Annotated in this window: 24 protein-coding genes and 1 tRNA gene (1 of these 25 only partly in view); 15 read left to right on the top strand and 10 right to left on the bottom strand. The window is 65.8% G+C overall.

What is annotated here, in order from left to right; translation table 11 throughout:
- Window positions 1–15: 15 nt before the first annotated feature.
- Window positions 16–186: a hypothetical protein gene (locus VL15_RS41760; RefSeq protein WP_164992002.1), complete on the bottom strand. Its 171-nt coding sequence runs from the start codon at window positions 184–186 to the stop codon at window positions 16–18.
- Between the two features lie 136 nt (window positions 187–322).
- Between VL15_RS41760 and VL15_RS42635 the strand changes: the two genes are divergently transcribed.
- Window positions 323–499 (top strand): hypothetical protein, encoded by a 177-nt coding sequence (locus VL15_RS42635; protein ID WP_164992003.1) that lies wholly within the window; start codon window positions 323–325, stop codon window positions 497–499.
- A 19-nt stretch (window positions 500–518) separates the two neighbouring features.
- Here the strand turns inward: VL15_RS42635 and VL15_RS07190 are convergent, their stop codons facing one another.
- The 5 genes from VL15_RS07190 to VL15_RS07170 all read right to left on the bottom strand — a co-directional run bounded on the left by VL15_RS07190 (window position 519) and on the right by VL15_RS07170 (window position 6062).
- Window positions 519–1907 (bottom strand): MATE family efflux transporter, encoded by a 1389-nt coding sequence (locus VL15_RS07190; RefSeq protein WP_048244346.1) that lies wholly within the window; start codon window positions 1905–1907, stop codon window positions 519–521.
- A 10-nt stretch (window positions 1908–1917) separates the two neighbouring features.
- Entirely contained in the window at window positions 1918–2241 is a 324-nt protein-coding gene (locus tag VL15_RS07185) for a DUF2288 domain-containing protein (RefSeq protein WP_048244345.1), read from the bottom strand.
- A 73-nt stretch (window positions 2242–2314) separates the two neighbouring features.
- Window positions 2315–3934, bottom strand: coding sequence for an acyl-CoA synthetase (locus tag VL15_RS07180; protein WP_048244342.1), 1620 nt, complete (start codon window positions 3932–3934; stop codon window positions 2315–2317).
- Window positions 3935–4316: 382 nt separating this feature from the next.
- Complete coding sequence (locus VL15_RS07175) at window positions 4317–5018, bottom strand: peptidoglycan DD-metalloendopeptidase family protein (RefSeq protein ID WP_048244340.1); 702 nt, start codon at window positions 5016–5018, stop codon at window positions 4317–4319.
- A gap of 132 nt (window positions 5019–5150) precedes the next feature.
- Window positions 5151–6062, bottom strand: coding sequence for an aldose epimerase (locus VL15_RS07170; protein ID WP_048244338.1), 912 nt, complete (start codon window positions 6060–6062; stop codon window positions 5151–5153).
- Window positions 6063–6541: 479 nt separating this feature from the next.
- On the opposite strand from VL15_RS07170, the gene VL15_RS07165 reads away from it, so the two are divergent.
- On the top strand, window positions 6542–7372 hold the full coding sequence (locus tag VL15_RS07165; protein WP_048244336.1) for an undecaprenyl-diphosphate phosphatase: 831 nt from the start codon (window positions 6542–6544) through the stop codon (window positions 7370–7372).
- Between the two features lie 172 nt (window positions 7373–7544).
- Window positions 7545–7621 (top strand) — tRNA-Arg (locus VL15_RS07160).
- 358 nt (window positions 7622–7979) lie between these two features.
- Here the strand turns inward: VL15_RS07160 and VL15_RS39690 are convergent.
- Window positions 7980–9098, bottom strand: a complete 1119-nt coding sequence (locus VL15_RS39690; protein WP_230684362.1) for an HNH endonuclease — start codon at window positions 9096–9098, stop codon at window positions 7980–7982.
- Between the two features lie 555 nt (window positions 9099–9653).
- Window positions 9654–9950 carry a hypothetical protein gene (locus tag VL15_RS41755; protein ID WP_155420134.1) on the bottom strand — a complete coding sequence of 99 codons (297 nt, stop codon included), beginning with the start codon at window positions 9948–9950 and terminating at the stop codon, window positions 9654–9656.
- Between the two features lie 247 nt (window positions 9951–10197).
- Between VL15_RS41755 and VL15_RS07155 the strand changes: the two genes are divergently transcribed.
- Entirely contained in the window at window positions 10198–16128 is a 5931-nt protein-coding gene (locus tag VL15_RS07155; protein ID WP_196319549.1) for a DUF3320 domain-containing protein, read from the top strand.
- 319 nt (window positions 16129–16447) lie between these two features.
- Here VL15_RS07155 and glmS read toward each other — a convergent pair whose 3' ends face one another.
- Entirely contained in the window at window positions 16448–18265 is a 1818-nt protein-coding gene (gene glmS / locus VL15_RS07150) for a glutamine--fructose-6-phosphate transaminase (isomerizing) (RefSeq protein WP_048244333.1), read from the bottom strand.
- Between the two features lie 48 nt (window positions 18266–18313).
- Complete coding sequence (locus VL15_RS07145) at window positions 18314–19402, bottom strand: hypothetical protein (RefSeq protein ID WP_048244331.1); 1089 nt, start codon at window positions 19400–19402, stop codon at window positions 18314–18316.
- 1327 nt (window positions 19403–20729) lie between these two features.
- Between VL15_RS07145 and wecB the strand changes: the two genes are divergently transcribed.
- The 11 genes from wecB to VL15_RS07090 all read left to right on the top strand — a co-directional run.
- Window positions 20730–21947: a non-hydrolyzing UDP-N-acetylglucosamine 2-epimerase gene (gene wecB / locus VL15_RS07140; RefSeq protein WP_048244329.1), complete on the top strand. Its 1218-nt coding sequence runs from the start codon at window positions 20730–20732 to the stop codon at window positions 21945–21947.
- Between the two features lie 584 nt (window positions 21948–22531).
- Complete coding sequence (locus VL15_RS07135; RefSeq protein ID WP_048244327.1) at window positions 22532–22993, top strand: (2Fe-2S)-binding protein; 462 nt, start codon at window positions 22532–22534, stop codon at window positions 22991–22993.
- On the top strand, window positions 22990–25314 hold the full coding sequence (locus tag VL15_RS07130) for a xanthine dehydrogenase family protein molybdopterin-binding subunit (protein WP_048244325.1): 2325 nt from the start codon (window positions 22990–22992) through the stop codon (window positions 25312–25314). The genes VL15_RS07135 and VL15_RS07130 overlap by 4 nt, the downstream gene beginning before the upstream one ends.
- An 810-nt stretch (window positions 25315–26124) precedes the next feature.
- A complete protein-coding gene (locus VL15_RS07125) occupies window positions 26125–26367 on the top strand; it encodes a hypothetical protein (RefSeq protein ID WP_048244323.1) in 243 nt (80 codons plus the stop codon).
- Between the two features lie 164 nt (window positions 26368–26531).
- The gene (locus VL15_RS07120) at window positions 26532–27803 is read left to right on the top strand and encodes an HlyD family secretion protein (protein ID WP_048244321.1); all 1272 of its coding nucleotides are present in this window, start codon (window positions 26532–26534) and stop codon (window positions 27801–27803) included.
- An 11-nt stretch (window positions 27804–27814) separates the two neighbouring features.
- Window positions 27815–30049: a peptidase domain-containing ABC transporter gene (locus VL15_RS07115; protein ID WP_048244318.1), complete on the top strand. Its 2235-nt coding sequence runs from the start codon at window positions 27815–27817 to the stop codon at window positions 30047–30049.
- Window positions 30050–30052: 3 nt separating this feature from the next.
- Window positions 30053–31480 (top strand): TolC family protein, encoded by a 1428-nt coding sequence (locus VL15_RS07110; RefSeq protein ID WP_048244317.1) that lies wholly within the window; start codon window positions 30053–30055, stop codon window positions 31478–31480.
- Window positions 31462–33063 carry an acyltransferase domain-containing protein gene (locus tag VL15_RS07105; RefSeq protein WP_080970744.1) on the top strand — a complete coding sequence of 534 codons (1602 nt, stop codon included), beginning with the start codon at window positions 31462–31464 and terminating at the stop codon, window positions 33061–33063. The genes VL15_RS07110 and VL15_RS07105 overlap by 19 nt, the downstream gene beginning before the upstream one ends.
- A 76-nt stretch (window positions 33064–33139) precedes the next feature.
- Window positions 33140–39151: an SDR family oxidoreductase gene (locus VL15_RS07100; RefSeq protein WP_048244314.1), complete on the top strand. Its 6012-nt coding sequence runs from the start codon at window positions 33140–33142 to the stop codon at window positions 39149–39151.
- Window positions 39148–43122 (top strand): cytochrome P450, encoded by a 3975-nt coding sequence (locus VL15_RS07095; RefSeq protein ID WP_048244312.1) that lies wholly within the window; start codon window positions 39148–39150, stop codon window positions 43120–43122. Before VL15_RS07100 ends, VL15_RS07095 begins: the two co-directional genes overlap by 4 nt.
- Before the next feature lie 20 nt (window positions 43123–43142).
- Window positions 43143–44411 carry the 5' portion of a flavin-containing monooxygenase gene (locus VL15_RS07090; protein ID WP_048244309.1) on the top strand. Its footprint extends 123 nt past the window's final position, so only the first 1269 of its 1392 coding nucleotides appear in the window; the start codon lies at window positions 43143–43145; the stop codon falls past the right edge of the window.

The following is a 44411-nucleotide window of genomic DNA, read 5'->3' as shown; positions in this document are numbered from 1 at the left end:
TCGGAAGACGGTTACTCAGTGCTTGCGCCGCCAGTCGAGCAGGTGGTGTTCCGCCATCCAGTGGTGGATCATCCCTTCGCCGTCATGGCTGCGCTTATATTCGCGCGACTCGAAGAACGACAGCGCGACGAGCACCATCAGACCGATGAACAGGCCGATCAGGCCCGCAATTTCTTCAGACGTCATGGCAGCCTCCTTTCCTCGGCACAGCGCCATGCGTACATAGTAGGACATGCGCAGCGCGACCTCGAAACAGGATTTCCGCTAGACTCGGCGCGGTCCCTGCGCGCAATGGGCGCGCCGTTTTCCGGAGCCATACCCGATGACCCGTTTCACGCTGGCCGTGCTGGCCGCATTCATCCTCGCCGGCTGTTCCAGCGATCCCCACCAGGCCCGCCGCGGCCACCCGCCGGAAGATCCGGCCGACTATCACGGCGTGCCGACCGACATGACGCCACCGACGATGCTCGACGCGCCGCCGCCGAAGCCCACGGAGTAACGGCCGGCCTGGCCCGCGGTCAGGCGCGGGCGGCGGGTGCAGTGGGTGCGGCGTGCGCGTCGGCGCCGATGCGCCGCAGCAGCCCCGGCAGGTAGCGCGCGAGCGTCGCGCCGCGCGCGGCCATGAACAGCAGCAGCGCGAACCAGAGCCCGTGATTGCCGAACGTGCCGACGGCGGCGAGCGTGGCCACGATGAAGATCGAGAACGACGCGACCATCGCGCGCATCAGCGATTGCGTTTGCGTGGCGCCGATGAAGACGCCGTCGAGCAGGAAGCCCCACACCGACACGATCGGCGAGATCGCGGCCCACGGCAGGTAGCGCAGCGCGACCGCGCTGATCTCGGGCTGGTCGGTCAGGCGCGCGACGATCCAGCCGCCGGCAGCCCAGTAAACGAGCGCGAACAGCAGTGCGCCGAGCGCCGACCAGAGCAGCGTGACGCGCACGGCCTGCCGGAATGCGTGGCGGTCGCGCGCGCCGGCCGCCGCACCGACGAGCGCCTCGGCCGCATGCGCGAAGCCGTCGAGGCCATACGCCATGAAGGTCTGGAAATTCAGCAGCAGCGCGTTCGCCGCGAGCGTCGCGTCACCCTGTTTCGCACCGAGGTGCGCGAACCAGCCGAATGCGCCGAGCAGGCACAGCGTGCGCAGGAAGATGTCGCGATTGAGTACGATCAGCCGCTTGAGCGCCACGCGGTCGGCGAGTGCGCGCGCGACGATCGGCGCGAGGCCGCGCGGCCGCAGCCGCCACAGCATCCACGCGCCGAGCGCGAAGCCGCATGCGTCCGCCGTGGCGGTCGCGGCGCCGATGCCGGCGATGCCCCAGCCGAAGCCGTACACGTAGAGCAAGACGGCGCCGATGTTGACCGCATTGATGAACACCTGCGCGACCAGCGCGAGCCGGACGCGCTGCACGCCGAGCAGGTAGCCGAGCACGACGTAGTTCGCGAGTGCGAACGGTGCGCTCCAGATCCGCGCGTGGCTGTACGCGAGCGCCGTCGCGCGGACGGCATCGCTGCCGCCGAGCGCGGACAGCGCGAACGACAGTAGCGGCACCTGCAGCGCAAGCACCGCGGCGCCGAGTGCGAACGCGACGATCAGCGCGCGCAGCAGGTTCAGCCGAATGCCGATGGCGTCGCCGGCGCCATGCGCCTGTGCGACGAGGCCGGTCGTTCCCATCCGCAGGAAGCCGAAGCCCCAGAACACGAAATTGAAGAACAGCCCGCCGAGCGCGACGCCGCCGAGATACTGCGCGCCGTCGAGGTGGCCGGCGACGGCCGTGTCGACGGCACCGAGGATCGGCTGGGTCAGGTTCGCGAGGACGATCGGGAAGGCGAGCGCGAGGACACGCCGGTGCGTGACGGTGGCCGAGCCGGAACCGGCCCCGTGCGGTAACGCGGATTCGGACATGGCGGACGCGTCAGGCGCGTTCCTGCACGCAGACCCACGGCGAGACGACAACCGCCCACAGCTCTGGGTTGCGCGCCGCGTAGTCGGCGGCGGTCTCGGCCTGCATGCGCGCGACGAGGCCGGCCGACAGCCAGCGCGTGACCTGCTCGGCATCGTCGCCGGCGACCGCTTCCGCGACGCTGACGAGATCGAGGTCGCGCGCGACGGACAACAGCTTGCCCTGCGCGAAGAAGCGTTCGAGATCGCACCAGTCGATCTTGGCGGTTTCGCCGAGGAGTTTGGCGTAGAGCGGGCTGTGCGACGCGCCCGCGGCGGATGGGTGTTCAGAGGACATCGGTTTCTTGGAAAGACTGCGTGGCGCCACTATAAACCATCCGGCCGGGCGGGCGGCGAGGGTGGCGAGCGACTTACGCGTCGCGCAGCGCGCGGCGCACGATCTTGCCGGTCGCGGTCATCGGCAGGCTGTCGACGAACGCGATCGCGCGCGGATACTCGTGCGCGGCGAGCCGCGTGCGCACATGTTCCTGCAGCGCGCGGACGAGCGTTTCGTCGCCGACGTGGCCGGGGTTCAGTACGACGAACGCCTTGACGATCTCGGTGCGCGTCGCGTCGGGTACGCCGACGACGGCCGCCATCCGCACCGCCGGATGCGTGAGCAGGCAGTCCTCGATCGGGCCCGGGCCGATCCGGTAGCCGGCGCTGGTGATGACGTCGTCGTCGCGGCCGACGAAGCGCACGAAGCCGTCGGCGTCGATGACGCCCGAATCGCCGGTGAGCAGGTAGTCACCCGCGAACTTGTCGCGCGTCGCGCCGGGGTTGCGCCAGTATTCGAGGAACATGACCGGGTCGGGGCGGCGCACCGCGATGCGTCCTTCGACGCCGGGCGGCAGCGGCGTGCCGTCCGCGTCGACGATCGCGACCGCATGACCGGGCACCGCCTTGCCGATCGCGCCGGGCTGCGCATCGAACAGCGCCGCGCACGACGACAGCACCATGTTGCACTCGGTTTGCCCGTAGAACTCGTTGATCGTCACGCCGAGCGCGTCGCGTCCCCAGGCCGTCAGCTCGGTGCCGAGCGATTCCCCGCCGCTCGCGACTGATTTCAGCGACAGCGCGTAGCGTTCGCGCGGTGCCGGGACGGCGCGCATCAGCTTCAGCGCGGTGGGCGGCAGGAACGCGTGGGTGACGCCGTGCCGTGCCATCAGCGCGAATGCCGCGTCGCCGTCGAACTTCTCGAAGCGGCGGGCGAGCACCGGCACGCCGTGATGCCATGACGGCAGCAGCACGTCGAGCAGGCCGCCGATCCATGCCCAGTCGGCGGGCGTCCAGAACAGGCGCGCGTCGCGCGGGAAGCACTGCTGCGACATCTCGACGCCCGGCAGGTGGCCGAGCAGCACGCGATGGGCGTGCAGCGCGCCTTTCGGTTTGCCCGTCGTGCCGGACGTATAGATGATCACCGCAGGATCGTCGGCGGCCGTATCGGCCGGCACGAAATCGGGCGTTTCGGCGGCGAGTGCCGCGTCGTAGCGCAGCACGCCCGGTGCATCGGGCGCATCGTCGCCGATGCAGTAGACGGTCTGCAGTGCCGGCAGTTGCGCGCGCAGCGGCGCGATTTTCGCGTAGCCGGCCGCGTCCGTCACGAGCGCGGCCGCTTCGCTGTTCGCGAGCCGGTATTCGAGCGCATCGACGCCGAACAGCGTGAAGAGCGGCACTGCGATCGCGCCGAGCTTGTACGCGGCGAGGTGCGCAACGGCCGTTTCGGGGCCCTGCGCGAGAAAGATGCCGATCCGGTCGCCGCGTCGCAGGCCGGCGCGCGCAAAGCTGTTCGCGAGCCGGTTAGAAGCATTCCTCAGGTCGTCGAACGAGATGCGAAAAACGTCGCCTTGCGCCGTTTCGTGAATCAGCGCGAGGCGCCCGCTGCCGTCGGCCCATTTGTCGCAGACGTCCACGCCGATGTTGTAGCGCGCCGGAACGCCCCATGCGAAGCGGGAGAGCAGGTCGTCGTAGCGGTTTGCGGCGGGCAGCATCGCGTGTCTCCTGGGTGTCGGACGTGGCGTCGAGCGAACGGATTACATCAGGGTTTCACGCAGACGAATCCACAATGTTGTCTGCTGATAGAGAATGTTCGGACTCGTCCAATCGCCACGGCTCAGTGCACGATTCCACAATGACGCATAAGATCACAACAAAACAGTGATGTGACCATGGATTTGCTTCTGATAGCTGCGGGGTTCAGCCTGATCGGAATCGGTGTGCTGGTAGCGTTCGCTCGTCACGTCGATCCGTTGTCCGGCCGTTTCACCGGACGTCTGCGCAAGCGCTGACTCGACCTTTCCCGTTTTTCGCCGCGACGGCACGCGATGCGCGCCGGCATCGCGTGTCGCTTGTCGCTTGTCGATTGCCGTGCGCTCAGCGCGCCGGCAGGTAGCGCGACGGATCGATCGACCGGCCGCCGTAACGCAACTCGAAATGCAGCGCGACGCGATCGCTGTCGCTGTTGCCCATCTCCGCGATCGACTGCCCCTGCGTAACCGACTGTCCTTCCTTCACCAGCAGCGCGCGGTTATGTGCGTAGGCGGTCAGGTAGTCGGCGTTGTGCTTGAGGATGATCAGGTTGCCGTAGCCGCGCAGCCCGTTGCCCGCATAGACCACGACGCCCGGCGCGGCCGCAACCACCGGCGTGCCCGGCGAGTTCGCGATGTCGATCCCCTTCGATTTCGAGCCGTCGAACGTGCGGACCACATTGCCGGCCGCCGGCCAGATCAGCGCGATGCTCGTGGCCGGCTTGACGGCCGATTCGACCGGCGCGGAAGGTGCGGGGCGGGCGCGGCCGGCGCTACCGGTGCCGGTGGTCGACGGCGTCGATGCGGTCGACGTGCCGGGCGGCGGCGCGACGCGCAACACCTGGCCGACTTCGATCGCATCGGGGTTCGCCATCTGGTTCCAGCGCACGACGTTCTGCACCGACGTGCGGTTGTCGCGCGCGATCTTGTAGAGCGTGTCGCCGCGCTCGACGCGATAGAACCCGGGGCCGACGGGCGCGGAGCCGCACGCGACGAGCAGAGCGGCGCAGGCGGCTGCGAAGAGTCGCTTCGTTGTTGTTCCGAACATTGAACCTCGCAAAACCCTGCCGCTCATAACGCGGCAGGCAACACAAAACGTCCGATTTTAACGGGTTCGACCCGCACACCGCAGTTTGGGCCGTTGCCGACGCCGTCGCGCGCCGGTTCGGCGCGCTGCGTATCAGCCGGCGAGCGGGAGGACGCGAATCCGCAACGTGGCCGTTTCGGTCGCGCCCGGCGCGAGCATGCGCAGCCCGAGACCGTTGTGGATCGCATCCGGCAGGCCGAGCCAAGGCTCGACGCAGTAGAAGTCCGAATCCGGTTTTTCGGTCCAGGTCGTGACCGCGTACCACGGGATCGAGCCCGGCACGTCGAGCGCGATCTCGATCGTGCGGCGGCGGCCCGGCATCACGATGCGCACCGGCGCGGACGGTTCGCCGTCGAGGCAGTGGAAGCGGTCGAGGATGTCCGGATCGTCGAGGCGGTAACGGGCTTCGCCCGGCTCGGGCGTGCTGATCGAACCGTCCGCGCGCTGCGCGCGGCGGCGCGTGGGCGGCAGCTCGAGCGTGGTTTCGGCGCGTTCGCCGTGCGGCAACGCGAAATAGAAATGGTGGCCGGCGTAGTAGGGCAGCGGCGTATCGCCGCGATTGGTCGTCGTGAGCGCGACGTCGAGCGTGTGCGCGTCGGCCAGCCGGTAGGTCGTCTCGAACCGGAAATCGAACGGATAGCTCGCGCGCAGCGCGTCGTTCGCGTCGAGCGTCATCGACAACGCGGCGCCGTCGGCCGACGGTTGCGCGGCGAACGGCAGGTCGCGCGCGAAGCCGTGCATCGGCAGGTCGCGGACCACGCCGGCGGCGTCGCGCCAGCGGCCGATTTCGCCGTCGACGCGGTGGCGGCCGAGGAACGGGAACAGCAGCGGATTGCCGCCGCGCACGCGCGCGAGGTTGCTCCAGTCGGCCGTTTCCGGCCAGAAGATGACCGGTTCGCCGTCGATGTCCCATGACAGCAGGCGGCCGCCGAATTGCGGGGCGACCCGGACGAGCGACGGGCCGGCGTGAAGTTCGTGAATGTCGTGTTGCTGGAAGATCGGCATGGCGAATCGGGTTGGGCGGGTGGACGGGGCATGGCGCGCTCCATTATCGGGCCGCGGCCGGTTGGGGAAAACCCTTCTCGGGAAATTGCGAGTTTTTGACATTGTCAACGGTCCGGATAATGCATCTAAACCGGTGAAGTTGCCGGGTCATGACACTTCGAGGAGGCGCCATGGATCTGGCAATGGCAATGGGACTCGCACTGTTCGGCATGTTCACCGGCAGCACGGTATTATTTTTCTACCAGCTCGGCCGCTGACGGCAATTCCTGCCGAAGTCGAAAGGCCCGCCATGCAAATGGCGGGCTTTTTGCTTTCTGTGCGCTTACAAATTGCAAGCGTTTGTGTGCATTGCCGCAATATCCGGCCAAATGCCTTGGCGCAGTAATCCTGGCTCGGCATAATCGGGGCGCGTTTTTTTCGGACGCGCATCGCGTCGTCCGTCATTCTTCCCGCTTAATCTTCACTAAAAGGACCGACGCGTGAGCCTCTGGTTTTTGGTATTCCTGAGCGTCCTGCAGGGCGTCACCGAACTCTTCCCCGTCAGCAGCCTTGGCCATACGCTGCTCGTGCCGGCGCTGTTCGGCATGCACATCGACAAGCACGCGCCGCAACTGCTGCCGTTCCTCGTGGCGCTGCACCTCGGCACCGCGCTGGCGCTGCTGTGGTACTTCCGCGCGCGCTGGATCGCGCTGATCGGCGGCTTCTTCGCGCAGCTCGGCGGGCGCAAGAACGACGACGGACACCTGATGTGGGCGCTGATCATCGGCACGATCCCGACCGGCATCGTCGGGCTGCTCCTCGAGAAGCGCATCGAGCGCGTGTTTCACGACCTGCGGATCGTCGCGATCGCGCTGATCGTGAACGGCGTGCTGCTGTGGCTCGGCGATCGCATCCAGCGCAGCCGCGCGCATCAGCCGCCCGAGAAGATGACGTTCAAGCAGGCGTTCTTCGTGGGCCTCGCGCAGATCGGCGCGCTGATTCCGGGTTTCTCGCGTAGCGGGCTGACGATGATCGCCGGCAATGCCGCCGGGCTGACGGCGGAGAAGGCGGCGGAATTCTCGTTCCTGCTCGGCACGCCGATCATCTTCGCGGCGGGCGTGCTCGAACTGCCGAAGCTGTTCCATGCGCGCGACCAGCTCGCCGATGCGCTGCTCGGCGGCGTGCTGACGGCGATCGCCGCGTACCTGAGCGTGCGGTTCCTGATGCGCTATTTCGAAGGGCGCGGCCGGCTCGCGTCGTTCGGCGTGTATTGCGTGATTGCCGGCGTGTTCTGTCTCGGCTGGTTCATGCTGTATCCGCAGCCGGTTTGATGCCGCGATGGCCGGTCTCGCGTGATGTGGCGCGACGATCGGGTATAATTTCGGGCTCGGCTTCATGCCGGGCCCGTTTTGTTTCGGGGCTTTGAGTTTGGTGGTGCTGTGGCTGCTGCTCAAAGTTCCGTGCCAAATGCGGTCCGCGTCAGGCCGTGTCTTTTCTCCTCGACCGCCCTTAGCTCAGTTGGATAGAGCAACGGCCTTCTAAGCCGTAGGTCACACGTTCGAATCGTGTAGGGCGGGCCAGCTTGATCAGGGGTTTGTGGCTGTTTGCGATGCCTCTTGGTTTTCTTTTCATGCCCCGTGTAGCTGGTATGTAACCCGATGGGGCACTGCGAATCCATTCGGATGCCCTTGACTCATACGCCGAAATAGTACCCTCCAGCAATTCCTGCGCGTAGTGCACCTTACGTACCCAGACTGTGAGTTTGCAGACTACGTAGAAAGGGCCGTACTTGCAGCGTGAACCTAGTCACTGTTTCTGGTGAGGGGGGCAGTAGACCTACGATAGCGGCTGAGTGCGCCGCTACAGTGGCATCGCGGGGGTAGCGTTAAATGGTCGGCGCGAACGGCTGACCCGGCAAGCTTAACTCGGCATGCTCAGTTATTCCTGCTCGCGCCTGCTTTGAATCCCTTCTTCGCGTTCAACAACGATATTTCTCAGTTTGTCGTTCCAGATTTGTCCATCTTCACCGCAATGGATTCGACGGTGGCAGGTTGGGCAGATCGCTCCAACGTACAGAGGATGATCTAGGCCACCATCCGAGAGCCGATTGATGTGGTGTGGCTCAAGATAGGGTGTCCCGTCGCTCTTTCGGTTGAATGGCGCGGGTTCTGCGCATAGTTCACACTTTCCCTGAGCTCTCGCAAGAACATACCGCTTGACCTTGATACTGCGTTGGTAAGTTACACGGACTGCCTCTTTGGGATCTGCAATTGCTTGTTGAGTCTGACATGCGTCAATTGCAGTCGTACGCAGCGCGAGAAGATCCCCAATCGATGATGCCGCGCTGATCGCAGGCATAGCATCCTCGATCACCGTTTCCTCGCCGAGCTCGGCAAGAAGCGTGTTTGATACGGGGAAGAGGCGAAAGACAATGACGTTCCGGTCATCGCCATTCTTGTCAGGCACACGTTCAATGAAGTGCGAGCTGTAGCCGAATTCGCCTAGGTAGATGCAGGGCTTTCCTTTGCCGGTGGTCTTGAAAACATGGAGGGCGCGACCGTCATGCGCGTGCCGTGTAATCGCTAAGTTACCTCGCGTCATGGTCATATCGCCGACCTGACCTTCTCCGGTATAGAGAAAACAGTTCGATTCGTCGAAGCGATCCACGTAGCCGTACTGCTCGCCCGAGTCACCAGTAAATAGAAACACGGCCTTAGACTGGTTTGACGGAGCGATGCCGCTTTGTCCGCTACCGCCGTACTTGCCGGTGACATCCTCACTTCGACGATACTTTTGGCCGACAATAAAAGCCGGAACCTCGCCGACTTGCGGCTCAGTACCCCGGAGCCGGATTACACGGAAGCTGAGTTTTCCGAGATACGAGTTTGTCTGACGCCCGCCGGTAAGTTGTGCAACCGGAACGCCGGTCGCCATCGAAACAATCTGCCTGGGTGGATAGAGTTGCCCAAGCGCCTCGATAGCAAATTTTTGACTGGCCTTGTCTTCCCAGCCTAACCATTCGGGTTGATTTCGGAGGTGTGAGTCGAACTGTGCCATCGCATGTTCAATGGCGGATTTTTCTACGAGTGGTAGCACCTGGTCCCCTGCGCCGGATGTTCTTTGTGTGCTTATTTTAAGATAAGCAGCGGCGTCAGTGCTGGACCAAAGTTCGTCCAAAGCCCCTGAAAGTTGGCCGAAATGATATGGAAGCGCAACCGATTGTCGGGCGACTGTTACTGCAAGCAATTGATTTGATCGCGCTTCCGTTCCTGCCTATTTACAGATTGCTCGCCTTCTAAGCCGTCGATCACATTTTCGAATTGCGTAGGGCGGGCCAGTCTGATCTCTTGAAGACCTTCACAGGTCCTGTTCGTCAAAAATGAAAGCGTCCCTCGGGACGCTTCCTGTACAGCGGAATTCTTGCTGGGCGCGGCTTCGCGCCGCGTGAGGCGGAAACTACTCGACCCGGTTGCCCTAGGCAAGCCGCGAATTCGCTAGAAATCGATGTCGAGTTCTTGCTCGTCGTCCACGAAAGTCGCTTGCTCAGCGTGTACCTGTCCAGCCGGACGACATGCTCCTCATGAGGAGCGCTGTCAGGTCCAGTCGGTTCATTCAGCGGTCGACGACGTTGAGGATATAGACGACAACGTGCACTGCGAGGCGCGCGGGCATCACCAGCCAGTCGCGCATCCGCTGTTGTGCTTCCGCATCACCAATACCGCGCTGGCCGTCGAGCAGGATGAGGTGACAAGACTGCGAAGAGTAGTTCATTCTCAAAACTGAGCGCCAGCGTTGCGCCGACGTTGGTTTCCAGCAGTCAACAAGAAAAAGCTTTTCAAGTTGAGCCTGCCCACTGCCACCCTTTTCTTGACACATGTTTGCATTCGTGCCGAGCAGGCGGCCATGCACGATTGTTGCCGCTGGTGTTGACGAAGTCTGGCCCCGAGAACAGCCCATTCGGCGGGATGTTTCGCTGGAACATGGGGAATACACGAATAAGAGCCTTCGACACAACTAGCATGTGTGAAGAGAGAATAAAATCCTTGCGAAAGAATCAGAGGTAATCGCGCAATCAATATCGTGGTTCAACCTGGATGGCGTCGCCCGCAGCGATGGCGATTGGCTGAACCCAGTACGAATAATGGGGAACGGGGTGATGACGCAGGAATGGGCGGATGACGCTGAGGATTTGACGACCGACACCGACGTGGCACTGCCGAGTGTTCAGGTTATGGCAGACCAGACGATAGGGTACGCGGCGATTCAAAACAACGTCCCGGCCATCCGTGAAATTCTTGTCACAAATGATGGTGAGACGACACTTTCCGATGTCGAACTGCTCGTCAACTGTGTGCCGGCTTTTGCCAAAAGTGCCCGTTTCCGTTTCGAGGCATTGGCGCCGGGCGAGAGCCGTCGCCTCGCACCTGTCGACCTACATCCTGACCATCGGTACTTCAGCCAGCTCGATGAATCTGAACGGGCCGTCATCACAGCGACGCTGCGTGCTGCGGAAACTGAACTGGTAACGGCAACGCGCAACATTGACGTGCTCGCCTACGACCAGTGGGCCGGCACGCGGTCATTGCCCGAATTGCTAGCCGCGTTTTGCATGCCGAACTCGCGTGTCGTGGATAAGCTCCTCGCACGAGCCTCCGGGTTGTTACGCCAGACGTCGGCTGACCTGTCCATGGACGGATACCAGTCCAAGAATCGCGAGAAGGTCTGGAAACAGGTGTCGGCTATCTACAGCACGATAGTTGCCGAGGACATCCAATATTCCAACCCGCCAGCGTCGTTCGGAAATGACGGTCAAAAAATCCGGACGCCGGAACGCATTTTAGACGGCAAGCTTGCGACCTGTCTGGACCTCGCCATGCTGTTTGCCTCCTGTCTGGAGCAGGCAGGTTTGCATCCCGTTGTGCTCTTCAAGGAAGGTCACGCCTGGGTCGGTGTCTGGCTGATAGACACCAGTTTCCCGACCGCATTGGTGGACGATGTCCAGGCGGTTCGCAAGCGAGTGAAATCTGGCGAGTTCATGGTCTTCGAAACCACTGGCGTAGCAGGCGGACTGAAACCGTCCCTTCGCTGGGCCTGCACCCGAGGCGAGGAACACCTGAATGACGAAGCCGAGTTCGCGTATGCCGTCGACGTCAGGCGCGCACGCGAAGTTCAAATTCGCCCGCTCCCATCCCGTTCATCGCAGGTAGATGAGCAGAATGTCCCGATTGCCGAGGCCGAAACGCCCATCATCGAGGACGTACCGCAGTTGCCGCCACTGGACCCGGTCGTCATACCGCTGCGTGACGATGTCACTCCGGAAACCCCAGAAGGCCGCCTGGCGAAATGGAAGAGCAAGCTGCTCGACCTGACGCTCCGCAACAAGCTTCTGAATTTCAAGTCGACGAAATCTTCGCTGCGAGTCATCTGCCCTGACCCGAGTGCCCTGGAAGACCGGCTTGCGGACGGAAAAGAATTCCGCGTTCGCGCAAAGCCGAAAATGATGTCCGGTTCGGACGGCCGCGACGCCAATGTGTATGCCGGCCGGAACGGCACGACCGCAATGGATGACCTCGCAACCGACGCACTCGGGCGGAACGAAATCGTCACGGATGTCGAGGAAGAGGCGCTGGAAGGTCGGCTTCTCGAGATATTCCGGACTGCCACCACAGGGATGGAGGAGGGCGGTGCCAACACACTGTTTCTGGCTTTCGGGATGCTGGAATGGCAGGAAAGCAAAGATGCCGAAACCAGTCACTTGGCTCCGATTCTGCTAATCCCCGTCACGTTGACCCGCCAGTCTGTCCGAAGCGGTTTCCGCTTGGCCCGTCACGATGACGATGCGCTCGTGAACCCGACATTGCTGCAAAAGCTACAACATGACTTCAGCCTGAAGCTGCCGTCGTTTGACGTCTTGCCGGCCGATGACCATGGCATCGACGTCAACGCGATTCTGCAGACCTTCCGTTTGCATGTAGCTGAATTGAAGGGATGGGAGGTCAAGGAACAGGTCCATCTGGGCATTTTCGCATTCACGAAGTACCTGATGTGGAAGGACCTTCAGGACCGCCAGAAGCAGCTCCAGGAAAACACCGTTGTCGCCCATCTGATTAACAGCCCGGGCAAGGCATTCGCCGATAGCACGATGGGCTTCGAGCCCAGCACCTTGGATGAGAAATTCCGGCCTCAGGATTTGTTCACCCCGTTGCTGTCGGACTCGTCGCAGTTGCGTGCCGTTTGCGTCGCCGCCGAAGGCAAGAACCTTGTTATCGAAGGCCCGCCGGGTACGGGTAAGAGCCAAACCATTTCGAACCTGATTGCACACCTCTTGGCCACAGGGAAGACCGTACTGTTTGTCTCCGAGAAGATGGCCGCACTGGAGGTGGTACATCGTCGCCTCAGTAATCTCGGTCTGGGGCCATTTTGTCTGGAGCTGCATTCGTCCAAGGCAAAGAAAGCAGATGTTCTGAAGCAGCTCGGCGTCGCGCTTGACGCTGCCGGCAAACGCACGGTGAAGGACTGGGAGCGGGAATCGGAACGGCTCTTGGCGCTTCGTGCAGACCTCAATGGGGTCGCGCGTGCACTGCATCGCGTTCATCCGAACGACCTGACCATTTATGAGGCCATCGGAACCGGCTTGCAGTATGCGGAAATGCGTCCCGGCGCGATGCCGTGGGCAGATGCGGACGTACACGACCGTGCCCAGCTCGAGACGCTGCGCGAGACCTGTCGCCAGATGGGAGCATTGGCCAGTCAGTTGACCAGCTTGCAGAACCACCCGCTGACTGTCATTCACAAAACTGAGTGGACGCCGTCTTGGCAGCAGGACTTCCTCGATGTGATTTCGGTGTTCGAGGCCCAAATCAAGAAGGTGGATGAGGCCGCGTCAAACCTGCTAAATCAGCTGTGTCTTCCCAAGATTGCGTTCTCCCTGAATGGACTGGGCAAGTTCGATGTACTGGCCGATGTGCTTTCCGCCGCTCCCACTATTCCGGTCGATGTTGCCCGGTCGGCGCACGATGAGTCCGCTCGCAATAGACTGGCCAACTTGCGACAGCATGGCCTGGCGCGCAATCAGGCATGGGAGCCGCTGAGCAAACACTACGTTGACGACGTTACCAGCCTCAACGCATCCGAGCTGAAGCTGCAATGGGCTGCGGCAACCAATACCTGGTGGCCGAAGAGCATGTTCGCCCAGCGTGCGGTTACAGGACGACTGCGCTTGTATCGGCAAGACCAGCGTCGCCCGCAATGTGGGGATGTGCCTGCTGTCATTACGGCACTGATAGCCGTCAACGCAGAAGACAAGGTCATCGACGCCATGTCGCACGATGCGACACAGCTATTGCATGAAACGTTCGCAGCCTCGAAGACTGACTGGACTACCGTTGAGTCGGCTGAGCGGTGGGCAACATCCTTTGCGGACGCGGTAACCGCCATTGCCGGCAATGACATCGAACTGGCCCAAACGCTTCGTACGAAGCTGCAGCCATTTGTTTCCGACAACCGAAGCATGCTGAAGGCAGACATGCCTCTTGGCGCAAGTTTGTTGTCGTACCGCGATTGCTACCGCGATGCCATGACTCAATTTCGCCGTGTCGTTGAGCTTGGAAGCTGCCAGGCTGACCTTGGCTTGGTCCCGACTGCAACTGGTGTGATTCCTCGGCTGTTGAGCCTGCTCCAAGGATGGCAATCGGCCGCGCGGCAATTGCAACCGTGGTGCCTGTGGCGGAAATCTCGCACGAATGCAATCAGTAGCGGGTTGCAGGGCATTGTGGATGCTCTGGAGGCTGGCGATGCGCCGTTGTCTAACGTGGCCGAGTTCTTCGAATGCAGCTACCAGGGCTGGTGGCTGCGGAAAGCAATTGACCGGGAACCGGTGCTCTGCAATTTCGCAAGTGCCGAGCATGAACGCAAGATTGCCGAATTCAAGGAGGCCGACGAGCGTTTCCAGAAGCTGACCCAGCAATATATTGCGGCAAAACTGGCGGGACAGATTCCGGCGAGCGTCGAAGTTGCGCCCGGCGCCGATTCGGAGCTGGGAAAATTGCGACGCGAACTGCAGAAGCAACGCAGGCATATGCCGATTCGGCAGTTGGTACAGAACCTTCCTAGTCTGATGACCCGGCTGAAGCCATGTTTGCTGATGTCGCCTTTGTCGGTCGCACAGTATCTGGACGCGTCGCATGCCCAGTTCGACGTGGTCATCTTTGACGAGGCCTCCCAAATTCCGGTGTGGGATGCCGTCGGTGCAATTGCGCGCGGCAAGCAGCTCGTCTGCGTTGGCGACCCGAAGCAACTGCCGCCGACCAGTTTCTTCTCCCGGTCGGATGACTCGGAGGATGGCATGGATGGTGACGACGTCCAGGACCTGGAGAGCATCCTCGACGAGTGCCTCAGTATCGGCCTGCCTGAACTACGATTGAATTGGCATTACCGAAGCAAGCATGAAGGGCTGATTACGTTCAGCAATGTCACGTACTACGACAATGAGTTGGTTACGTTCCCGTCGCCGGCTACCAACGATCAGAGCGTGCGTTTCGAACGTGTCCAAGGTGTCTACGACCGTGGTGGCTCGAGAACCAACCGAGCGGAAGCCGATGCCATCGTCAAAGCGATTGAACAGCATTATCTTGACCCGACGAAGCGCCATCTGACGCTAGGCGTGGTGACCTTCAATCAGGCGCAGCAAAGCCTGATTGAACGGATGCTGGATGAGCGACGCCGGACATCTCAGCAACTGGACCAGGCTATTGCGCAGGCGGCGCAGGAGCCGCTGTTCATCAAGAACCTTGAAAACGTTCAGGGTGATGAGCGGGACATCATATTTTTCTCCATCACCTATGGTCCGGATACGTCGGGGAAGGTCAGTCTCAACCTCGGGCCATTGAACCTGGAGGGGGGCCATAGGCGCCTCAATGTGGCGGTATCGCGTGCCCGCGCCGGTGTCGTGATTTTCAGTACGCTGTTGCCCGAACAGATTGACCTGTCGCGCGTCCGGGCCGCAGGCGTTCGGGACCTGAAGAACTATCTCGAATTCGCCATTCGAGGCCCGCGTGCCCTGGTTGAGCAAAGCATGCCGACGGGGAGGGAGCCGGACAGTCCGTTCGAGCGGCAAGTAATTTCTGTCCTTCGCGAGAAAGGTTGGACGGTTCACCCGCAGGTCGGCGTGTCCGGATACCGGATTGATATTGGCGTTGTCGACCCACGTGCGCCAGGCCGCTATCTGCTGGGCGTTGAGTGCGACGGCGCCATGTATCACTCCGGCGCAACGGCACGCGACCGTGACCGACTCCGCCAGCATGTCCTTGAAGGTCTGGGTTGGGAGTTGTACCGAATCTGGTCCACGGACTGGTGGCTAAATCCGGAAGAGCCGATGCGAAAGCTCGTCGCCCGACTGGAAGAATTGGTAGCGACGGTTCAGACCGAGGACGAGCCGATTGTTCAGCAACCGGAAGATGTCGAGCATGAGGAGGAGCCGCATGCCTTGTATGCCGGAGCCGAAGCGGTCGTGGAGCCAGTTGCTTCCGCCGCACAACTTCCCGAATACGAACTAACCAGCCTGGACAAGGGTAGTCCAGACCTCTTCTACGAAGACAGCTCAATGTCGACCTTGGCGGGTCAGTTGGTCAAAGTAATTGAATCAGAAGGACCCGTATCGCAGGCGGTGGTATTCAAACGCGTGACGCGGGCTTGGGGACTGTCCAGGGTTGGTAACCGTATCGAGGCTCATCTGAGTTCATTGGTTCCTAGACAGATAACCTGTACAACGGACAACGGCGTCACTTTCTATTGGCCGGAGCACGCCAGCCCGGGTACTTGGGAGAGTACCCGGGTGCCGGGCAGCGACCCCGAAACGCGCCGCAATATAGACGAAGTTAGCCTGGAAGAGCTGGGCAACGCAGCCGTCTACATTCTGAGGCAACAAGGCGGTACATCGCAGGATGGGTTGGCAAAGGGAGTGTGCAGGTTGCTGGGCGTGGCCAGGACGACTGCTGAGGCCGGTGCGCGCATTTCTCGAGCACTGGTCCACGGACGAGTTCAGGCGGTGGTAGTTGTTGAGGGCGGTTTAGTCCATTTAAGGAAATGAGTCATCCGTAGCCTACGTAGCATAGATAGGATTAACCGATGTCCACATCTTTTGAACAAATCTGCAGTGTGGGGAGGCGGCGCGCCTATAGCGGGGAGAAGGAGCGTTCCGTGGAGGCTCCCCCCCTGCAATTGCTCTCGAAACCGGAAGTCGATAGCACGGATTTTGTGCTGGATACACACTGCAAATTAAAAGCGTTCCGCGCCCTGTCTAGCAAGGGCTTGAGGCAATTTTGACCCCTTCCACAGAACGCTTTTCCAAGAGGTCACGGAACGCTTTCTTTTCTCGCGAACAGTCCACCCAAGTCACACACCCCCCCTCACTCCACCGTCACCGATTTCGCCAGATTCCTCGGCTTGTCGATATCCGCGCCGCGCAAACACGCCGCGTGATACGCGAGCAACTGCAACGGCACCACATGCAGGATCGGCGACAACAGCCCGTAGTAATCCGGCATCCGCAGCACCGACACGCCTTCGCTGTTGTCGATCCGCGTATCGGCGTCGGCGAACACGTAAAGCTGCCCGCCGCGCGCCCGCACTTCCTGCATGTTCGACTTGAGCTTCTCGAGCAGCGAGTCGTTCGGCGCGATCGTCGCCACCGGCATGGTGTGGGTCACGAGCGCCAGCGGCCCGTGCTTCAGCTCGCCCGCGGGATACGCTTCCGCGTGGATATACGAAATCTCCTTCAGCTTCAGCGCACCTTCGAGCGCGATCGGGTAGTGCAGCCCGCGCCCGAGAAACAGCGCATTCTCGTGCTGCGCGAATTCCGCCGCCCAGCTCTCGATCTGCGGCTCCAGCCCGAGCACGTCTTCTAGTGCACCGGGCAGCCGCCGCAACTGCGTTGTGTAGCGCGCGAGCTGCGCGTCGTCGACGTAGCCGCGCAGCCGCCCGAGCGTGACGGCGAGGATGAACAGCGCGACGAGCTGCGTCGTGAACGCCTTGGTCGACGCGACGCCGATTTCAGGGCCGGCCCGCGTCAGGAAGCGCAGGCCGGTCTGACGCATCATCGCGCTGGTCGGCACGTTGCAGATCGCCAGCGTGTCGATGTGGCCGAGCGCTTGCGCGTACTTGAGCGCGGCGAGCGTGTCGGCGGTTTCGCCGGATTGCGACACGCTCACCACCAACGTGTTTGGCAGCGCGAGCGCATCGCTGTAGCGGTATTCGCTCGCGATCTCGACCTGCGCGGGCAAGCGCGCGATCGTTTCGAGCCAGCGGCGCGCGGTCAGGCCGGAATAATGACTCGTGCCGCACGCGAGAATCAGCACGTTGTCGATCTGCTCGAACGCCCGCGCGGCGTCCGGGCCGAATACGGCCGGATCGAACAGCCCGGCATCGGGGATGGTCGCGGCCACGGCCTGCGGTTGTTCGAAAATCTCCTTCTGCATGAAATGCCGATACGGCCCGAGTTCGACCACGCCCTGCGCGGAGGAAACGGTCTGTATCGCACGCTCGACCGGTGCGCCGCGACGATCGAGCACGCGCACGCCGCCCGGCGTCAGCTCGACGATGTCGCCTTCCTCGAGAAAGATGAAACGGTCGGTGATGCCGGCGAGCGCGAGCGCGTCGGACGCGAGAAAGCATTCGCCGTCCTTCACGCCGACGACGAGCGGCGAGCCGGCCCGCGCGCCGATCAGCCGCTGCGGCTCGTGCTTGCTGAACACGGCGATCGCGTAGGCACCGTGCAACTGCGACGTCGCATCGCGCACGGCGGCAAGCAGGTCGCCGCGATACTTGCTGTGGATCAGGTGGGCGACGACCTCGGTGTCGGTCTGGCCGTCGAATTCGTAGTGCTCGTCAGAAAGTTGCTTGCGCAACGCTTCGTGGTTCTCGATGATGCCGTTGTGCACGAGCGCGATTTCGTCGCGCGAGAAGATCGGATGCGCGTTGCAGGTTGCCGGCGCGCCATGGGTCGCCCAGCGCGTGTGCGCGATGCCGGTGCTGCCGGTCAGGCCGGCGCTGCGCACGTGCGCGTCGAGATCGGCGACGCGCGACATGCTGCGCTCGCGGCGCGCCTGGCCGTCAACGACCGTCGCCACGCCGCATGAATCGTAGCCGCGATATTCGAGGCGGCGCAAACCTTCAATCAGAATCGGGACGATGTCCCGTTGCGCGACCGCGCCGACGATGCCACACATCACACGTCTCCTTCCCTTTAAACATCATGGACCGCGCGCACCCCTGAATCAGCGCGACGCGGTTGCCGATGCCGCCGCCGTCGTGAACCCGCATCGGGCGGGTGCGACGGGGGCGGCCATCCGGCTCTCGAATGCCAGATAAAGCGACTCCTCGAGTACGTTCCAGTGCGCGCCGTGGCGGTACGGGCCGGATCGCGCATGCCAGCAGGCAACCGTTCCCCAGTCGTTCATCTTGAACGCGACGAGCGCGATCAAGCCCCACGGATAATCGGTGCCGGCAAGTTTCTTCCAGGTCTTGCCGTACTTCTGCATCCACTGCGCGTAGAGCGTCGCGTTGGATTGTTCGGGTACCTGAATGCCGGACAGGAGCGGGAAGATCTGCGCGACTTTCGCCGGATAAAAGCTCGTATCGCTGACTTGCCCCGTGCTGACGCGAAAGCCGGACTGCGTGCCGCGCCAGAACACCTTCACGATGGCCGACGCGAGCCGGTCGGCGCGCTGGCTCCACGGGCCGGCATGCGTGTAGTCGGCGCGCCGGAGGTAGTACGCCGAGAGCGCCTGGAACGCGCTGTGTACCTCGACGTTGTCCATCAGCAGCGCGACGTGCAGCGACGATGAGATCTGATAGACACCGGAGGGCTTGTCGAGCAGCGTGTCCAGATGCGTGCCTGCACGGTTCAGGCTGAGTTCCCAGGCGGCGGGCATGCCGTCGGGTGGCGCGAAGCGGGCGAGCAGTTCGATCCAGGTCGCCATCATCGCGTCGTCGGCGTCCGCTTCGGCGCATGCGTTGTACTGGCCGTTCTTCACACAGTAGCGATTGAAGCCGCCGTCCAGACGCTGGCGCGGCAACAGCCAGGCGATCCACGCGAGTGCGGCCTGATGCGCGTCGAGCTGCGCATCGGACGCGGCGAGCAGCGCCTTCGCGGCGAAATAAGGATCGATGCCGACGCCGTTCAGGCGCACGGTGATCGCCCCGTCGGGGCGTTGGTACAGCCCGTTGAGCTGGAGCTCGGCGGCGCCCGCGTGCAGTGCGAAGCCGCACGCGGCGACCCACCAGGCGGCGCGCCACCGTCGGCACAGTCGGGCGGCAGCCGCCACGCATGCGCGTGCGGTCGGGAAAAGCGCGGGCCGGTTCATAGTCGGGGGCTCCTGCGCGGTGGTCCTTCGCAATCGTCTCCGGACACGGCGTTGGCCGCGTCGCGCCCGGCGAGCGTATCGACGTTGTGGCTCAGTGCACCCTGGTGCGAGTGAACTTGAGGCTGGTGCCGCTCCTCGTGCTCACGAGCCGGTTCGTCGCATGAGCGCGTGAAGGTGGCCCGCGGATCGCGCGGATTTCTACGGGAAACGGCGGCACGTTCGTCGCGCAGGGGCGGTTGCCTTTTGCCCCACGCGGATGCGTCGTGTCGCCTCCCGGCTTCGTTGCTTTGACATCCCCGTTTGTCTGCGGTCGTGCGAGTGCTCCGGGACGCACCTGTCCGGTATTAAGCAAGGCGTGAGCCATCGGCTGCGATGGCCCGTACAGCAAGGGGCGGAGGGCAGGCCGCGAGTGCGGCCAGGGTGGCAGCAGCGTGTTTTGATTCATCGGCGAATCAGCTTTTGCGCAAGGGGTGCGACCACGCGCGGCCGACATTGCGGCCCGCACGCGTCATGCAGCGGGCGATTCATCTGCTGAACTTGTTCTGCCTTGCCGGGTGAGGCTTTACGTGGCTGACGCGTCACGCGAAATTAGTTGCGTGTGCATCGGTATGGAAGCAGGCGTGGCATCCGCTTCCGCATTTTCCGGATGGACCGGACTCCGATGTAACCGATGGTTCCGGATTCGCGTTACACATTCGCAACATTTCCCGATCGTCGATTCGTGTGACGCGAACGACGCCGCAAATCGGTAAATCCTGCATGCATGACCGTGGCCGGGCAGTCGATCGCGCACCGTTCACTGCACAGACAAAAGTTGCGAATCGAGACGACACAAAGCGTTTCGCAAGATGCATGCGTTTCGATGCGCAATGAGCGCTCGACATGAATTCGCCATTCATCGGACGACGTCGTCGGACGGATCGCGCGCACGACCGGAGGTTTGTCCATGTCGCATCCGCCCGGCGATGCACCGCTCGTAGCAGTTGTGAAACGTTCCGTTACGGACTGCCTGTCTGCCATGTGCTCGGCGCGAACGGGGCCCGGCCACAGGGCGGCTGGTTTGATTATTGCTGTAGTGGAAGAGACGTGACGAACGGACGTGACGCTCGACGCTGCGAGGAACGACTCATGACGTGACTGATCAAGTGCAACGGGATGCCGGTAATACGACGATTCGCGTGGCGGAGACCGCGCGGACAGAACGGCGCGCTCGCCCCGCGACACCACCACGTGTGGATCGCGTGCGAGTACGGGAGGCGCCGTCTGAATATATGCTTCGCGCCGCAAGCAGGGTCGATCAGCGCGAAGTGGCTAGACGAGGATAACGATGAAAAAGATCTTGCTTGCGTTCGGGACTCGGCCGGAGGCCATCAAGATGGCGCCGCTGGTGCGCGCGCTGAAGATGCAAAGAGATGTCGACGTCAGGGTATGCGTGACCGCGCAGCATCGGGAAATGCTCGATCAGGTGCTGACGCTGTTCGACATCAAGCCCGACTACGATCTCAACCTGATGCGGCAAGGTCAGACGCTGACCGACGTGACGACCGGCATTCTTCAGGAGATCGGCATGGTCTTCGACGAATTGCGTCCCGACGTCGTGCTGGTGCACGGCGATACGACGACCACACTCGCGGTCAGTCTCGCGGCGTTCTACCGCTATCTGCCGGTCGGGCACGTGGAGGCCGGTTTGCGTAGCGGCGATATCTGGTCGCCGTGGCCGGAGGAGTTGAATCGCCGCGTGACCGATGCCGTATCGTCGTGGCATTTCGCACCGACCGGGAAGGCACGCGACAACCTGCTCAGCGAGGGCGTGCCGGGAGGCGCCGTCGTGCTGACCGGCAATACGGTGATCGATGCGTTGCACGAGGTCAAACGCATGCTGGACCACACCACCGCGCTGAAGGAAAAGGTTGCCGGGAATTTTCCGTTTCTCGAACCGCAGCGTCGCGTCGTGCTGATCACCGGCCATCGCCGCGAGAGCTTCGGCGAGCCGTTCCGGAATTTCTGCGGGGCGTTGAGTACGCTGGCGAACCGTTATCGCGACGCGCAGTTCGTCTATCCGCTGCACATGAATCCGAACGTGCGAGAGCCGGCGCGCGCACTGCTCGGCGGCGTGCCGAACATTTACATGATCGAACCGCAGGAGTATTTATCGTTCGTATTCCTGATGTCACGCGCGCATTTCATCATCACCGATTCGGGCGGCATTCAGGAGGAAGGGCCGGCGCTGGGTAAGCCGGTGCTCGTCACGCGCGACACGACCGAGCGGCCCGAGGCGATCCAGGCCGGCACCGCACGACTCGTCGGCACGGATCAAGAGCGGATCGTGCGGGAGGCATCGCGGCTGTTCGACAGCGACAGCGCATACGAGGAAATGTCGCACGCGAGCAATCCGTATGGCGACGGCCATGCGAGCGAGCGGATCGTTCACGCGCTGATGCGTACGCCGGGCGCGAGCACGAAGACGACGAGCTTTTCGATGGGCGCGGCGGAGATGCCGCTTAACGCGCTCACGCTGGGGTTGCAGGCGTTGCGGTCGCGATGAACGGAACGGCGCGGTCGCGTCCGAGCCATTCCGTGTCGTCGCGCGAGGGATCGGTCCGGCCGGGAGGCCGGACATTCGCACTTGCGCGACCGTACCGTGCCGGCTTGTTTGGCGCGCGACGCCGTAGCGAAATTTCTCGCAAACTCAACATTGCCGTCGTGGAATGTCCGTTTCCCGGCGTCGTGCCACGCACGGAAGAGCCGGGCAATACCTGCTCCGCATCCTCCTGAAATCACATCGAAGCCCGTCGCGTCGCGCTGCTCCGCGGCGGTTCGATTGACCGCCGACTTCCTTCCCCAATTGCCTGAAACTCCCGAATCGCCGCAATCCGACGACAAATCGCAAATGGTTCGATAATGCGAGCGGCGATCCATGCGGACGAGCGGCTGGCCGGGATGTCGTTGCAATGTTGCGAAGGCAACCAGCCGGCCACATCGTTTGCAGCATCCGCCCGATCGTGTTTGCAGGCGACACGGTCCACGAAACGGCGCCACGCCTACCTGGTCGTTCGGAATGTGCGCCGCGCCGTTCGAATCCCCACTCGATGCCTGCCTGGTGCGGGCATCGCAACCAGGAGGTGAACGATGATCACGCTGACCGTCAACGGTAGCGAGCAGCATTTCGACGGCAATCCCGACCTGCCGTTGCTCTGGTATCTGCGCGACGTCCTCGGCCACACCGGCACGAAGTTCGGCTGCGGCATGGCGCTGTGCGGCGCGTGCACCGTGCATCTCGACGGCGTCGCGATCCGGTCGTGCATCACGCCGGTCGCGGCCGCTTCCGGCAAGCGCGTGACGACGATCGAGGGACTGTCGACAGACCTGACTCATCCGCTGCAGCAGGCATGGCAGGAACTGAACGTCGCGCAGTGCGGCTACTGTCAGTCCGGACAGATCATGCAGGCCGCGTCGCTGCTGAAGACGAACCCCCATCCGACCGACGCCGACATCGACGACGCGATGTCCGGCAACATCTGCCGCTGCGGCACCTATACGCGCATTCGTGCGGCGATCCGGCTGGCGGTGCGCCGCGGAGGTGCCGCATGAGCTCGCCCGAACTCTCCGTCCACAACGAAAGCCGTCGCGCATTGCTGCTCGGCTTCGCATCCGGCGGGCTGCTGCTCGCATTCGGCCTGCCGTCGCTCGCGCGTGCGGCCGCGCCGATGCAGCCGCCCGTCAGCGCGAATCCGCAGTATGGCGGCGCGGGGATGCCGCACGGGCTGCGCGACGATCCGCATCTGTTCGTTGCGATCGCACCGGACGGCACCGTCACCGTGACCTGCATCCGCTCGGAGATGGGGCAGGGCGTGCGCACGAGCGTCGCACTGGTGGTGGCGGACGAACTGGGTGCGGACTGGGCGCGCGTGAAGGTCGCCCAGGCCGTCGGCGACGAGCCGCGCTACGGCAACCAGAACACCGATGGCTCGCGCAGCCTGCGCCAGAGCTTCGCCGCGCTGCGTCGCGCGGGCGCGGCCGCGCGCACGATGCTCGAGCAGGCCGCAGCCGCGGCGTGGGGTGTCGACGCGCGCCAGGTCAAGGCAACGGTGCATGAGGTCGTCGATACGAAGAGCGGGCGCAAGCTCGGCTTCGGCGAGCTTGCGGCAAAAGCGGCCGCGCTGCCGGCGCCGGATCCGGCAACCGTGGTGCTGAAAGCGCCGGCCGAATTCCGCTATATCGGCAAGGGCGAAACGGCGCTGATCGACGGGCGCGACATCGTCGGCGGCCGCGCGCACTACGGGATCGACACGCGGCTCGACGGCATGCTGTATGCGGTCGTCGCGCGGCCGCTGGCTTATGGCGACACGGTGGCGTCGTTCGACGCATCGGCCGCCGAAAAGCTGCCGGGCGTCGTCAAGGTCGTGCAGCTCGCGTCGACGCCGCTGCCGTCCGGCTTCCAGCCGCTCGGCGGCGTGGCTGTCGTTGCCCGCGACACGTGGACGGCCATCCAGGCGCGCGCGCAGTTGAAGATCGACTGGAAGCGCGGCCCCAATGCGGGTTACGACTCGGCCGCGTATCGGAAGACGCTCGAAGCGGCCGCCGCACAGCCGGGCGACGTGATCCGCAACGACGGCGACACGGCGGCGGCGCTCGCTGGCGCCGCGAAACGCGTGCGCGCGACGTACTACATTCCGCATCTCGCGCACGCGACGATGGAGCCGCCCGCGGCCGTCGCGCGCGTGGCCGACGGTCGCTGCGAAGTGTGGACCTGCACGCAGGCGCCGCAGACCACGCGCGACGAGCTCGCGAAGGCGCTCGGACTGCCGACGGGGCGCGTGACGGTCAACGTGACGCTGCTCGGCGGCGGGTTCGGCCGCAAGTCGAAGCCCGACTACGTGGTGGAGGCGGCGCTGCTGTCGAAGGCGGTCGGCGCGCCCGTCAAGCTGACGTTCACGCGCGAGGACGACATCGCGCACGACTATTTCCACGCCGTGTCGCTCGAAGCGTTCGACGGCGGGATCGATGCGTCGGGGAAAGTGGTCGCGTGGCAGCATCGCACGGTCGCGCCGTCGATCCAGTCGACCTTCCGCGCCGGCGTCGTGCACGAGCAGCCGGGCGAGCTCGCGCAAGGGATCGCGGACCTGCCGTTCGCGATTCCGAACGTGCGGATCGAGAATCCGGCCGTGGAAGCGCACACGCGGATCGGCTGGTTCCGCTCGGTCTACAACATTCCGCACGCGTTCGGGATTCAGAGCTTCGTATCGGAGCTGGCGCACGCGGCCGGTCGCGACCCGAAGGATTTCCTGCTCGAGCTGATCGGGCCCGCGCGTCGTTTCGAGCCGCACATCACGGTGAAGAACGTGAACTACGGCGAGGACCCCGCGCTGTATCCGGTCGATACCGGGCGGCTGCGGCGCGTGGTCGAGACGGTCGCGCGCGAGGCCGGCTGGGGGCGCAAGCTGCCGAAGGGGCACGGGCTCGGGATCGCCGCGCATCGCAGCTTCGTGTCGTACACGGCGGCGGTGTGCGAGGTGCAGGTCGGCGCGGACGGCAGGATCTCGGTGCCGCGCGTCGACATCGCGATCGATTGCGGGCCGCAGGTCAATCCGGAACGCGTGCGCTCGCAGCTCGAGGGCGCGGTGGTGATGGGGCTCGGCATTGCGCTGCACGGCGAGATCACGTTCAAGGACGGCCATCCGGAACAGAGCAATTTCAACGGCTTCCAGGTGCTGAGGATGAACGAGGCGCCGCGCGAAATCCGCGTGCATCTGGTCGCGCCGGACGACTTTGCAACGCCGCTCGGCGGCGTGGGCGAGCCGGGCCTGCCGCCCGTCGCGCCCGCGCTGACCAACGCGATCTTCGCGGCGACGGGCACGCGCATCCGCAGCCTGCCGGTCGCCGACCAACTCTCGAAGCCGCAAGCGGGTTGACGTGCTGTCGCGCGCCGGGGCCTTCATACGGCCCGGCGCGTGCATACGGCTGAACCGGCCGCCGACACAACGGGTTCGCTCGTTCTCTCGGCCATCGCGTGTAGCCGATTCATACGTTTTATTTACACGTGAATTCGATTGGTTTCACCGGGACCGTCCAGTGAGGACGGCCGCTGCCCGGAATCAACTGCGAGAATTCAATCGCCGACTTCAAGTAACGCATTCCTCGTAAAAACAGCATCAATTGGCCTCGGAGTACGGGTTTGCCCGATGGTGCGGTATCGTACAAAGAGGGGCGCGAAAGTGTCAGATGATTGGCTCGTCGAATTCAGTGCGTAAAAATATTGATGTGGAGCATCTGATGACGAGCGGTTGTTTTGTCATGTTTGGTTAAATCGGTGGTCGGCATCTGGTTTAAATGTATTGCCGATCAATTGCCCGGTGAATATCCCTTCTGCTTGATGGCGGGCAGGGCGTCGGAACGCCCGCGTGCAGTGGCATTCGCACATCTTCAGCTGCGGGACGCTGAGTCGGAGGTCCAGCATCGCGAGGGTTGACTATGTATCGGCGAATGTTTTTTGTCGAATCCTGATCGATGTCTGTAGTATTTTTACTAAATATATTCATATATTTCATTGAAATAGATGTCGTGAGCCAATTTAATGAATGGATTGGTGGCGCATGGCGAATCGATGTAATCCTGTTCGACGAAGCTTAAGTTATTAATGTGATTGACCTGCGTCGCGGGTGCGACGCGGTTCGATGCCTCGCTAGATGGGTTATCTAGCATTCTCAATCTGGAGAAAAGCAATGCAAGAACTGAATCAACAGGAAATCGCCCAAGTTTCCGGCGGCTACTACAGCGGCCCGGGCATCCCGTCGGCGTTGGGCAACATCATCGAATGGGGCGGCAGCACCGCGGAGAGCATCGGCAATGCGCTGACGTTCGGGATCCTCGCCGCACCGGTCAAGCAGGCATACAACATCGGCGAGACGATCACGACCGCCGCGGTGAACCTGCTGGACGGCCTTTTCGGCGGCCCGAAGTACTGAGTTGTCCGCGTTGAGGCGACGCGGTAGTTGCCGCGTTTCCTGATGATGGAACTGACGATCCGGTATGCGCGGGTCTTCTTTGCATACCGGATCGCTTTTGCCTGTTCCGCCGCGTGAGCGCGGAATGGACGCAGATACCGATATTGGGCGACACGTTGGTGGAAATGGAGTTCGGTCTCTTTCGTTCTGAAGCGGCACAGGCCCGGCGTATGCGGGTGCTGGGCGATATCGTGCTGGTGCACCCCATGTCCATGACGCTGCTGACGGTCGTCGCGATGGTCATGGCCGCCTGCGTGGTGTTGTTCTTCACGTTCGGTACGTATACGCGGCGCACGACGGTCTCCGGCGTGGTGATGCCGGATGCGGGGCTGGTCAAGGTCTATGCATTGCAGTCGGGCATCGTCGTCGAGCGCGACGTGAAGGAAGGGCAGCGCGTGGCGCGTGGACAGACGCTCTATACGGTGTCGACCGACTTGCAAAGCGCGGCGCAAGGCGCGACGCAGGCCGGGGTGATCGCGCAGGCGCGGCAGCGCAAGGCGTCGCTGCTCGCGGAAATGGACAAGACCCGCAGCCTCCAGCAGGACGAGCGCGACACGCTGCGCGCGAAGATCGTGAACCTGAAAGGCGCGCTCGCGCAAATCGACGACCAGCTCGCGGCCCAGCGGCTGCGCACGTCGATCGCGGCCGACGGCGCAACGCGCTATCGCGGCCTGCTGGCGCAGGATTACATCTCGAAGGACCAGGCGCAGCAGCGCGAGGCCGACCTGCTCGACCAGCAGTCGAAGCTGAACGGGCTGCTGCGCGACCGTGCATCGACGCTCCAGTCGCTCACCGAGGCGAGCAACGAACTGTCGGGGCTCGGCTTCAAGCAGCAGAACCAGCTGGCGCAGATCGACCGCAACGTGATCGACGTCGACCAGAACCTGATCGAAAGCGAGGCGAAGCGCCGGATCGTCGTCACCGCGCCGGAGGCGGGCATCGTCACGGCCGCAATCGCGGACGTCGGCCAGTCGGTCGATACGTCGCGGCCGCTCGCGAGCGTCGTGCCGGGCGGCGCGCGCTGGCAGGCGCACCTGTTCGTGCCGAGCACGGCGATCGGTTTCGTGCGGGTCGGCGAGCCGGTGCTGGTCCGCTATCAGGCATTCCCCTATCAGAAATTCGGCCAGTACCGGGCCACGGTCGTGTCGATCGCGCGCACGGCGCTGTCGGCGGCCGAACTCGCGAACGACGGCGGCCCGGCGGCGACGTCGGGCGAGGGCCGCGACGCGACCTTCTACCGTGTGATGGTCGCCCTCGACGCGCAGCACGTCACCGCGTACGGCGCGCAGCAACCGTTGCAGGCAGGCATGACGCTTCAGGCGGACATCCTGCAGGAACGCAGGCGCCTGTACGAATGGGTGCTCGAGCCGCTTTACAGCCTGACCGGCAAACTCTGACGAGGTCGCGCATGGCATTACTCGATCGACTGTCGTTCGGCCTGGGCCCCAGGCTTCCGATGATCCTGCAGACCGAAGCGGCCGAATGCGGGCTCGCATGTCTCGCGATGGTGGCGGGTTTTCACGGCCACCATGTCGATCTCGCGACGCTGCGCGGGCAATTTCCCGTCTCGCTGAAGGGCGCGGGCCTCGGGCGCGTGATCGAGGTCGCGCAGTGCCTCGCGCTCGGCACGCGCGCGGTGAAGCTCGACATGGCGCAGCTCGGCCAGTTGCGCCTGCCGTGCCTGCTGCACTGGAATTTCAACCACTTCGTCGTACTGAAGGAGGTGAACGGCAAGACCGCGACGATTCACGATCCGTCGCACGGTATCCGCAAGGTGCCGCTCGCCGAAATTTCGCGCGCGTTCACCGGCGTCGCGCTCGAGCTGTGGCCGGCCTCCGGGTTCGCGCCGCGCGCGGCGCGCCCGGCAGTCAGGCTGCGCGAACTGCTGGGCCCGGTGTCGGGGCTGTCGCGCTCGCTCGCGCAGATCCTGGTGCTGGCCATCGCACTGGAAGTCTTCATGCTCGTGCAGCCGTTCTTCCTGCAGTGGGTGATCGACGAAGTGATCGTCAGTGCCGATCGCGACCTGCTGACGGTACTGGCGCTCGGGTTCGGCCTGCTGCTGCTGATGCAGCAGGCAACCGGCACGATTCGCGCATGGGCGCTGATGGTTGTCGGCGTCACGCTGAACATCCAGTGGCGCGCGAACGTGTTCACGCACCTGCTGAGCCTGCCGGTGCGCTATTACGAGCGGCGCCATCTCGGCGACGTCGTGTCGCGCTTCGGCTCGATCGACACGATCCAGCAGACGCTGACCACATCGTTTCTCGGCGCGGTGATCGACGGGTTGATGACGATCGTCACGCTCGCGATGATGTTCGTGTACAGCCGCGTGCTCGGATGCGTCGCGCTGGCGACGATGGCGTTGTACGCGCTCGTCCGGTGGCTGTGGTACGGCCCGCTGCGCCGCGCGACCGAGGATCAGATCGTGCACGCGGCCAAGCAGCAGAGCCATTTCCTGGAGACGGTGCGCGGGGTGAAGACGATCAAGTTGTTCAACCGCCAGACGGAGCGCCGCGCGAGCTGGATCACGCTGCTGGTCGAACAGGTCAATGCCGGCCTGCATGTGCAGAAGCTGCAGATCTTCTATCAACAGCTCAACGGCCTGCTGTTCGGCATCGAGAACGTGCTGATCATCTGGCTCGGCGCGCGGATGGTGATGGACGGCCAGTTCACGGTCGGCGTGCTGATGGCATTCAACGCATACAAGAACCAGTTCGACAGCCGGGTCGGCAGCCTGATCGACAAGTACTTCGAAGTCAAGATGCTGCAGCTCCAGGGCGAGCGGCTGGCCGACATCGTGTTCGCGGAAGCGGAACCCGGCGTGAGCCTGCGCAACGTGCCGGGCGAAGCGGATGCGCTCGACGCGAGCATCGAGATCGACGCGCTGTCGTTCCGCTATGCGGACGGCGAGCCGCTCGTGCTGGACGGCGTGAGCGCGAAGATCGCGGCGGGCGAGTCGGTCGCGATCGTCGGGCCGTCGGGTTGCGGCAAGACGACGCTGATCAGCGTGCTGCTCGGCATTCACGAGCCGACGGGCGGCACCGTGCGGATCGGCGGTCTCGACGTCGGCCGGCTCGGCATCGAGCGGCTGCGCGCGCGGGTCGGCACGGTGCTGCAGGACGACGTGCTGTTCGCGGGCTCGATCGCCGACAACATCAGCTTCTTCGATCCGGACGCGGACCCGCGGTGGGTCGCCGAATGCGCGCGGGTCGCGGCCGTGCATGACGACATCGCCGCGATGCCGATGGGCTACAACACGCTCGTCGGCGACATGGGCACTGTGCTGTCCGGCGGCCAGAAGCAGCGTGTGCTGCTGGCGCGCGCGCTGTACAAGCGGCCGGGCATTCTCGTGCTCGACGAGGCGACGAGCCATCTCGACGTGCAGCGCGAGATGCAGGTCAACGCGGCCGTCACGCAGCTCGCGATGACGCGGCTGATCGTCGCGCACCGGCCGGAGACGATCGCGTCGGCGCAGCGCGTCATCATGCTGCAGGGCGGCAAGGTCGCGCTCGACCAGTCGACCGCGGCGATGCGCGCGGCCGCGGCGGCCAGGTCGTCCGCCGGTGCGTCCGCCGCGCCGCAGGGCGCGGTGCCGGCGGCAACGCACGACGCGGGCTCGGCCGTGCCGGTCGCGGGGCATTGAGCGATGAAGCGCCGACTTGCCACCGTGCTGGCCATCGTCGCGCTCGCGGCATCCGCGCCGCCGGCGTGCGCGCAGATGCTCGACGTGTATGGAACGCGCAATGAAGTCGCGGCGACGCCGGCGGCATCGATGGCGTCGGCCACCGCATGCGGCGCGCCGCATGCCGACGACCGTCCGCTGGCGCTCGAGGACGCGATCCTGCTGGCGATCTGCTCGCATCCGCAGTTGAGCCGCACGTGGTCGGATGCGCGTGCGGCGGCGGCCGAGGTCGGCGTGTCGAAGGCCGCGTACTGGCCGACGCTGAATGCGACGGCGGGCATCGAGCGCGACAACGTGACGACCGCCTACAGCGGCGGCTTCTCGCAGGATCAGCGCAGCACCAGCCGCTACGGCATGCTCAACCTGAGCTGGGTGCTGTTCGATTTCGGCAAGCGCGGCGCGAATCTCGACCGTGCGCGCGCGCTGCTGCGCGCCGCCAACGCGGCCCACGACGACGCGTTGCAGAGCGTCTTCTACGATGCCGCGCAGGCGTTTTACGGGTTGCGCGACGCGCAGGCGGCGCTCGATGCGGCGCAGGCGGTCGAACATGCGGCGCAGGAAAGCCTGGCCGAGGCGAGCGCGCGGCACGACGGCGGCGCGGGCACGCTGAGCGATGCATTGCAGGCGCAGACCACGTATCGCAAGGCGTTGCTCGATCGCGTCAGCGCCGAGGGCGACCTGCAGAACGCAATCGGAACGCTCGCGACGACGCTGGGCGCCGACGCCGACACGCCGCTGCGGATCGCCGATGCGGAACCGTCGCCCGATCGCGACGACTTCACGCGCGGCGTCGCCGACCTGATCGCCGAAGCGAAGCGCCATCACCCGAAGCTGATCGCCGCGCGCGAGAAGCTCGAAGCAGCGCGCGAACAGATTCGCGCGGTGCGCGCCCAGTCGCTGCCGACGATTTCGCTGATGGGCAGCCTCGCGCGCAACAACCCGTCGTACCAGCAGCAGGCGTCGCTGTTCCAGTTGCAGAGCAGTCACAGCAATTCGATCGGCATCCAGATCTCGATTCCGCTGTTCGAAGGGTTCGCATCCGGCTACCGCGTCGCCGAGGCGAAGGCGCAGGCGGACGCGCAGGAAGCCGACGTGCGCAACACCGAACTCAAGGTGTCGCTCGACGTGTGGAAGAGCTACCAGAGCCTGCAGACCGATACGACGAACCTGGACAACTCGCGGCATCTGCTCGACACCGCGCTGCATTCGCTCGACATCGCGCGCGGCCGTTACAAGGCCGGCGTCGGCACGTTCACGGAACTGCTGAACGCGCAGTCGGCGCTTGCGGACGCACGCCGGCAGCGCGTGCTCGCGGTGTCGAAGTGGCGGATCGCGAGACTGAAGCTGGCCGAAAGCCTTGGGAGGTTGGGATTATGGAACGACGCAGGTTGAGCGGCGCCGGGCCGGACGCGGGCGACGCGCGGCAGCGCGGCTGCGCGTTCCTGTTCCCGGGACAGGGGGCGTTCTATGCGGGCGCATTGCGGCAACTTGGCCGCGACCATCGAAGCGTGCGGCAGACGCTCGACACGATCGACGCGGTCGCGAGCGAGCGGCTCGGCCGCCCGCTGACCGGCGCGCTGTGGCGCGACGATGCCGGGCTCGACACGTGGCTGCGCGAAGCGCCCGATCTGCTGCAGCTCGGGATCTTCGGCGCGTCGGTCGGGATGTTCGGCGTGCTGCATGCGCGCGGCGTCGTGCCCGATGTGTTGATCGGGCACAGCTTCGGCGAGATCGCGGCGCTGGTGTGCGGCGGCATGTACTCGATCGAGCAGGGCGCGCGGATCGTCTGCGACCGGATCGCGTCGTTGCGGGCGGCGGCGCCGGCCGACGGGATGATGGCCGCGATTTCCGCGGGCGCCGACGCGACGCGCGAGCTGATCGATGCGAGCGTCGTGACGCATGCGGTGCGCAACGTGTGCGTCGCGGTCGAGAACCACGCGTCGCAGACCGTCGTGTCCGGCCCGCGCGATGAGCTGGAACGCTTCGTCGCGGCGTGTGCCGCGCGCGGCACGACCGCGCAGACGATCAGGTCCCCCTATGGATTTCATCACCCCGATCTGGCCGGCGCGCGCGAACAGTTCGCCGTGCGCCTTGCCGCGTATCGCCACGGCACGCTTGCGATTCCGGTGTATTCGCCGATCCTCGGCCGCCGCTACAGCGGGGCCGACGATCCGGGCGCACGCCTCGCGTCGCACTTCGTGCTGCCGGTGCGATTCGCCGATGCGATTCGCGCCGCGTGCGCCGACGGCATCGGGCGCTATGTCGAATGCGGCGGGCTCAACGCGCTGGCGCGAATCGTCGTGCGCATCGCCGGGCCCGGCACGGTCAGGACGTTCGGCGGCCCGTCGAACGCGACAGAGGAAACCAGCGTCGTCACGACGATCACCCGTTATTTCCAGGAGAACAGCATCATGAAGGACGATATTCGCATCGGCAATACCGGCTTCGGTTTCGACGCGTTCTGGCATGCGCGCGGACCGCACATCGTCGACTGGCTCAAGGGCGAACTGCGTCACGCGTTCGATGCGGCGGGCACGACGCCGGCGAGCGCCGCGCCGAATGCCACGTCGATCGCCGCCGCATTCGCATCGGAGCAGCCGGTCAGCGCGCCCGCGCCGCGTCTTGCGGCCGTGGCTGCGCCGGCGCTGACGGCCGTGCCGGCGCCGGCGGCGCCCCACGAGCCGCTCGCGGCGGTGGCCGCGAAACCCGCGCACGTACCGCGCGAGCGACTGTTCTCGGAGCTCGTCGATATCTACGCGGAAGCGATGGAATATCCGGCCGAGGTGTTCTCCGAAACAATCGAGCTCGAAGCCGAACTCGGCATCGACTCGGTCAAGCAGACCGAGATCATTCAGCGCATCACCGCGCGCTACGCGCTGCCGCCGCTGCCCGCGAATTTCCGCAGCGGCGATTTCAAGGCGATGGGGCAGATCGTCGATTTCGTCTACGAGAACCAGGGGAAGGCGGTCGTTTGACGGCCATTGGCCGAAGCGTTGGTCGGCAGGGGGGGCCCTGCCCGGTCATGACAAGTTCTCGATAGGCAGGCGATCCATGTCGAATACCAGCATGCGCGGCAAGCTCGTTCTCGTGACGGGCGGTGCGAAAAACGTGGGCAAGGCGATCTGCAGGCGATTCGCCGAGCAGGGCGCGCACGTGATCCTGAATTTCTTCCACTCGCTCGACGCGTCGAAGGAGACGGCCGAGGAACTGCGCGCGCTCGGCGCGACCGTCGACGTGATCCGCGCGTCGGTCGCGCAGCAGGCGCAGGTCGACCGGATGTTCGACGAGATCGAACGGCGCTACGGCCAGCTCGACGTGCTCGTCAACAATGCGGCGTCCGGTGCGCTGCTCGGCGTCGACGAGATCGGCGCCGAACATTTCGATCGCGCGCTCGACACGAACCTGAAGGGCGCGTTCTGGTGCGCGCGCCGCGCCGCGGCGTTGATGGCGCGCTCGGGCGGCGGTGCGATCGTCAACGTGTCGTCGGTCGGCGCGACGCTGGTGCCGGCGAACTATCTGGTCGTCGGCACCGCGAAGGCGGCGCTCGAATCGCTGACGCGCTATCTCGCGGTCGAGTACGCGGGTCGCGACATTCGCGTGAACGGCGCGTCGTCGACGCTGATCGACGGCGACGTCGCCGCGCAGTTTCCGGACCCGGAAAACACCAAGCGTTCGAGCATCGCGGCGACGCCGCTGAAGCGGCTCGCGCGCGCCGAGGATCTGGCCGATCTCGTGGTGTTTCTCGCATCGGACGCGGCGCGCTGGATCACCGGGCAGGTGGTCGTTGCCGACGGCGGGTTGTCGCTGTGCAGCGAGGGGTTGTCGCCGCGCGCCGAGTGGGCGACGTCGACGCATGGCGATGGCGCGGCCGATGCGGCGCAACCCGCCGCCGCGATGGCGTCGACGGCGCAGGCGGCACCACACGGAGCCGAACACGCCGAGGCGTTGGCGGACGGCCTGTCGGACAGCGACGACATCGCCGTGGTCGGCATGGGGCTCGCATTGCCTGGCGCGAGCGATCCGGACGCGTTTTGGCGCGCGCTGCTGGACGGCCCCGAACTGTTCGGCAACGTGCCGCCGGATCGCTGGGACTACCGCTCGTTCTATTCGCCCGACACGTCGGCGGAAGACAAGAGCTATCAGTCGCGTTCCGTTTTCATCGAGCATTTCGAACCGTGTCCGGCGGTGCGCGCCGAACTCGACGCGGGCACCGCGCCGCGCGAACTGACGACGCTGTGGCTGCGTCACGCGCTGTGCCAGTCGCTCGACGGCGTGACGCTGCGCGACGCCGATCGCGTTGCGTTTCTCGTCGGCTACACGGCGGATGGCAGCCAGCACCTCGAAGAGGGTATGGTGCTGGCCGCCGCGCGCGAGCGCCTGAACGCGGTGCTGATCGACGCGGGCGTCGACGCGGCCGAGCGCACGCGCCGCGTGGCGGCGATCGACGCGGTGCTGAGCGCACGCTATGCGCGCGGCGCCGGCGATCTCGCATCGTTCTTTCCGCATCGTGTCGGGCTGAACGCGATGAAGGGCGTGCTGCCGGACGACGCGCAATGCATGATGGTCGATACCGCCTGTTCGTCGTCGCTGTATTCGATCGATCTCGGGATCAAGGCGCTGCTGCTCGGCAAACAGGACGTCGTGGCGTGCGGCGGCGCGTTCGCGCTCGCGCCGCGCGGCTCGATCCTGTTCTCGAAGCTGCACGGCCTGTCGCGCAGCGGCGAGGTGCGGCCGCTCGATCGCGACTGCGACGGCGTGCTGTTCGCGGATGGCGCGGGCGTCGTGATCCTGAAGCGCCTGAAGCGGGCGCGCGCGGACGGCGACCGCATTCTCGGCGTGCTGAAATCGTTCGGCTCGTCGTCCGACGGCAAGGGCAAGGCGATCTACGCACCGAATTCGGCCGGCCAGCGCATCGCGATCGATCGCGCGTATGCGCGGACCGCGACGGTGCCGGCCGACGTCGACTGGGTCGTTGCGCACGCAACTGGCACGCCGGCCGGCGATCTCGCCGAATTCCAGAGCCTGCGCGACGCGATCCGGCGCGATCGCACGGTGCAGGTGACGTCGAACAAATCGCTGGTCGGTCATACGGGCTGGGCCGCCGGCGTCGTGTCGGTGATCCAGGTGCTGCTCGGGTTGCGGCATCAGGTGATTCCGCCGCAGCACCGCTTCAGCGAGCCGCCGCCGGAATTCGACATGGCCGGCACGAACCTGCGGATTCCGGTCGCACCGGTGTCGTGGCCGCTCCGGCAGGAGTCGGCGCGCATCGCGGCGGTGTCGGGTTTCGGCTTCGGCGGGACCAACGGTCACCTGATCGTGTCGGAATATCGCGCGGATCTGCCTGCCGGTCGCGCGAGCGGCCGGTTCAAAAGCGAACCGCTCGCGATCGTCGGCTGGTCTTCCAGATTTCCGGGCCTCGACGGCGACGCGCAGGTCGCCGCGTGGCTGCGCGGCGAAGGGCGCGCGCCCGACGCGAGTTTCGGCGTCGGCTATCCGCTGCCGAGCTTCGCGCGCGTGAAGATGCCGCCGGCGGTGCTGCGCGCGCTCGATCGCTGTCAGCTGATGGCGCTCGACGCCGCGCACGATCTGCGCGAACACCTCGGCGCGTTCTGGCGCGAGCACGCGGACACGATCGGGCTCGTGATGGGCCACATGGGACCGACGCGCAACGCGGCGCTCTACGCGAGCCGCTGCTATCTCGACGACATCGCCGCCGCGGTGCTCGACGCGACGCGGCCGGACGAGCGCGCGGCGACCGAACGCCTGCTGGGCGGCTTGCGCGATGCGACGAAGCAGCTCATCGCGCCGACGACCGAGAATTCGTTTCCGGGGATGATGCCGAACGTGATTCCGGCGCGCGTCGCGAACTATCACGACCTGCACGGAATGAACATGACGATCGATGCTGGCCACGCGTCGACGCTGGCCGCGTTCGAGGCGGCCGAGCGCTTCCTGTGCAGCGGCGAGCTTGACATGGCGATCGTCGGCGGGATCAACGGCAACTCGGCGGAGGAAGTGCGCCCGGCATTCGGGCTGCCGCTCGCGGAGGGCATCGTGCTGTTCGCGGTGACGACGGTACGGCGCGCGCAGGCCGAAGGGCTGCCCGTGCTCGCGGTGGTCGGCGGCGGCGATGCGCGAGCGGGCGTCGAGCCGGCCGCGCCGTGCGACGCGACGGGCCGCGCGGTCACCTATGCAGGTGCCGATTCGGCGATCGACGTGCTGCGCGCGATCGTCGCGCGTACGCCCGGCACGACGCTCACGCGCGACGGCGGCGGCGATCGCGCACGCTACGCGCTGCACGTCGCATGCGAAGGCATGGACGCGCAAGCCGCGCCGCATGAGCCGCAACGCACGGCCGCGCCAACGCAGTCCGCGAATGCGGCGGCGCCGGCCGCCGCGTCAGCGGAACCCGCCGCACTCGGGACCTTGCTGCCCGGCACGCTGCGCCGGACCGGCGTCGCGGCCGACGGCGAGCCGCTCGGCGTCGCGCGCTACCGGATCGAATGGCGCGACGCGTCGTGGCGGCCCGCGGGTCAGCCGACCCCGTTCGTCGCGCCGCGCTGCGTGATCGTCACCGACATGCCGGATGCACTGGCCGCGCAGGCCGATCCGGGACCCGGCTGCGTGGTGCTGTCGACGCGGCCGTTCGCCGCGCGCCGGCCAGGCTGGCACTGGATCGAGCGGATCGACGAAGCGGCGCTCGACGGATTGCCCGACGACATCGGCCACGTGCGCGTGCTGACGTCGCTCGACGCGGGCACGCTTGCGCCCGGCGTCGCGGCGCCGGCCACGCCCGCGCGGCTCGCGCTGCACGACCTGGCGTTCCTCGCGACCAAGCGCTGGCACGGCGCGCTCAAGCGCGACGGCACCTTCGTCGCGTTGCTGCTCGACGCGCTCGCGGGCGAGGTTCCGCATCCGGATGCGGGGTTGTTCACGGGGCTCGTGAAGGCGCTCGCGATCGAGATGCCGGAGGCGCGCCCGATCGCGGTGCTGACCGACGCGCGCGCGCTGCCCGACGCGCTGCGCGACGCCGAGCGCGAAAGCGCCGCGCGGCACTGGCTGCCGGTCGTTGCGCTGGGCGCCGGCCGTCGCCGCACGCCGCGCGTGATCGAGGACGCGGGCGAACTGCGCGCGGACGAGCGCTTGTCGCTCGGCCCGGATGCGGTCGTCGTCGCGGTCGGCGGCGCGCGCGGAATCACCGGCGAACTGATGAAGACGCTGGCCGCGCACGTGCGTCCGACGCTGTACCTGATCGGCAGCAGCGCGCTCGACGCGGTCGATGCGGAACTCCTCGCGCTCGACGACGAAGCGTTCGCGAAGAGTCGTCCCGACTACATCCGCCAGCAGAAGGCGCTGCATCCGGAGCGGCCGTTGCCCGCGATCATCCGTGCGTTCGAGCGCCGCGCCGACGCGCGCACCGCGTGCATGAACATCGAGGCGATGCGCGCGTTCTGTGGCGCGCATCGCGTCACGTACCTGCGCGCCGACGTACTCGACGCCGACAGCGTGCGCACGGCCATCGACACGATTCTCGCGCGCGAGCGGCGGGTCGACCTGCTGGTCAACGCGGCCGGGCTGAATCGCTCGGCGTCGGTGCTCGTGAAGTCGCTGGACGATTTCGTCGCGGTGCGCGACATCAAGGTGCGCGGCTACTGGAACCTGCGCGACGCGTTCGGCACGCGGCAACCGCGGCTGTGGTGCAACTTCGGCTCGTTCATCGGCCTGACCGGGCAGGCGGGGGAAACCGACTACGCGTCGGGTAACGATTTCCTGAACACGCAGGCGTCGTATCACCGCGCGGCGCTCGGTCACGACGAATTCACGATCGGGTGGACGCTGTGGCGCTCGGTCGGGCTCGGCGCGAACCCGGTCACGCGCGCGTTTCTCGAGAAGAGCGGCTTGTTTACGAGCATGCGCACCGCGGAGGGGCAACATCACTTCATGCGCGAACTCGGTCTCGGCGAGCGCGCGGCGATGTCCGTGCATCTCGGCGAGGCCGAGCGGCGCGCGATCGAAACGCATCTGCCCGGCTATTTCGACCTGGACGAAGCGGCGCCGGCTTCCGCCGCCGCTTCGCGTGATCCCGATTTCTATCTAGGCGCGGAGCTCGCGCGCACCGACGACAGCGTGACCTTCGAGCGCGTGTTCGATCTCGAACGCGACGCGTATCTGCAACATCACGTCGTCAACGGCTTCCCGACGTTACCCGGAACGTTCGTGCCGGAAGTGGCCGCCGAGGCGGCGCTGCGGCTCGTGCCGGGGCTCAAGGTCGTCGGCTTCGCGGACGCGGCATTCCTGCACTTCCTGCGCGTCTACGACGCGAAGCGCCCGAGCGTGAAGCGCATCCATGCGCGGATCGCGTCGCGCGACGGCGACGCCGTGCTGGTGCGCGTGCGGATCTCCGGCGACGTGCTGGCGCCGGGCGGGCAGGTGCTCGTGCGCGACAAGCCGCACTTCGAGATCACCGTTCGCCTGGCCGATGCGTATGCGCCGGCGCCGGTGTGGAGCGAACCGGCGGGCGGCACGTTTACGCCCGTCGCCGATCCGTATCACTTCGACGCGGCACCGGTGCGGCTGACCGGCATGTTCGTGTCGACGACCGACACCGGCATGAGCGATGCGGGCAAGCAGGCGCGTTTCCGGCTGAACGTGCCCGACGGCGACCCGGTGTTCTCGCGCTTCGTGGTACCGAGCATCCTGCTCGACGGGCTGGCGCGCGTGGCCGCGCTCGACCATGTCGCCGGCGACTACATCCCGCTTGCGGCGCCGATGTCGATCGGCCGAATCGACCTGTACGAAGCCGGGAACGACTGCGAACTGTCGAGCCGCCACGCGTCGATCGCGCTGCGCGTGACGCCGCGCGCGTTCGCGCTCGAAGGGCCGGCCAGCAGCGGCAACCGGTTCGTCGCGGTGCGCCCGGACGGCCGGATCCTGATGCAGATGCGCGACGTGACGGGCATCGTGATCGGCTACGTGCACCGCGTGACCGGTGCGTTCGCCGCACGCGGCGAGATCGACGCGCAACTGGCCGCGCGCGCGCCCTCCGAACAGGTGTCCGCATGAGCACGAAGCGACTCGCACCCGGCCCGCGCGGCAGTGTCGTGATGGGCAATCTCGCGGCGTACAAGCGCAATCCGGTCACGATGCTGCTGAAGCTGCAGCAGCAGTACGGCGACGTCGCGCGCAATCGCCTCGGCCCGTTCCTCACGCATGCGCTCGCGCATCCGGACGGCATCCAGCACGTGCTGCAGGACAATCACCGCAACTACGTGCGCGGCCGCTTCTACGACAACTTCAAGATGTTCTTCGGCGACGGGCTGCTGACGACCGACGGCGAATTCTGGCGGCGTCACCGGCGCGTGGTGCAGCCGCTCTTTCACCGCAAGCAGGTGGAGTCGCACACGACCGCCGTCGGCGACGCGGCGCTCGCGCTCGTCGAGCGCTGGCTGAAACGGCCGGCGCACGCGCCGTTCGACGTCGTCGAGGAAATGATGCGCGTGAGCCTGCGCATGCTCGGGCTCATGCTGTTCAACGCGGACATCTCGCGGCATGCGGACGACGTCGGGCCGGCCGTGCGCTTCGGCATCGAGGCGATGATGCCGCAAGGCAACATGAACGATTTCGTGCCGCGCTGGATGCCGACGCCGTTCAATCGCCGGATCGCGCGCGCGCGCCGCGGGATCGATGCGATCGTCGACGCGATCGTCGCGGAGCATCGCGCGGGGCGCTGCGAAACGAGCGACGTGATTTCGCTGCTGCTCGCCGCGCGCGACCCGGACACGGGCGCGCCGCTGACCGAGCGCGAAGTGCACGACGAGGTGATGACGGTGTTTCTCGCCGGCCACGAAACCACCGGCAGCGGGATGGCGTGGGGGCTGTATGCGCTCGCGCAGCACCCGGGCGTACTGCGCCGGCTGCGCGAGGAACTCGACGCGGTGCTCGGCGGCCGCGCGCCGGATGCGGGCGACATCGAACGCCTGCCGTATCTGGTGCAGACCGTCGACGAGATCCTGCGTCTCTATCCGCCGATCTGGGGCTTCACGCGCGATCTGGTCGACGACGACGAAATCGGCGGTTATCACCTGCCGGCGGGCTCGTCGGTGTTCATGTCGCCGTACGTCACGCATCGCCATCCGGCGCTGTGGGCCAACCCGGACGCATTCGATCCGGAGAACTTCGGATCGCACGCGCCGGTGCGCCACAAGTACGCGTACTTTCCGTTCGGCGGCGGGATGCGCAAATGCATCGGCTACCAGACCGCGTTGTTGCAGATGCGCGTGTTGATCGCGGTCGTCGCGCAGCACGTCGATCTGAGCGCGGTGCCCGGCCGCTCGCTCGACACTGGTGCGACGATCTCGCTGCGCCCGCGCGACGGGATTCAACTGATCGCGAAGGCGCGAGCGCGCGAGCCGGCGCGCACGGGGCGTGCCGGGCTCGAGGCCAGCGCGCCGGCATCGCGCATGCCGGTGGGTCCGGTCACGGGCACGCAGGCACCGGCAATCGATGGCGCACGACCGGCGGACGAGGCGCCGCCTGCACCCGATCATTCCGTCGGTCCCACGCTGTCAGCCGGCGTGCTGGCCTTCCTGCAGCACGACGCGGGTGCGCCCGAGGCGCGGCCGGGCTCGGACGACGCGCCGACGCACCGCTTCACGTGGCGGCCGGTCGGGATCGAGCCGCTGCCCGATGTGCCGGCGGCGGAACTGAGCGGCAAGCGGATCGCGATCGTCAACGGCCTTGGCCGCACGGTCGAGCGTGTGGTGGCGGCGCTCACGCGCGCATGCGCGAAGGCGAGCGTGTTCATGCCGGCCGACGGCGCCGATTACGCGACGGCCGCGAGCACGTTCGTCGCGCAGTCGGGGCCGTTCGACGGGATCGTCGATCTCGGCGTCGAAGCACCGTTCTCGATCGACGTACGCGATCAGTGGGAAGTGCCGCTGCGCCGCACGGTCGCGTTGCTGCAGGCGTGCTACGGCGACTGGTTGCAGGAGGAATCGACGTCGCGGCTGTTCTATCTGGCGCTTACCTGGCAGGACGGCTTGATGGGATACGGCGACGACGCGCTCGTGCAGCCGCTCGGCGGACTGTGGGCCGGGCTCGCGAAGACGCTGCCGCAGGAATTGCCGAACTGCAACGTGCGCGTGCTCGACATCGCGCCCGACGAAACGGGCCGCGTCGACGGGCTGATCGCCCGCGAGCTGTATCGGTGGGGGCGCTTCGAGGTCGGCCATCGCGGCGGACGCCGCCATACGCTCGTCGCGACCCGCGACGATCTGCCGGCCGATGCGGCGCCCGACTGGAGGCCCGACGACGTCGTGCTGTTTTCGGGCGGCGCGCGCGGCATCGGCTTCCTGGCCGCGTGCGAGATCGCGAAGCGCCGTCGCTGCACGGTGGTCGTCACCGGGCGCGATGCGCTGCCGGCCGGCGACGAGCCGTGGCTCGCGCTCGACGCCGCCGGCTTCAAGCGCTACGGGCTCGACCAGTTGCGTCAGGCCACCCAGGAACGGCCGCCGAAGGCGATCCGGCACACGCTGCGGCAGCTCGAACGACGCCGCGAACTGAAGGCGTCGCTCGATGCGGCGGCGGCGCTCGGCCTGTCGGTGCGCTACCGCGTATGCGACGTGACCGATGCGGAAGCGGTGCGCGCGCTCTGCGACGAATTCGGCGAGCGGCTGCGCGGCGTGATCCACAACGCCGGGATCGACCAGCCGGTGCGGCTGTCGCGCAAGACGGCCGACGAATTCGTCGGCACCGTGCGCGTGAAGGTGCTCGGTTTCATGAATCTTCACGCGGCGGTACGCAACCGGCCGCGCGTCGAATACTTCATCAACGTCGGGTCGCTGACCGGCCGCTGGGGCGGCATGACGGGCGAGACCGACTATGCGGCCGCGAACGAGGCGCTCGCGCGGCTCGGCTGGTGGGCGCGGCGCGACGCGGGCGGCCGTATCGTGAAGACGCTCGTGTGGCCGACGTGGGACGGCGTCGGGATGATCACGAACCTCGCCGTCACGCGGCGCTACGTGAGCCCGATGCGCATCGACGACGGCGTGCGGCACTGGCTCGCGGAACTCGCGGCGCCCGGCAGCGGCGAACCGATGTACATGGGTGCGGTCGGCCGCGCGCTGACGCCGATCCAGCTTCGCGGATTCGACGCCGTCGACGGCTTGCCGAACCTGGGCGAGCTCGCGACGCGCCGGCATCACGCGGGTGCGCCGCGGCGATTCCGGCCGTTCGCGTGCTTCTCGACGCGTTATCGCGCCGCGGGGGCGCCCTATACGCGCGCCTTCCGCGTCGGCGGCCGCGCGGCCGTACCGGCGTCGCTGCTGCTCGAGCATGCGCGCGTCGTGGCCGACTGGGTCGCGCCGCCCGATGGCGAGCGCGCGTACCTGCACGAAGCCGTCGACGTGACGATCGCGCTCGACGTGCTGGCCGACGCGCTCGATCGCCACGGCGATCTCGCGCTCGACACCGACGTGACCGGCGGGACCACGGACGACGGCTGGCGCGTGACGGTGCGGTGCGCGTCGCTTGCCGGCCGCGCGCTGCTCGATACGACGTTCGTGTACCGCAGCCGGCCGCCCGCCGGCGCGATGGTGCGGCTGCCGCGGGAAGCAGGCCACGATCCGGCCCGGCCGGCCGTGCACGCGAGCTGGCGCGGCGACTTGTTGCCCGAGGCCCGATGGAGCGACGGGATCGGGCAGGCGAAAGCCGCCGACCCCGATGCGCTGTGGCGTGCGCCGGGCGACGCCGGCGATGCGCCGCGTCCGCAGCTGTGGCTGCCGGTCAATCACCTGGAAAACGTGCTGCGTGTGCAGCTCGGCGCCTGGCCGGACGACGGCGAGCCGCCGCGCGCATGGTGTATCGATCGCATCGCGTTCGGCGCCGCGCAGGCCGGCGACGCCGAGATGCTGCTGCGCGGTCCGGACGGTCGTTTCGCGATCGCCGATCGCGCGGGCGCGCTGATCGCGGAACTGCGCGGCGCGGCGCTCGTCGTCGCGACCGGTACGCAGGCCGTCGCGGCGTCGGTTCTTTGAACGGGAAGAGGAGGTCCACCATGACTGAGCGCAACGACGGCGCGCGGTACTGCATCATCGGCGCGGGTGCGGCGGGCATCACCGCGGCGAAGAACCTGCTGGCGGCCGGCATCGGCTGCGACGTGATCGAGCGCGAGGACGACGTCGGCGGCAACTGGTACTACGGCCGGCCGAGCGGCGCGGTCTATCGCTCGATCCACATGATCAGCTCGAAGCGGTTTTCCGAGTACCCCGACTTTCCGATTCCCGACGACTATCCGACGTACGCGCGCGGCGACCAGGCGCTCGCGTATCTGCGCGCCTACGCGCGCCGCTTCGGCGTGTACGACCGGATCGAGTTCGGTCGCTCGGTGCTCGAGGTCGCGCCGGTGCCCGGCAGCACGCAGTGGCGGGTCGAACTGGATCGCGGCGAAGTGCGGACCTATCGCGGCGTGATTGTCTGCAACGGGCACCTGTCGCATCCGCAACTGCCGGACTATCCCGGCCGCTTCGACGGGCTGCAACTCCATTCGTCGCAATACCGCACGCCGGACATCTTCCGCGACAAGCGCGTGCTCGTGGTCGGCGCCGGCAATTCGGGCTGCGACATTGCGGTGGAGGCGTCCCATCACGCGCGCGCGGTGTTCCACAGCACGCGGCGCGGCTACTACTACTGGCCGAAATTCCTGTTCGGGATACCGGCGGACCAGTGGGCCGAATGGCCGCTGCGGCTGCGCATGCCGCTGTGGGCGCGACGCTTTTTCGGCGAGCGTCTGCTGCGCCTGACCACGGCCGGGCAGCCGGAAGACTACGGGCTGCGCAAGCCCGACCACAAGCTGTTCGAATCGCATTTCATCATCAACTCGACGCTGTTCTATCACCTCGGCCATGGCGACCTCGACGCGCGGCCGGACGTGCGCGAACTGAAAGGCGACCGCGTCGCGTTCGTCGACGGCAGCGAGGAGGCGGTCGACGTGATCGTGTACGCGACCGGCTACCGGCCGAGCTTTCCGTTCATCGATCAGGCGCATCTGCAATGGCGCAAGCCGCAACCGTCGCTGTACCTGAACATGTTCGACGCGCAGCATCGCGACCTGTTCTTCGTCGGGCTGTTCCAGACATCGACCGGCAACTGGCCGCTGATGGATTATCAGGCGCAACTGCTCGCACGCTATCTGCATGCACGCGACGCGGCGCCGCGCAAGGCCGCGCGCATCGACCGGCTGATCCGGCGTGGACGCTCGGACTGGAGCGGCGGCATCGCGTTCCATCGCACGTCGCGGCACGTGATCGAGGTCGAGCATTTCGCG

This window comes from Burkholderia cepacia (assembly GCF_001039005.1).
GTDB lineage: Bacteria > Pseudomonadota > Gammaproteobacteria > Burkholderiales > Burkholderiaceae > Burkholderia > Burkholderia theae.
The sequence above is the reverse complement of the archived record's forward strand: the minus strand, read 5'-3'. Positions and strand labels throughout refer to the sequence as shown.

What these genes read in the sequence shown, in the direction of transcription:
- VL15_RS41760 (WP_164992002.1), bottom strand. Translation starts at nt 186, where the DNA reads ATGACGTCTGAAGAAATTGCGGGCCTGATCGGCCTGTTCATCGGTCTG.
- VL15_RS42635 (WP_164992003.1), top strand. Translation starts at nt 323, where the DNA reads ATGACCCGTTTCACGCTGGCCGTGCTGGCCGCATTCATCCTCGCCGGC.
- VL15_RS07190 (WP_048244346.1), bottom strand. Translation starts at nt 1,907, where the DNA reads ATGTCCGAATCCGCGTTACCGCACGGGGCCGGTTCCGGCTCGGCCACC.
- VL15_RS07185 (WP_048244345.1), bottom strand. Translation starts at nt 2,241, where the DNA reads ATGTCCTCTGAACACCCATCCGCCGCGGGCGCGTCGCACAGCCCGCTC.
- VL15_RS07180 (WP_048244342.1), bottom strand. Translation starts at nt 3,934, where the DNA reads ATGCTGCCCGCCGCAAACCGCTACGACGACCTGCTCTCCCGCTTCGCA.
- VL15_RS07175 (WP_048244340.1), bottom strand. Translation starts at nt 5,018, where the DNA reads ATGTTCGGAACAACAACGAAGCGACTCTTCGCAGCCGCCTGCGCCGCT.
- VL15_RS07170 (WP_048244338.1), bottom strand. Translation starts at nt 6,062, where the DNA reads ATGCCGATCTTCCAGCAACACGACATTCACGAACTTCACGCCGGCCCG.
- VL15_RS39690 (WP_230684362.1), bottom strand. Translation starts at nt 9,098, where the DNA reads ATGGCACAGTTCGACTCACACCTCCGAAATCAACCCGAATGGTTAGGC.
- VL15_RS07155 (WP_196319549.1), top strand. Translation starts at nt 10,198, where the DNA reads ATGACGCAGGAATGGGCGGATGACGCTGAGGATTTGACGACCGACACC.
- glmS (WP_048244333.1), bottom strand. Translation starts at nt 18,265, where the DNA reads ATGTGTGGCATCGTCGGCGCGGTCGCGCAACGGGACATCGTCCCGATT.
- VL15_RS07145 (WP_048244331.1), bottom strand. Translation starts at nt 19,402, where the DNA reads ATGAACCGGCCCGCGCTTTTCCCGACCGCACGCGCATGCGTGGCGGCT.
- wecB (WP_048244329.1), top strand. Translation starts at nt 20,730, where the DNA reads ATGAAAAAGATCTTGCTTGCGTTCGGGACTCGGCCGGAGGCCATCAAG.
- VL15_RS07135 (WP_048244327.1), top strand. Translation starts at nt 22,532, where the DNA reads ATGATCACGCTGACCGTCAACGGTAGCGAGCAGCATTTCGACGGCAAT.
- VL15_RS07130 (WP_048244325.1), top strand. Translation starts at nt 22,990, where the DNA reads ATGAGCTCGCCCGAACTCTCCGTCCACAACGAAAGCCGTCGCGCATTG.
- VL15_RS07125 (WP_048244323.1), top strand. Translation starts at nt 26,125, where the DNA reads ATGCAAGAACTGAATCAACAGGAAATCGCCCAAGTTTCCGGCGGCTAC.
- VL15_RS07120 (WP_048244321.1), top strand. Translation starts at nt 26,532, where the DNA reads ATGGAGTTCGGTCTCTTTCGTTCTGAAGCGGCACAGGCCCGGCGTATG.
- VL15_RS07115 (WP_048244318.1), top strand. Translation starts at nt 27,815, where the DNA reads ATGGCATTACTCGATCGACTGTCGTTCGGCCTGGGCCCCAGGCTTCCG.
- VL15_RS07110 (WP_048244317.1), top strand. Translation starts at nt 30,053, where the DNA reads ATGAAGCGCCGACTTGCCACCGTGCTGGCCATCGTCGCGCTCGCGGCA.
- VL15_RS07105 (WP_080970744.1), top strand. Translation starts at nt 31,462, where the DNA reads ATGGAACGACGCAGGTTGAGCGGCGCCGGGCCGGACGCGGGCGACGCG.
- VL15_RS07100 (WP_048244314.1), top strand. Translation starts at nt 33,140, where the DNA reads ATGTCGAATACCAGCATGCGCGGCAAGCTCGTTCTCGTGACGGGCGGT.
- VL15_RS07095 (WP_048244312.1), top strand. Translation starts at nt 39,148, where the DNA reads ATGAGCACGAAGCGACTCGCACCCGGCCCGCGCGGCAGTGTCGTGATG.